Raw genomic sequence first — 57671 nt, forward strand, 5'->3', positions numbered from 1 at the left:
CAACCCTGCTCTCGGCCATCCTCGACGACGCGACCGGCTACGGCCGGGTCGTGCGCGACGCGTCGGGAGCGCTCGACCGCATTGTCGAGCAGAAGGATGCCGCGGCGCACGAGCTGGCGATCACCGAGATCAACTCCGGCACCTATGTCTTCGGGGTGCAGGCACTGCGTACGCAGCTGGCCCTCGTCGGCACCGACAACGCCCAGAACGAGAAGTACATCACCGACGTGGTCGGCCTGCTGCGCACGGCCGGTGCCACGATCAGCGCGGTCGCCGTCACCGAGCCGTGGCGCGTCGCCGGGGTCAACGACCGCGTGCAGCTCGGCGAGGCCGGACTGCGTCTCAACCAGCTCATCGTGCAGCGCCACCAGCGCGCCGGCGTCACCATCCAGGACCCGGCGACGACCTGGATCGACAGCGACGTGTCGATCGCGCCCGACGTGGAGATCCTCCCCGGCACGCAGCTCAAGGGCGCGACCAGCATCGCCACCGGTGCCAAGATCGGCCCCGACACCACCCTCGTCGACTGCGAGGTCGGCGAGAACGCCACCATCGTGCGCACCGACGCCACCCTCGCGGTGGTCGGCGCCGGCGCGACCGTCGGCCCGTTCGCATACCTGCGCCCGAACACCGTGCTCGGTGTTAAGGGCAAGATCGGCACCTTCGTCGAGACGAAGAACTCCACGATCGGCGACGGCAGCAAGGTGCCGCACCTCAGCTACATCGGCGACACCACGGTGGGCGTCGAGTCGAACGTGGGGGCCGGAACCATCACGGCGAACTACGACGGCGTGAACAAGAACAAGACCGTCGTCGGCTCGCACGTGCGCTCGGGCTCGCACAACGTCTTCGTCGCCCCGGTTACAATTGGCGACGGAGCCTATACCGGCGCCGGCACCGTTGTCCGCAAGGACATCCCCGCCGGGGCACTCGGTGTGAACGTGGCTCCGCAACGCAACATCGAAGGCTGGGTCGAGAAGAACCGGGCGGGAACTGCGGCGGCCACTGCGGCCGCGGCGGCGAACGACAGCGACGAGTAACCCCCACTCTTTCAAGAATTTCAGGCGAGTCGAACAGAGAGCGGGAACCGTGTCCGAGATCAAACAAACCGGACAGAAGAAACTGGTGATCGTTTCGGGTCGCGCGCACCCGCAGCTCGCCCTCGACGTCGCCGCAGCACTCGAGACCAGCGTCGTGCACACCGACGCCCGCACCTTCGCCAACGGCGAAATCTACGCCCGCTACGACGAGAGCGTGCGCGGAGCCGACGTCTTCGTGCTGCAGTCGATGCCCGCGCCGCTCAACGAGCACGTGATGGAGTCGCTCATCATGGTCGACGCGCTCAAGCGTGCCTCGGTCAAGCGCATCACCGTCGTCGTGCCGTTCTACCCGTACGGCCGCCAAGACAAGAAGGGCCGCGGCCGCGAGCCGATCAGCGCCCGCCTGATGGCCGACCTCTACAAGGCCGCCGGCGCCGACCGCATCATGAGCGTCGACCTGCACGCCGCGCAGATCCAGGGCTTCTTCGACGGCCCCGTCGATCACCTCTTCGCAATGCCGGTCCTCCTCGAGCACTTCAAGAAGCTCGACAACACCACGCTCACCGTCGTCTCGCCCGACATGGGCCGCGTGCGCGTCGCCGACATCTGGAGCGACAAGCTCGGCGCCCCGCTCGCCATCATCCACAAGCGCCGCGACCCGCTGGTGCCGAACCAGGTCTCCGTGCACGAGATCGTCGGCGAGGTCGAGGGCCGCGTCTGCCTGATCGTCGACGACCTGATCGACACGGGCCGCACCATCGCCAAGGCCGCGCAGGCGCTCAAGGAGGCGGGCGCCCTCGGCGTCATCGTCGCCGCGACGCACGCCGTGTTCTCCGACCCGGCCGTCGAACTGCTGCAGAGCGAGTTCATCGACGAGGTCGTCGTCACCGACACGCTGCCGTTGCCTCCCGAGAAGCGCTTCCCGTCGCTCACCGTGCTGCCGATCGCACCGCTGCTCGCACGCGCCATCTACGAGGTCTTCGACGACGGGTCGGTCACCTCGATGTTCGACGGCGCCGCGTAGGGAACCCGCCGGTCGCAGATGAGCCGTTTTCGGGCGGATGACGCGTCCGCGGCGGGCTCATCGCGCCGAAACCGGCTCGGGTGCCTCGGAGGTTGAGCGTTTAGCTCGACTGCGTCGGCACCAGCGGCAGCGTCGGCGGCCCCGGGATCAGCCCGAGCGACACGATGTGCCGGTCGCCGCCGAACTCCCCGTCGCTGTAGCACTCCCAGCCCATGCCGCCCGGTCCGAATACCTCGAAACGGGCATCCGCGCCGCTGTCTCCGGCGACCGAATACTCCACCCACACCGCGCACGCCGACTGCGCCGACGACGCGGCGACGCTCCACGTGGTGACGATGCCCGGCAGAATCAGCCCCACGAGCGCGAGCACAACGACGACGCGCATCATCGTGAGGGTGCGCTTCGACCGCAGCGGCTTGCCGTCGCCGGGTTCGTAGCCGTTCAGCTCGGGGTGCTCGTCGCTCATCAGGTTATTCTCGCAGGGTCCTGTGCCGTGCGCCGCCCGATGCCTACAGTGAGCAGATGACCGAAGACGACCTCGTCGAGACGTTCGCCGCGGCCCTCGGCCTGCAGACCGTGCCGTACGCGTTCACCGGGAGCGGCGGTCTCGAGTCGGCCTTCGCCGTCTCGGAGTTCGCCGCGGCGGCCGTAGCGACCGCGGGCATCGCCGCGAGCAGGCTGTCGGATGACCCGGCTCCCGTGACCGTCGACCGCGGCCTCGCCGCCGCCTGGTTCGGTGCCGCGCTCATGCCCGTCGCGTGGCAGCTGCCCTCGCCCTGGGATGCCCTGGCCGGGGATTACGCGAGCGCCGACGGGTGGATCCGGCTGCACACGAACGCGCCCCGACACAGGGCGGCGGCCCTCGCGGTGCTCGGCACCCCCGCCGAGCGTTCCGCGGTGGAGGCGGCCGTGGCGGCGTGGGCCGGCGACGAGCTCGAGCGGGCCGTGGTCTCGGCGGGCGGATGCGCGGCGGTGATACGCAGCCCTGAGGAGTGGGCGCGTCATCCGCAGGGCATCGCGGTAGCGAGCGAGCCCCTCGTCGGCTGGACGTCCGGCGGCTTCGCGGCCGCGCGCGAGAACTGGCGGCCGACGGGGGAGCGTCCGCTGGCCGGCCTGCGCGTGCTCGACCTCACTCGCGTCATCGCGGGCCCGGTCGCCACCCGGTTTCTCGCTTCGCTCGGCGCGGACGTGCTGCGCGTCGACCCGCCCGACTGGGACGAACCGGCGATTATGCCCGAGATGACGTTGGGTAAACGGGCCGCGCGCATCGACGCGACGACGACGGTGGGACGCGACGCGCTCGAGCGGCTCGTCGCGCACAGCGACGTGTTGGTGCACGGTTATCGGCCGGGTGCGCTCGACGACCTGGTCTCGCCGGAGCGCCGCCGCGACCTGCGACCGGGGCTCATCGAGGTCTCGCTCGACGCCTACGGTTGGCGCGGACCGTGGAGCGCGCGCCGCGGGTTCGACAGCCTCGTGCAGATGTCGAGCGGCATCGCGGAGGCTGGTATGCACTGGGCCGAGGCCGACCGGCCGACGCCGCTGCCGGTGCAGGCGCTCGACCACGCGACCGGGTATCTGGCGGCCGCGGCCGCGCTCGTCGCGATCGGGCGGATGCGCCGCGAGAGCGTGTCGAGTTCGGCCCGCCTGTCGCTGGCGCGCACGGCGCTGGAGCTGCCGCGGTCCCTGAGCCCGTCGAAGGGCGACCACTCACAGGCCCTTCGACAGGCTCAGGGACCGACGACGCGCATCACAACCCCGTGGGGCCCGGCCGACCTGCTCGCGTCGCCGCTCACGGTCGGCGACATCGCCTTCAACTACGAACGCGGCCCGACAGAATTGGGTTCTGACGAGCCGCGCTGGTAGTGCTGGCGGTCCCTGAGCCTGTCGAAGGGCGCTTCGACAAGCTCAGCGACCATGCCGCGCTAGTGGCTGTCGACCGACTCGATCTCGGTGCGGTCGCCGCTCCACAGGGTGTGGAACGTGCCGTCCATGTCGACGCGCTTGTAGGTGTGTGCGCCGAAGAAGTCGCGCTGGCCCTGCGTGAGGGCGGCGGGCAGGCGGTCGGCGCGCAGGCTGTCGTAGTACGCGAGCGACGACGCGAACACCGGAGCCGGGATTCCGGCGTGGGCGGCGTCGGCGACGACGTTGCGCCAGGCCTCCTGCGTCGTGGCGACGACGTCGGTGAAGAACGGCGCTGTCACGAGCGAGACGAGGCCGGGGTTCTCGGCGTAGGCCTCGGTGATGCGGTTGAGGAAGCGGGCGCGAATAATGCAACCGCCGCGCCAGATCTTCGCGATCTCGCCCTTCTTGATGTCCCAGCCGTACTGCTCGGCGCCGGCGACGATCGCGTCGAAGCCCTGCGAGTAGGCGATGACCTTCGAGGCGTAAAGCGCCTGGCGTACGCCCTCGATGAAGCCGTCGACGTCCTCGACCGGGTTAGCCGTCGGTCCGGGCAGCGCCGCGGCGGCCGCGCGCTGCGCGGGCTTCGACGACACGGAGCGGGCGAACACGGCCTCGGCGATGCCGGAGACGGGGATGCCGAGGTCGAGGGCGGTCTGAACGGTCCAGACGCCGGTGCCCTTGCTGCCGGCCTGGTCGAGGATGACGTCGACGAGGGGCTTGCCCGTCTTCGCGTCGACCTGGCGCAGCACCTCGGCGGTGATCTCGATGAGGTAGCTTTCGAGCTCGCCCTTGTTCCACTCGGTGAAGATCTCCGAGATCTCGGCGGGCGTCTTGCCGGTGCCGCGGCGGATGAGGTCGTAGGCCTCGCCGATGAGCTGCATGTCGGCGTACTCGATGCCGTTGTGGATCATCTTGACGAAGTGTCCGGCGCCGTCGGTGCCGACGTGGGTCACGCAGGGCTCGCCGTCGACGACCGCGGCGATCGACTTGAGGATGGGGCCGAGGGTCTCCCACGCCTCGGCGGAACCGCCGGGCATGATCGACGGGCCGAGCAGGGCGCCCTCTTCGCCGCCGGAGATGCCCGCGCCGACGAAGTTGATGCCGGTCTCGCGCACGGCCTTCTCGCGGCGGATGGTGTCGGTGAACAGCGCGTTGCCGCCGTCGACGATGATGTCGCCGGGCTCGAACACCTCGGTCAGCGCGTCGATCACGGCGTCGGTTCCGCGGCCTGCCTGCACCATGATGATCGCGGTGCGCGGCTTCGACAGCGACGCCGCGAACTCCTCGTACGACGAAGCCGGGAGGAACTCGGCCTCGGGGTGCTCGTCGAGCACGGTCTGCGTTTTCTCGTACGAGCGGTTGAAGATCGCGACGGTGTTGCCTTCGCGGGAGGCGAGGTTGCGGGCGAGGTTCGAGCCCATCACCGCCATGCCCACTACGCCGATGTTCGCCTGGGCCTGAGTGGCTTCTGCCATGGGGGTATTTCTCCTTGCAATCACGCGGAAAAGTGGTCCTGCCGCGACGGATGACGAGCCGCGGCACGCCCTCTCAGACTAAAGCAACGCTTGCGCGCGGCGCCGGAGTGTGACGAAGCTCGATGCGACGAAAGAGTTGCGCGACGGGCAATCCGTGCATACGATCTCCTAATAAGTCTGACTTATGCGGAAGTGCGCAGCTTGTTGTCAGACGTAATGACGCGTCGACACCCAGCAAAGGAGCACTCATGCCCGCGAGCTATCCACCCATGATCGTGATGGGGGTCTCCGGTTCGGGAAAGTCGACGATCGGTCTCGCCCTGGCCAACGCCCTCGGCCTCGACTTCATCGACGGTGACGACCTGCACCCCCGCGCCAACAAGGAGAAGATGGCCGCCGGTCATCCGCTCAACGACGAAGACCGGGCGCCCTGGCTCGAGATCATCGCCGAGCGCATCGGCGCCGAACTGGCCGAGGGGAACGCGGTCGTCGTCGCCTGCTCCGCGCTCAAGCGCCGCTACCGCACGCAGCTCGTCTCGTACGCACCCAGCACCGTGTTCGTGCATCTCTCCGGCCAACGCGGGATCATCGCCGAGCGTCAGTCGCACCGCAATCACGAGTACATGCCCAACAGCCTGCTCGACTCGCAGTTCGCGACGCTCGAGCCCCTCGAGGCAGACGAGCGAGCAATCGTCGTCGACCTCGCCCAGACTCCGGACGAGATGGTCCGGTTCGTGAAAGAAAAGCTCGCCGACTTCGCTGTCGCCTGAGTTCAGCCCCATCCACAGTTAGGACGAAGATGACCGACATTGAACTCGTGTGGCAGTTGCCCACGTGGGGATTGCTGCTGATCGCGCTCGGCGCGATCGCACTCCTGCTCTTCCTTATCATCGGGGCTCGCATCCACGCGTTCCTCGCCCTCATCGTGGTCAGCCTCGTGACCGCGATCGCCACGGGCGTGCCGGCCAACCAGATAGTCCCGACGTTGACGTTGGGCTTCGGCTCCACGCTCGCCACGGTGGCGCTCCTCGTCGGTCTCGGCGCGATGCTCGGCAGGATGCTGGAGACCAGCGGTGGCGCGCAGGTGCTCACCGACGCACTCATCCGCAAGTTCGGTGAGAAGCGGGCGCCCCTGGCTCTCTCGATCGCCTCCCTCATGATGGGCTTCCCGATCTTCTTCGACGCCGGCCTCGTGGTCATGCTGCCGATCATCTTCGCCGTTGCCCGACGGCTCGGCGGATCGCTGCTGCTCTACGCGTTCCCGGCTGCCACCGCGTTCTCGGTCATGCACATTTTCGTTCCCCCGCACCCCGGCCCCGTCGCCGCCACCGGCCTGCTCGGCGCGGACGTCGGCCTCGTGCTGGTCTTCGGTCTGCTCGTCGCGATCCCCACCTGGTACATCGTCGGCTACAAGTTCGGTGGCTGGGTCGGCCGCAAGTACGACATCGCCATCCCGAACATCCTCTTCGGGTCCAAAGACGACGGTGTTGCGGAGGAGTTCAAGTCGTCGCCGAAGCTCGGAACGATCGTCTTCCTCCTGCTGCTGCCGCTCGTCCTCATCTTTATGAACACCGGCCTCAACGCCCTAGCCACGGCCGAGGTCGTCTCGCTCGACAACGGCTTCGTGCAGATCCTGCGTCTGCTCGGCGAGACCCCGATCGCACTACTCATCACCGTGTTCTTCGCGATGTGGCTGCTCGGCTGGAGGCGCAACAAGAAGGCGACGCTCGTCGAGAGCATCGTCGACAGCGCGCTCGGTCCGGTGTGCGCGATCATCCTCATCACGGGTGCCGGCGGAATGTTCGGTGGCGTTCTTCGCGCCAGCGGCATCGGCAACGCAATCGCCGACTCCCTCGACGCCATCGGCCTGCCGCTCATCGTCGCCGGCTTCGTCATCGCCGCCATCGTGCGCGTCGCCCAGGGCTCGGCTACCGTCGCGCTCACCACGGCGGCCGCCCTCGTGCAGCCCGTCGTCCAGGGCGACGCCAGCCTCAACCCGGTCGAGCTCGCCGCCATCGTGCTCGCCCTCGCTGCCGGTTCGGTGTTCGCGGGCCACGTCAACGACTCCGGCTTCTGGCTCGTCAGCCGCTTCTTCGGCATGGACACCCAGACGACGCTCAAGACGTGGACCGTCGGCCAGGCGCTCGTCGGTGTCTGCGGCTTCGTGTTCGCCCTCGCGATCTTCCTCATCGCTGGCGCGGTCGGCTAACGCCATGGGCTCGACTCTCTTCAATCTCACCGGGCGTATCGCGCTCGTCACCGGTTCCAGCCGGGGCATCGGCAAGGCCATCGCGCGCGGACTCGCCGAGGCGGGCGCGACTGTCGTGCTGCACGGCCGGGACGAGCGCCGCCTCGCCGAGACGACCGCCGAGTTCGAGGCCGAGTTCGGTGCGGTCAAGTCGATCGCGTTCGACATCACCGACGCCGAGGCGGTGGCCCGTGGCATCCGCTCGGTCGAGTCCGAGGTCGGGCCCATCCGCATCCTCGTCAACAACGCCGGCGTGCAGCACCGGGTCCCGCTTCTCGACCTCGCGGTCGAGGACTGGGACCGGGTGCTGCGCACCAACCTCACGAGCGCGTTCCTCGTCGGGCGGGAGGTCGCGCGCGGCATGATCGAGCGCGGCGGCGGCAAGATCGTCAACGTCGCCTCGGTACAGACCGACCTGGCCCGACCGACGATCGCGCCCTACACGGCCTCGAAGGGCGGCGTGCGCAACCTCACGCGGGCGATGACCGCGGAGTGGGCCGAGCACGACATCCAGGTCAACGCGATCGCGCCGGGCTACATCCACACCGAGATGACGCAGAACCTCGTCGACGACGAGTCGTTCAACTCGTGGATCGTCGGCCGCACCCCCGCTCATCGCTGGGGCACGACGGCCGACATCGTGGGCCCGGCCGTCTGGCTCGCGTCGGACGGCTCCAACTTCGTGAACGGACAGGTCATCTTCATCGATGGCGGAATGACGGTGGTGGTGTGATGAACGAAACGAATCTCGCGGTGGTCGCGCACGGCAAGGACGACCTGCGCGTCGACGAGCTGGCCGCGCCGACGCCGGCTCCGGATGAAGCGGTGATCCGTATCGCGTACGGGGGCATCTGCGGTTCCGACCTGCACTACTGGACGCACGGCGCCGCGGGGGAGTCGATCCTGCGCGAACCGATGATCCTCGGGCACGAGGTGGTCGGTACGGTGCAAGCTGCGGCGGCCGACGGCTCGGGCCCCGCCGTCGGGACGCCGGTGGCCGTCCACCCGGCCACGCCGAAGCCCGTCGAGGGCGTGCGGTACCCGGAGTCCCGGCCGAACCTCGCCCCCGGCTCCACCTATCTCGGCAGTGCGGCGCACCACCCGCACACCGAGGGCGCCTTCGCCACGTTCGTGGCGCTGCCTACCCGCATGCTGCGCACCCTGCCGGCCGGCCTGTCGTTGCGGGGGGCGGCGCTCGCCGAACCGGCGAGCGTGGCCTGGCACGCCGTCTCCCGGGCCGGCGACGTCGCCGGTAAGTCGGTGCTCGTCGTCGGCACCGGCCCGATCGGGGCGCTCGTGATCGCCGTGCTCAAGCGCGCCGGAGCGAGCAGCATCACCGCCGTCGACCTGCACGAGACCCCGTTGCGTATCGCCCGCGAGCTCGGGGCGACCGACACCATACTCGCCACCGAGGTCGACGCGATCGCCGCCGTGCAGGCGGACATCGCTATCGAATCCTCGGGCAACTACCGCGGCCTCGCCTCGGCCGTGCGGGGTGTCGCCCGCGGGGGTCGCGTCGTGATGGTCGGCCTGTTGCCGTCCGGCGAGCAGCCCGCGCTGATCAGCCTCGCCATCACTCGCGAACTCGAGCTCGTCGGGTCGTTCCGTTTCGCCGACGAGATCGACGACGTGCTCGCGGCCCTGGCCGACGGGACGCTCACCGTCGATCCCATCGTGACGCACGAGTTCGCAGCATCCGAAGCCCTCGAAGCGTTCTCGGTGGCGCTCGACGCGTCGGTCAGCGGAAAAGTACTGCTGCGGTTCTGACCGCTAGTGTCCGGGGCGTGGCACGTCTTTCCAGACGTGTTCGACCTCGGACACGGTGCGCCGCATGATGCGGTCCATCGCGGTGCGCGCGTCGTCTTGACGTCCGCCCTGCACGGCGTCGGCCACGTCGACGTGCCACTGCAGCGCCTCCTCGTGGGGGCGGGACGGCATGAGGCCGAGCGTCGTACGTCCGCGCAGGATGGCGGCGATCATGCCGTCCATCGCTGTGAACATCTCGTTGCCGCTCGCGCGCAGCACGAGCGAGTGGAAGTGGATGTCGAGCTCGAGAAAGGCATCGAGGTCGCCGGCCCGACCGACGGTGCGCATGCGGGCGGCGGTGCCGAGCAGCTCGGCCGACTGCTCGTCGGCGGCGTGCTGGGCGGCGAGCTCTGCCGCCATCGGTTCGACCGCGGTGCGCAGCTCGGTGAGCGAGCGCAACTGGGCGCCCTGGCCAGGCCCGGTGACGCGCCACGCCACGACCTGCGGGTCGAAGACGTTCCACGCCGTGTCGGGCAGCACGCGGATGCCGACGCGCTTCACGCTCGTCACGAGCCCGAGCGACTGCAGCACGCGCACCGCCTCGCGGATGACCGAACGGCCGACCCCGAGTTCGATCGCGAGCTGGTCGGCGAGCACGGTCGTGCCGGCGGCGAGCCTCCCGTCGACGATGCGACGACCGATGTCGTCGACCGCGCGAGTGTGGAGACTGAAGGACATGGTTGAAGGATAGCCGGGCGCGTGAGGGCGACATCGCGAAAGCCCGCCGCGCCGTGTAAGCTTGGCGGCTGTACTTCGGCGAGGGATGCATTGCATCCGTGATCGACGCGGTGGAGCGGGCATCGGCCATCTGGCCTCACGTCTTCCTCACGCTGACATATGCGTTCGAGTTGAAAATTCACGTGGGCCGCAGGTCCCGTCACAAGGAGATAAATCATGGCTCAGGCCGAAATCAGCAACCACCTCGTCACCGAGATCCGCGAGAGCTTCGGCAAGGGTGCGGCTCGCAAGATCCGCGCCGTCGGCAAGATCCCCGCCGTCATCTACGGACACGGCACCGAGCCGCAGCACGTCACCCTGCCGGGCCACGAGGTCAGCCTCATCCTGCGCAAGTCGAACCAGATCCTCGAGCTCGACATCCAGGGCAAGGTCCAGCTCGCGCTGGTCAAGGACGTTCAGAAGGACCCGGTTCGCCAGATCATCGAGCACATCGACCTCATCGTCGTGCGCAAGGGCGAGAAGGTCATCATCGACGTTCCCGTGCACCTCGACGGCGAAGCTGCTCCCGGAACGACCGTCAACCAGGACTCGAACACCATCTCGCTCGAGGCCCTCGCGACCGCGATCCCCGAGTCGGTCTCCGTGTCGATCGAGGGCGCCGAAGACGGCACCCAGATCTTCGCGAAGGACCTCGTCCTTCCCGAGGGCGCGTCGCTCATCACCGACGAGGACACCCTCATCGTCTCGATCTCGATCGCTCAGGAGCAGGACCTTGGCGAGGACGCCGAAGAGGCTCCCGCCGAGGGCGAAGACGCTCCGGCCGCCGAGTAGTTTCAGCCCTGAGTAGCTGAAGCTGGACGAGAACCCCTGGCTTGTAGTCGGGCTCGGTAACCCCGGGCCCGGCTACGCCGGGAATCGCCACAACGTGGGCCAGATGGCCCTCGACGAACTGGCGCGCCGTATCGGTGCGCCGTTCAAGAGCCAGAAGACCAATGCCACGGTCGCCGAGGGCAGACTGAGCGGCCAGGGGCCCCGTGTCATCCTCGCCAAACCGAACACGTACATGAACGTGTCCGGCGGCCCGGTCGCGGCGCTCATGCGTTTCTACAAGCTCGAGCCGTCGAACCTCATCGTGCTGCACGACGAGCTCGACATCCCCTTCGACTCGATCAAGCTCAAGATCGGCGGCGGTCACGGCGGCCACAACGGCGTGCGCGATATCGCCGCCGCCATCGGCAGTCCCGAATTCGTGCGCGTGCGCATCGGCATCGGACGCCCTCCCGGCCGGCAGCCGGCCGCGGACTTCGTTCTGAAAGACTTTTCGAGCGACGAGAAGAAGGTCCTGCCTAATTTGATTTCGGATGCCGCGGACGCCGTCGAGCAGGTCGCCGGCGAGAGCCTCACGGCCGCCCAGCTGCGTTTCCATACGGCCAGCCCCGCCGACTGAAATCGCTCATCCTCAAGGGGGATTTTTTCCCTCCGAGGCTCGCCTACTCTTAAGGCATGCGCGTTCTACTTGCCGGTTCGACCGGAGAAATAGGGCGTCTCCTTGTGCCTCTCCTGGTGCGTTCCGGCCACGTGGTCACCGGTGTCGCCCGCCGCCCCACGGGGGTCACGTTGTTCGGCTCGACCGAGCTCGAGGCAGACATCATCGACCGTGAGTCGCTGCTCGCCGCCGTCGACGGACTCGAGTTCGACGCCGTCATCCATCAGGCCACAGCGCTGACCCGCGAACCCCGCCGCTACTCCCACATGCACCAGACCAACCGCCTGCGCATGGAGGGCACGAGCGCCCTCATCGCGGCGGCCCGCGCGACCGGCGCCACGCGCTTCGTCTCCGCCTCCGCGTTCTACGGCTACGGATTCGAGAACTTCGGCGAGAAGCCCGTCGACGAAGACTCTGCCTTCGGCGGACGCCCCGGCGGACCGATCGACGAGGTGCACCGCGCACTGCTCAGCAACGAGCAGCAGACGCGCGCGTTCGGCGGAGTCGCCCTGCGCTACGGGCTGTTCTACCGCGGCCGTGGACCCATCCCGACCGTCGTCTCCGACGCCGCCGGCGTGCTGCCGTTCGTGCACGTCGAGGATGCTGCGGCCGCCACCGTCGCCGCGCTGGAGGCACCCGCCGGCTCGGTGTACAACGTCGTCGACGACACCCCCGCGACGTGGCGCGAGGTGCACGAGGCTCGAGCGCGGGCCTTCGAGTCGCCAGACCCGACGGTCGTGCCGTCGTGGTGGATGCGCCGCACCGCCCCGTACCGCGCAGAACTGCTGACCGCGACATCCATCAGGGTCTCGAACGCGCGTGCGCGTGCCGAACTCGGCTGGGCGCCCGCCTACCCCTCCTACCGCGAGGGCATCAGGAGCGCGGTGACGGATGCGGCCCACGCCCGCGCCGTGTTGGCGAGCCCGTCGCGGGCCTCGGGCGCGACGCAGGGCTCGGCCTAGCGCATCTGACGCGACCCCGGCGGGTGTCGGCGGCACCGCCTACACTTAACCGGTGATACTCGAAGGTTTGATTACGGCGCTTTCGCGCGCCCACACGTTCGAGGAAGCACTCTCGTACGCCACCCGCAACGCAGAATTCTCGCTCGTCGACGGGCTCCGTGCCCCGCTCATCGCCGGCCTGCTGGCCAAGCGGCCAGAAGCGCAGGCGCTGCTCGCGATCGTGTCGACCGGGCGCGAGAGCGAAGCGCTGCGCGAGTCGCTGTCGTCGGTGCTGCCGAACGCCGAGATCATCGAGTTCCCGGCGTGGGAGACGCTGCCGCACGAGCGGCTCAGCCCGAGCAGCGAGACCGTGGGCAAGCGCATCTCCGCGCTGCGCCGCCTCGCCGAATGGGACCGCTCGCGCCCGATCATCGTCGTCGCCAGCGTGCGCGCCGCCCTGCAGCCGCTCGCCGACAACCTCATCGAGACGCCGACCATCGACCTCAAGGCCGGCGGACGCGGCTACAGCCTGCCCGGCATCACGCTCGAGCTCATCGACCTCGCCTACTCGCGCGTCGACATGGTGACGCGTCGCGGCGAGTTCGCCGTGCGCGGCGGCATTCTCGACGTCTTCGCCCCCACCGACGAGCACCCCCTGCGCCTCGAGTTCTTCGGCGACGAGCTGGAGCAGATCCGCCCGTTCTCGGTCTCCGATCAGCGCTCGCTGGCCGACACCGTGGAGCACGCGCAACTTCCGCCCAGCCGCGAGCTGCTGCTCAGCCCCGCTGTGCGCCAGCGCGCCCGCGAGATGCAGCACGAGTTTCCGGGTCTCGCCCAGATGCTCGCGAAGATCGGCGAGGGCATCCCCGTCGACGGCATGGAGTCGCTCGCGCCCGCGCTGCTCGACCGACTGGTGCCGCTCACCCACTACCTGCCCGACGAGGCCGCGGTCGTCGTGCTCTCGCCCGAGAAGGTCGCGACGCGTGCCGTGAGCCTCGTCGAGACCAACCAGGAGTTCCTCGCCGCCGCCTGGAACGCCGCCACCGCGGGCGCCGAAGCACCGATCGACCTCGACGCGGGCGACTTCGTGACGCTGAACGCGCTGCGGGCTTCGGCCGGCAAGCGCGCCTGGTGGACCATGAGTTCGTTCGACAGCGGTGCGGCCACGGACCCTGAGCTTGTCGAAGGGGGCGGCGCTTCGACAGGCTCAGCGACCGGGAGCGCCTTGGAAGCCCGCGTCGCCGCCACCCTCGATGCCGACGACCACTACGTGCGCATCGACGCGACCGCCGTGCCGAGCTTCGCCGGACAGCCGACCGGCGCCATCGACCACGTCGAGCAACTGCTGCGCGACGGCTGGAACGTAGCCATCGTCGCGCGCGGCCAGGGCCTGGTCGAGCGCGCCGTCGACGTGCTCGCCGAGCGCGAGCTGGCGGGGCGGCTCGTGGATTCGTTCCCTTCGACGGGCTCAGGGACCGTGCTGGAACCCGGCGTCGCCTACCTGCTCAAGGCCTCGGCCGAGCACGGGTTCGAGCTGCCCGAGATCAAGTTCGCCCTGCTCAACGAGAGCGAGTTCTACGGCCGCGCCGTCGGCTACGACGCGCGCCAGGTCAAGAAGCTCGCCAGCCGCCGCAAGAACGTCGTCGACCCGCTGCAGCTGAAGAACGGCGACTTCGTCGTGCACCAGACCCACGGCATCGGCAAGTTCATCGAACTCGTGCAGCGCGAGGTCTCCAGTGGCGGACGCAACGCCGTCAAGCGCAGCCGCGAGTTCCTCGTCATCGAATACGCCCCGGGCAAGCGGGGCATGCCGGGCGACAAGCTCTACGTACCCACCGACCAGCTCGACCTGCTCAGCCGCTACGTCGGCGGCGAGGCACCCAGCCTCAGCAAGATGGGCGGCAGCGACTGGTCGAACGCCAAGAACAAGGCGCGCAAGGCCGTGCGCGACATCGCGGTCGAGCTCGTCAAGCTCTACTCGGCGCGCATGGCGTCGAAGGGCCACGCCTTCCCGAAGGACACGCCCTGGCAGCGCGAGCTCGAAGACGCCTTCCCGTTCGCCGAGACCGTCGACCAGCTCACGACCATCGACGAGGTCAAGGCCGACATGGAGCGCCCCATCCCGATGGACCGCCTGCTCTCGGGCGACGTCGGCTACGGCAAGACCGAGGTCGCCGTGCGCGCCGCGTTCAAGGCCGTGCAAGACGGCAAGCAGGTCGCCATGATCGTGCCGACCACGCTGCTCGTGCGCCAGCACATGGAGACCTTCGCCGAGCGCTTCGCCGGGTTCCCGGTGCACCTGCGCGCCCTCAGCCGGTTCCAGACCGAGAAGGAATCGAAGGAGACCCTGGCGGGCCTCGCGGATGGCACGGTCGACGTCGTCATCGGAACACACCGTCTGCTCGGCTCGGGCATCGCCTTCAAAGACCTCGGCCTGGTGATCATCGACGAGGAGCAGCGTTTCGGCGTCGAGCACAAGGACGCGCTGAAGAAGCTGAAGACCAACGTCGACATCCTCGCGATGACCGCGACCCCGATTCCCCGCACCCTCGAGATGGCGGTCACGGGCATCCGCGAAATGTCGACCCTCGCGACCCCGCCCGAAGACCGCCACCCGATCCTCTCGTTCGTCGGCCCGTACAGCGATAAGCAGGTGTCCGCCGCGATCCGCCGTGAGCTGCTGCGCGAGGGCCAGGTCTTCTTCGTGCACAACCGCGTGTCATCCATCAACCGCGTCGCGGCCCAGCTCTCCGAGCTCGTACCCGAGGCGCGCATCGCGATCGCCCACGGCCAGCTGCCCGAGAGCGTGCTCGAACAGGTGATGGTCGACTTCTGGGAGCGCAAGTTCGACGTCCTCGTCTCTACGACTATCGTCGAGACCGGCCTCGACATCGCCAACGCGAACACGCTCATCATCGACCGCGCCGACAAGTACGGGCTCAGCCAACTGCACCAGCTGCGCGGCCGTGTCGGTCGCGGACGCGAACGCGCCTACGCCTACTTCCTCTACGACGAGATGAAGCCGCTGTCGGAGACAGCCCACGAGCGTCTGTCCACGATCGCCGCCAACAACGAGCTCGGCGCCGGCATGCAGATCGCGCTGCGCGACCTCGAGATCCGCGGTGCGGGCAACCTGCTCGGCGGAGAGCAGAGCGGACACATCGCGGGCGTCGGATTCGACCTCTACCTGCGGATGATCGGGGAGGCCGTTTCGACCTTCCGTGGTGACGTCGCCGAGGGCCAGACCGAACTGCGTCTCGAGCTGCCCGTCGACGCGCACATCCCCGAGGAGTACGTCGAGAGCGAACGCCTTCGCCTCGAGGCGTACCAGAAGCTCTCGACCGCCTCGGCGCCTGCCTCGACCCCCGAGCAGATCGATCTCGTGCTCGAGGAGCTCGCGGACCGCTACGGCGAGCCGCCCGAGCAGGTGACGAACCTCATCGCGGTGTCCCGCCTGCGTCGCATGGCCGTGAAGGCCGGGCTCAGCGAGGTCGTCGCGATGGGCGGCAACCTGCGCATCGCCGGCGTCGCGCTGGCCGACTCGATCCAGATCCGGCTGCAGCGCATGTACCCGGGATCGAAGTACTTCGCCGCGAACGCCGCGGTCGCGATCCCCATGCCGCGCGTCAACGGCGAGCCGCTCGACGACGCCGCCCTCATCGCCTGGACGAATACCCTCCTGGTAGCCATCTTCGGCGCCGAGCTCGCGGAGGCCACCCCCACTGCCTAATTCGGTCGCTGAGCTTGTCGAAGTGCCCTTCGACAAGCTCAGGGACCGCACTGCTGGTTGAGTAAGGCCGCTTGCGGCCTGTATCGAAACCCCCACTGGTTTCGATACGGTCGCTGGGCGATCTACTCAACCCACACGAGACTGGCTAAGCTGATCAAAACTCGTGAGGTGGGCCGATGAAGCTTCAGGCCATTCCCACCAAGGAATCCTTCGTGACCGAATGGCCTCGACAGGGTTGGAATCCGAGCGCGACCGACATCTACGACGCCGAACTCGCGGCGGTCGAACTGGCCTGCCCGAGCTATCCCGACGGCCTGCGCTGACGGATCGGCAGTTACGATTTCGCTATGCCACCTCAGGGTGGCACAAGGAAATCGAGACTATCGAGCCAGCTGCACCCCAATCTCGTTGCGAGCTGGCAACGAACGGTAGGTATGAGTGAAACGGACGCTGCATCCGATGCCGCGCGCAGCAACGAGCTAGACCGGCTGCGTCGCGTCGCATTCGGCCGCACGACGAACGCCGACGAAGAGCGAGCTGCCGCCTCCGCTCTGGCGGAGCTCGCGCGCCTCGAGGCCGAACCCGAGGTCGCTGAGCCCCCGGTCGCTGAACCTGTCGAAGCGCCTCCGGCGGAGACAGTCACCGACGCTTCGGCCAGCTCAGCGAGCGGAGAACCACGTCGCTGGCTGGTGCCCGCGGCCGTCGGGCTGCTCGTCGGCGCGATAATCGCCGGAGCCGGGGTGTGGGCGCTGCGTCCGGGCGAAGCTGAGCCCGCGACATCCGCGACCCGCGAGACGGGCGTCAACTACTTTCTCGGCGACCCGCCTGGCGAAACCTCGATCGAGGGCGACGTGCAGGCGGCCGAGCGTTGGTTCTCCGAGCCGCAGTCGGAGGAGGACCTCGAGGGCGTCGGCTCGCTGCTTCCGGAGTTCGATCGCTCGAGCGTGCGCCTCGTGCACGCCAGCTCGCTCGCCAAGGTGTGGGTCGCGAAGCGCGTCGACGGCCAGCTCTGCCTCGAGACGACAGTGACAGAGACGGATCTGACCACCGGCAGCTGCGCCCTGCCACCCGACTTCGCGGACCGCGGGCTCACCGTCTCGTCGGAGGTGCTCACTGCCGTCTGGAACGGCAGCCAGCTGAAGGTCGTTGCCACCCGAGAAGAATAAGGCGTCCGCGGCCTTACTCAACCAGCACCCGGGTAGCAACGGGACGTACGTCCCTAGCCAGCGACCCCGCCGGTGGTGCAGCCTGTGAGTACCGACGAAAGGTAGATATGAACGCCTGGCAGTACCGCGAACCGCACATCCTCGATTCCGAAGGCCTCGAACAACTGAACACCTGGTGGAGGGCGGCGAACTACCTGTCAGTCGGCCAGATCTACCTACTCGACAACCCGCTGCTCACGGTGCCGCTCACGAAGGAGCACATCAAGCCGCGTCTGCTCGGCCACTGGGGAACCACCCCCGGCCTGAACTTCATCTACGCACACCTCAACCGTGTCATCCGAGAGCGCGACCTCAACACGATCTACATCACCGGCCCCGGCCACGGCGGTCCGGGCATGGTGGCAAACGCCTACCTCGACGGCACGTACAGCGAGATCTACAACACCATCGAGAAGACCGAAGACGGTGTGCGCCGGCTGTTCCGCCAGTTCTCGTTTCCGGGCGGCATCCCGAGCCACGTCGCGCCCGAGACGCCGGGTTCGATCCACGAGGGCGGCGAGCTCGGCTACTCGCTGAGCCACGCCTACGGCGCCGCTTTCGACAACCCCGATCTGCTGGTCGCGGCGGTCGTCGGCGACGGCGAGGCCGAGACGGGCCCGCTCGCCACCAGCTGGCACTCCAACAAGTTCGTCGACCCGGTGAACGACGGCGTCGTGCTGCCGATCCTGCACCTCAACGGCTACAAGATCGCCAACCCGAGCCTGCTCGCCCGCATCCCCGAGGAGGAGCTGCTGCAGCTCATGCGCGGCTACGGGCACACCCCCTACGTCGTCAGCGGCGGGTTCGACGACGAAGACCCGATCGCCGTGCACGCGCGCCTCGCCGAGACGATGGACGTGGTTCTCAACCAGATCGCGCAGATCAAGGCGGATGCCGCGGCGGGCGCCCTCGACGGACGCCCGGCCTGGCCTATGATCATCCTGCGCACCCCGAAGGGCTGGACCTGCCCCAAGGAGATCGACGGACACCCCGCCGAGAACAACTGGCGTTCGCACCAGGTTCCGCTGTCGAACGCCCGCGACACCGAGGAGCACACGCGCCTGCTCGAGAGCTGGCTGCGCTCGTACAAGCCCGAGGAGCTCTTCGACGAGACCGGCGCCGTCACCGCCGAGGCCACGGCCTTGGCCCCGGAGGGCGACCGGCGGATGAGCGCTAACCCCGTCGCGAACGGCGGGCTGCTGCGTCAGGCACTGAAGCTGCCCGACTTCCGCGAGTATGCCGTCGACGTGGAGAGCCCGGGCGCATCCGCGAGCGAAGCCACCGCGATTCTCGGCAACTGGCTGCGCGACGTGATCACGAAGAACCCGACGAACTTCCGCATCTTCGGTCCCGACGAGACGGCGAGCAACCGCCTGCAGGCCGTGTTCGAGGTGACCGACAAGCAGTGGGACGCCGGCACCCTGCCGATCGACAGCGACAACCACCTCGCCCGCGCCGGTCGCGTGATCGAGATGCTCAGCGAGCACCAGTGCCAGGGCTGGCTCGAGGGCTACCTGCTCACCGGACGCCACGGCATCATCAACTCGTACGAGGCGTTCATCCACATCGTCGACTCGATGTTCAACCAGCACGCCAAGTGGCTGAAGAGCTCGCGGCACATCGAATGGCGCCGCCCGGTCGCGTCGCTCAACTACCTGCTGTCGTCGCACGTCTGGCGCCAGGACCACAACGGCGCCTCGCACCAGGACCCCGGCTTCATCGATCACGTCGTGAACAAGAAGGCCGACGTCGTGCGCGTCTACCTGCCCTTCGACGCCAATACGCTGCTGTCGACCTACGACCACTGCCTGCGCAGCGTCGACTACGTGAACGTGGTGGTGGCCGGCAAGCAGCCCGCGCCCAACTGGCTCACGATGGACCAGGCGATCGACCACTGCACGCGCGGCCTCGGGCTGTTCGACTGGGCCGGCACCGAGGTGGCCGGCGAGGCTCCGGATGTTGTGCTCGCGTCGGCGGGGGATGTGCCGACACTGGAGATGCTCGCGGCCGCATCCATTCTCCGCGAGAAGGTTCCGTATCTGAAGGTGCGCGTGGTCAACGTCGTCGACCTCATGCGTCTGCAGACCGAGGGGGAGCACCCGCACGGCCTCAGTGACAAGGAATACGACGCGATCTTCACGACCGACAAGCCGGTGATCTTCGCGTACCACGGCTACCCGTGGCTCATCCACCGTCTCACCTACCGCCGTCACGGGCACAACAACCTGCATGTGCGCGGGTTCAAGGAGGAGGGCACCACCACAACGCCCTTCGACATGGTGATGCTGAACGACATCGACCGCTACAAGCTCGTGATCGACGTGCTCGACCGCGTGCCCGGCCTGGCCGAGCGGGAGGGGTCGCTGCGGCAGCAGATGCAGGACTCCCGTTCCCGCGCCCGCGCCTACACGCGCTCGCACGGCGAGGACATCCCCGAGGTGACCGAGTGGTCGTGGGGCGGCAAGTCGTCGGCGTCGGCCTTCAGCGACTCGGGCGGAGACAACGTCTAGCGCTCACAGGCCGCTCGCGGCCGTATCGAAACCGGTACGGCCGCTGAGCGTGTCGAAGCGCTTACTGCGGCGTGCGGAGCTCGGCGAAGTCCACGCCGTCCCAAGACAGCGAGACCGTCTCGCCGACCCCGACCGACCGGATGACCAGACCCTGCGTCGCAAACGCGCCGGGCGGCAGGCACACCGTCGCGCCGTCGCCGTTTGTCTCGACGGCCATCAGGCAGATGTCGTCGCTGACCGACCGGCCCGCGTACACCAGCTGGTCGTCGGTCTTGCCCACCAGGTGCATCGAGCCGGTGTCCATCGACGAGTCGAGCTGCGCGACGACGTCCTCCGGCTTCTGCGGACTGCGGAGCAACGTCTCGGCCGCCTCAAGGTCGCCCGACCCGATCGCGAAGGAGGTGACCACACCGGGCTCGGGCGGAGAAGTCTCGTCCCCCGTCGCCGCATTCAGAACCAGAAGCCCGGATGCCACGGTGAGCGCGATGCCGACGACGAACGCCGCGAAGGCGGGCACCGCCCACACTCGCCAGGTCGCCCCGAGTCGCTGCAGGTATCCCGGCTCGTCGTACACCTCGACGACGTCGACGGTGACGCGGCCCGGCGGGTCGGACTCCGGTGCGCCGTCGGCCGTTGCCCCGCCGTGAACCTCGTGCTCGTTCGTCCGCGCCCGGGTGAAATCGGCAGCTTCGCGCTCGGCCCGCACCTGCAGCGAGTGCGCCTCGTGATTGGCCAGGGCCGCGCGTGCCTCGACCGCCGCTGCCTCCTCGGCCGCGGTGGAAGTGCGCCCGAAGGCGACGCGGCGCAGATCGTCCAGCTCGGTCATGCACGGAAGCGTACCAAACCTCACGTCTTCCGCACCCGAGCCGCTCGCAGCGTGCCGACGGGTGACCTCGGCCCGTTACATCCGCAGTTCGGCCGCGTTTTCTCACCATCGCGCCCGAATATCCCGCCGCGCTGGTGAAAAAGCACGGCGCGGCCTCGCCGGTGCGGCCGTTCGGCACGGGTGCGGCCGTGCGAACGCGCGCACCCGTGCCAGACGGCAGCCCCGCCCGTGAGTCCGCCGGCAAGGGCTGCCCGCAGCATCCGATTGCGTCGTTTGGGGGCACCAGAGCGGCCCAGCTGCCCCAAACGGCGCAACCCGGCCGCCCACCCTGTCACAATCGAGGCAACTGCGACGGAGATTGGCCGCGCCCGCGACCGTTTCAACGTTGTAAAGTGAGGCAACCGACCGCGAGGGGGGAACGACATGTCGATCACGATGCACGACGTGGCGCGGTTGGCCGGGGTGTCGATCAAAACGGTGTCGAACGTGGTGAACGACTACCCGCACATTCGTCCCGAGACCCGCGACCGCGTGAATTCGGCGATCGACGAGCTCGGCTACCGTCCGAACCTCATCGCGCGGGGGCTGCGGTCTGGGCGCACCGGTGTCATCAGCCTGATCATCCCCGACCTGCGCAACGCCTACTTCGCCGAGCTCGCCGACGTCGTCATGCGCGCCGCCGATGCCCAGGGGCTCAGCGTCATCATCGAACAGTCGGGGGCGGACCGGGATCGCGAGATCGGGCTGCTCGGCGGAGAACGCAAGCAGAAGGTCGACGGCATCCTGTACAGCGCTCTCGCCCTCGGCGAAGACGACGCGCACATCCTGAACGACGTGACCACGCCCCTCGTGCTGCTGGGGGAGCGCATCTTCCACGGCCCCACCGACCACGTCACCATGCAGAACACCGAGGGCGCGCGCGCCGCGACCGCACACCTCATCGCGCTCGGCCGCACCCGCATTGCGGTGGTCGGTGCGCACCGCGGCGAGGTCATCGGCTCGGCGGGTCTGCGGCTCGCCGGCTATCGCGAGGCGCTCGCCGACGCCGGCATCGCCTACGACGACGAGCTGGTGGGCGAGGTGGGCGGCTGGTACCGCTCGGGTGGCGCCCAGGCGATGCGCCTGCTGCTCGACTCGGGCGCGAAGTTCGACGGACTCGTGGCGTTCAACGACTCGATGGCACTCGGAGCGATGCGGGTGATGCAGGAGGCCGGCCTGCGCATCCCCGACGACGTGGCGGTCATCGGCTACGACGACATCGATGAGACGCGCTACACGCTGCCCACGCTGTCGACGATCGACCCGGGCAAGGAGGAGATCGCCGAAGTCGCGGTGCGGTTCCTGCTCGAACGCATTGGCAACCCGGGCGCGGTAATCGAGCCGCGCGAGCATCTCGCCGCCTACCGGGTGGTCGTGCGCGAGTCCAGCACGCTGCCGCAAAACTAACGTCGGGCCGATTGCGGCGATGCTCTTGACATCGGCCGCATCCGCTCTGCATTATGTCTTTTACAACGTTATATACAACGTTGTAAATGGGGGCCAACGAGGGCCTGCACCCGCTGATCCACCGCTCATGACAACGAAGTCCATGCACGACCGAGAGGAATCACAGTGAAGAAGAAATCACTCGTCGCGGGTCTGTCCGCGATCGCGATCGTCGCCAGTCTGGCCGCCTGCAGCGGCGACGGCGGGGGTGGCGAGGGTGGCTCGAACGCCAAGCCCACCAACTGCACCAACAAGATCGTCAACGCCGACGCTCCCGTCGTCTCCGTCTGGGCCTGGTACCCGAACATGGCTACGGTCGTCGACAACTTCAACAACGACCACGACGACGTGCAGGTGTGCTGGACGGTCGCCGGTCAGGGTGCCGACGAGTACGCCAAGCTGCAGACCGCGGTCTCGGCGGGCAAGGGCGCGCCCGACGTCGTGATGCTCGAGACCGACCAGCTCGTCGGCTTCGAGATCCAGGAGGCGCTCGTCGACATCAGCGACCTCGGCGCGAACGACGTGAAGAAGAACTTCGCCGAGGGATCGTGGGGGGATGTCTCGCAGGGTGACGCCGTCTACGCCGTGCCCATCGACGGCGGCCCGATGGCGATGATCTACCGCAAAGACATCTTCGAGCAGTACAACATCACCCCGCCCACGACGTGGGAGGAGTACGAGGCGGCCGCGCAGACCGTAAAGGACGCGGGCGGCCCGTGGTTCGGCAACCTCGGCAGCAACGTGCCGGCCGCGCTCACCGCGCTCTTCCAGCAGAACGGGGCGGTGCCGTTCGACTACGACCTGGCCGACCCGCAGAAGATCTCGATCAACCTCGACACCCCCGAGATCAAAGAGGTCATGGACTACTGGGCCGGGCTCACCGAGAAGGGCCTGATCGGCACCGAAGACCAGTTCACCACCGACTACATCGCGGGCGTCGTCGGCGGCAAGTACGCCACCTACGTCTCCGCGGCCTGGGCTCCCGGCTACCTCACCGGCGCCGGAGTCGGCCAGGGCGACGACGCGGGGCTCTTCGCGGTCGCGCCGCTTCCGCAGTGGGACGCCGACAACCCGGTGTCGGTCAACTGGGGCGGATCCGCGCTCGCGGTGACCACCCAGGCGAGTGACAAGGAGCTTGCTGCGAAGGTCGCCCTCGGCCTCTACGCCGACGAGGCCTCGCTCACCGACGGGTGGAAGACGCAGACCATCTTCCCGCTCAACAAAGACGTGCTCACCTCCGACGAGTTCGTGAACAACGAGGTCGAGTTCTTCGGCGGTCAGACGGCGAACAAGGACATCTACATCCCCGCCGCCGACGCCTACGAGGGCACGACCTACAGCCCGTTCAGCGTCTACTACTACGCGCAACTCCAGGCGCAGCTGGTGAAGATCGCCGCCGGTGACGTGGGTGGATCGCAGGCAGCCACCGACCTGCAGGACATCATCGTGAAGTACGCGCAGGAGCAGGGCTTCACGGTCGAGTAGGTTTCGCAGCCGCTGCGGCCCCGGGCAGACACCCGGGGCCGCGACATCCAATCACCAAAGGATCTTGAAATGGCAGAAGCAGCAACGGCGCCGCTCGCAACCACGAAGGTGCGCGCCGCCACCCGCAAGAGAACCGCGCGGGAGCGCCGGCACTCGCTCACGGGCTGGCTTTTCATCGCCCCGTTCGGTGTGGTGTTCGTGGTCTTCCTGGTCACGCCGCTCGCCTATGCGTTCTACCTGAGCCTGTTCTCGAAAGGGCTCGCGACCGGAACCGCGTTCGCCGGCATCAACAACTACGTGCGAGCCTTCACCGACCCGTCGTTCCTCAAGGGCGTCTGGTTCGTGGTGCGGTTCTCGATCGTGCTCATCCCGGTGCAGATGCTCGTGTCGCTCGCCGCGGCCCTCGTGCTCGACAATCTCACCAACCGGTTCGCCCGCTTCGCGCGGCTGATGATCTTCCTGCCCTACGCGGTGCCCGCTGTCATCGGCGCGCTCATGTGGGGGTTCCTGTACAGCCCCAGCTTCGGCCCGCTCGAGCAGATCTTCGGGGCATTCGGGGCGGATGCACCGTTCCTCTTGAGTCCCGACAACATCTTCTACGGGCTCATGAACGTCGTGACCTGGCAGTGGGCCGGCTACTACATGATCATCATCTACGCGGCGCTGCGGGGCATCGACCCCACGATCTACGAGGCAGCCAAGATCGACGGCGCGAACTCGTGGCAGGTGGCACTGCGCATCAAGATCCCGATGGTGCGATCGGCGCTCGTGCTCATCCTGGTGTTCGCCCTCATCGGCACGCTGCAGTTCTTCACCGAACCGCAGGTGCTCGGGCCGGTGGCGAACGGCACGATCACGCCCGACTTCACCCCGAACATCTACGCCTTCAACCTCGCGTTCAAGTACGCGCAGTTCAACTACGCCTCGGCCATCTCGTTCTCGCTCGGCGCGATCGTGTTCGTCGGCGTCTACATCTTCCTCTTCGTCACACGCAAGCGCGGGAGCGTACTCTGATGGCCATCGCAGCACCCACCGCGCGCAAGCCGCGCCACGTGATCACCTACGTGTTTCTCGGCATCCTCGTCGTCTACTTCCTGGTGCCGCTCTGGTTCCTCTTCGTGGCGAGCACGAAGGACGCGCCCAGCCTCTTCGGCGGCGACAGCGCGCTGTGGTTCTCGGGCGACTTCAACCTGTTCACCAACCTGTCGAACCTCGTCACCTACAATGACGGCATCTACCTGCGCTGGATCGGCAACTCGGCGCTGTACGCCTTCATTGGCGGCCTTGGCGCCACGGTGCTCGCGGTGCTCGCCGGCTACGGCTTCGCGAAGTATCGGTTCCGCGGCCGCGACCTGTCGTTCGCGATTCTGCTCGGCTCGGTGATGGTGCCGCTCACGGCGCTGGTCATCCCGACCTTCGTGCTGTTCTCCGAGCTGGGGCTCACCGACACGATCTGGGCGGTCATCCTGCCGTCGCTGCTCAGTCCGTTCGGCGTCTACCTCATGCGCGTCTACGCTGCCGAGGCCGTGCCCGACGAGTTGCTCGACGCTGCGCGGGTGGATGGCGCGGGGGAGTTCCGCACCTTCTTCCAGGTCGCGCTCCCGCTCATGAGACCCGCCGTCGTGACGGTGCTGCTGCTGTCGGTCGTGGGCACTTGGAACAACTACTTCTTGCCGCTGGCGATGCTCTCGAACAGCCAGCTCTATCCGATTACGGTGGGTATCGGGCTCTGGCAGGGGCTCGCAGCACAGAACAACGGCGGCTCGGGCGTATCTCTCTGGACCCTCATCATCGTCGGCTCGCTCATTTCGATCATCCCGCTGATCGTCGCGTTCCTTTCCCTGCAGAAGTACTGGCAGGGCGGGCTCGCGATCGGCAGCCTCAAGTAGCTCTCCCCACCCTCCGTACCTCAGATCGAAAGAGACCCATGCCCCAGGCCAGCCTGACCATCAACCCGCGCTTCACCATCGGAGCGGTGGACCGCCGCCTGTTCGGCTCGTTCGTCGAACACCTCGGCCGCTCGGTCTACGACGGGATCTACGAGCCGGGGCACGAGACCGCCGACGAGGAGGGCTTCCGTGGCGACGTACTTGAGCTAGTGCGCGAGCTGGGCGTCTCGACGATCCGGTATCCGGGCGGCAACTTCGTGTCGGGCTTCAAGTGGGAAGACAGCGTCGGGCCTGCTGCCGATCGCCCCACCCGGCTCGACCTGGCGTGGCACTCGACCGAGACCAACGAGGTGGGGCTGCACGAGTTCTCGAGCTGGCTTCGCAAGGCGGGCAGCGAGCTGATGCTGGCGGTCAACCTCGGCACACGAGGGGTCGAAGAGGCCCTCGACTTGTTGGAGTACGCCAACGTGCCATCCGGATCGACGCTGTCCGACCAGCGCCGCGCGAACGGTCTCGACGAGCCCCTCGCGGTGAAGATGTGGTGCCTCGGCAACGAGATGGACGGCCCGTGGCAGCTCGGTCACCGCAACGCCGACGACTACGGCAAGCTCGCCTCGATGACCGCGAAGGCCATGCGCCAGCTCGACGAGAGCATCGAGCTCGTCGTCTGCGGCAGCTCGAACCGCACGATGCCCACCTTCGGCGCGTGGGAGCACACCGTACTGCAGCACACCTACGACGACGTCGACCTGATCTCGTGCCACGCCTACTGGGCCGAGAGCCAGAGCGACCTCGAGAGCTTCCTCGCCGCCGGACACGACATGAGCCTCATGATCGAGGAGGTCGTCGCGACCGCTGACGCGGTGAAGGCCGCGTTGAAGAAGACCAAGCAGATCAACATCTCGTTCGACGAGTGGAACGTCTGGGACATTTCCCGGTTCGAGAACGAAGACAAGATCTCGGGAGTCGAAAACTGGCCTTTGGCGCCGCGCCTGCTCGAGGACTCGTACACGGTCGTCGACGCGGTGGTCGTGGGCAGCCTGCTGATTTCACTGCTCAATCATGCGGATCGGGTCAGCTCGGCGAGCCTCGCCCAGCTGGTCAACGTGATCGCGCCCATCATGACCGAGCCCGGCGGAGTCGCGTGGAAGCAGACCACCTTCTTCCCGTTCGCCGTCACCTCGCGGCTGGCCGGCGCGACCGCACTGACCCCGCGCCTCGTCTCCGACACCTTCGAGACGAGCACCTACGGCGAGGTCAACCTGGTCGACTCCGCGGTGACGTCCGACGACGCTGGCACGTCGGTGTTCCTGGTGAACCGATCTGTCACGGAGGCGACGACGGTCACGATCGACATCGCGTCGCTCGGTGACGTCGCGGTGACGGAGGCCGTGGCGATTCACGACGAAGACATCCACGCCGCGAACACCCTGGCCTCGCCAGACCGCGTGGGCCTGCGCCACATCGAGACCACGATCGCCGACGGCGTCTTGACGATCACCCTGCCGCCCGTATCCTGGGCCGCCCTGCGGGTCGAGTAGGTCGCTTAGCGCCCGTATCGAAACTCCCGGTCGCTGAGCCTGTCGAAGCGCCCGTCACGCGGGTTGAGCTTGTCGAAACCCCTTTACGGCGTACTCAACTCCGCAGCATCCGACGCCACCTTCTTGACCGGCGGCGCCCCATTGCCCAACTCCTTGTGCACCCCGAAAACCACCACCGGAATCAGCACCAGCGACCGAAGATCGAACAGCGCGTGCACGACGATCGCGACGACGATGCTTCCGGTCGCCAGATAGATCGCCATGAACGCGGTGCCGAGGATGACCGAGCCGATGATGCCGGGCAGGCCCTGATACGCGTGCAACAGCCCGAAGATCAGGATGCTGGCCGCCACGGCGGCCACCGCACTCCCGGTGACGCCGAAGATGAGCACGGGCAGGGCCAGGCGGAACAACAATTCCTCGACGATGCCGGCGTTGATCGCGAGGGCCGCGCCCCACTTGAGTTCGGCGCGGTTGCGGGGGAGGAGCGCCTGCACGTCGCCGATCGACGGCACTTCGGTCTCGCTGCGGGCGAGGAAGATGCCGAGCACGGCACCGCCGCCGATGACCAACACGAACGCTCCGACGAGGGCCGGGCCCAGCCACCCGCTGTCAGCGAACGCCTGCTTGGCACCGGCGACCCACGACCACTCGTCGACAGCAGCCGTGAAGGGTTCCACGAACTGCCAACTCAACAGCAGCACAATCACCGCGGCCCCGCCGAAGTTGACGAACGACTGCCGCAGCCACTTGCGGAACATCTTCTGCCGCCGCTTCGTCGACCGCTGCCGCTTGAACGTCGCGTACTCACGCCGGTTCTTGCGGATGGCGTTCCAGGTCATGAACGCGAGGAGCGCGACGAGAACGGCGCCGAGAATCCAGGGGGTCAGGGGCGCGGTGGGGGAGAGCACGTGTCTAGTTTGCGCGGTTTCGCTGGGAGGAGCGCCTGATCGCTGCATCTGCCGGGCGCCGCACTTAAACCGTTTGTGGAACAGTCAGGACAAAGGTGGGTACGTCTTGTTCAGCCATGCTTTCCAGCCCGCGGCACCGGGAAGATTCGACGCGGTGACTATGTTCGCAATGTCGCCGCCCGCGATCACGATGATTGGATGGCGATCTTCCTTGAGTTCTTTATACGCCTGACCATCCAAATGGCTCGTTGTCACGAGCACCCCGAACTGGCGATGCCGAAGGCGCGATATCAGTCGAGATAGCTCTCGTACTCCGACCGAGTTTCCCGGCTTGTAGCACTTAGCTTCCATGGAGAAGTCCAGGAGGATGTCTCCGCCCCCCGTACCCACTTGCAGCAGACCGATCGCGTCTCGTCCACCGTCACGAGATCGTCGAGTAACGTCCAACGACACCACCGTCGGTAGATGGATTTTCACAAGGTCTGCTGCGAAGTGCTCGAAATCGTTGGGTCGGGAACTGAAATGGTCGTAGATACCCTTCACTACGGCCTTTCCTCCAACGCCTGTCGGCTCCTGTTCCAACCTCGTGCGATGCTCGACTATCCGGGGCGCTTGGAGGGCTTTGGGCGCTCCGCCATTACGCCAACACAACCATGCGGCCGGTGCGTTTTCGGAGTTCGAAAGACCTTGAACTATGTCCTGAATCCAGGCGCGAGAGACGGTACCGACGTCAAGAACCGTGAAAACTGCCTTGTAGTTCTGATATCGAAGTCCGTCTTTCGAACGCCAAATCCCGGTTAGATCATCTGCGTACGTGGTAGCGGTGGAGCCCGGCACAGCGAGGCCTAGGAACCGATGATCGCGACCCTGGCCGGTCTTGGAGAATACGAGCACCGGTGCGACTTGCGCTCTCTGCGTCGCGCTTCCGTGGGCGGCGTCGAAAAGATTTCTGAGAACCAGATTTCCTTTTCTTGGAGTGTCGTGAAGATCTTTACCACCGGTCTTATTGTCGCCGTAGTACATCAAAACACCGCTCTGAGCGTCAAGGTGGTCAGGCCAGTCCAGGTCTTCACCTGAGGTGACGAGGGCGACAAGCCTTGGATTCGTTACTGGGCCTTTCGGGCGTATTCCACCTGCGTTCCCCACAGGTAGAAGGCGCCCAATAGGGTCGTCGGACAGGTTGCCCGCAGTCCCGCCCGCGTAGACAGCGTCCACCACTAAGTCGGCAAGTTCCAGGTCCACAAAAGCGACTTGTCCGCTCACTTTTCTCCCCACATTTCACCGAGCATACTTCCGTGCCCAACGGAGCGACGGCTCTAGGGTGCTGCAATGGATGACGAACACGGTCGCCGCGGTCCCGGCGACCACGTTGCGACGAGCGATACAATTCCATTGCAGAAGTTTCGATCCGGCGGGCAGGTCATGCGCAGCTTGGATCGAGAACCGCGAGATCAGAACCGGATCGGCAGGACATAACTGTGATCGGCCAAGCCCGCACCGCGCGCAGGATCCGATTCGGGACGAATGTCGGCGGTTGATGGGAAAGTCTGGTGATCAAGGTTGCTTCGCGTCTGACGCAGCTAACTACCGTAGGACTTAATAGGAGCAATCAAGTGAGCACCGCACTTCCCGTAGTTAGTCTCTTTTCGGGAGCTGGCGGGTTGGACCTCGCTATTGAGCGTGCCGACTCAGAACCGTTGGCTCCGCACGACCTTGGGTCGGGGCTAGCGCGCGTTGCTGTCGCAACTGACTACAACGGTCCGGCTTTGCAGACGCTCGCTCAGAATTTTCCGCATACAAAGTCGATAAACGGCGACATTCGTCTTCTCGAGACCGACCAACTTTTGGCTTCGGCAGGATTGAGCCAATCTGACCCGGTCCTGGTTGTTGGCGGCCCGCCCTGTACTCCATTCAGTAAGTCCGGGTTTTGGCTTGAGCAGAAGCGAGAAAGCCGAGACCCGAACGCGTCATTGCTGGACGAGTATGTCCGAGTGGTTCGTGAGACACGACCGGAAGCATTCATTCTGGAAAACGTCCAAGGCTTGACCTATAAAACTCACAAGGAACAGTTTGAGCGGCTTCTCAAAGGTCTGACTGAACTTGGCTATAACCCGCAGTGGAAAGTCCTCCTAGCCGCCGACTATGGAGTTCCGCAACTTCGCCGCCGCGTATTCGTTGTGGGTCGCCGAGACGGCCGCGTGTTCGAGTTTCCTAAGCCGACCCATTCCGGCTGGAGCGAACACACTCGGAAGTTTGACTCTGATCTGATTCCTCATGTCACGTCGCAGTCCGCTTTCGCCGGTCTGGTGGAACCTACCGAACCGGACGAATACGTTGATGGGCAATACGGAGACCTCGCGGCCGAAATTCCCCCCGGACAGAACTATCTCTGGCATACAACTCGATACGGAGGCAGGGATCACTTTGAGTGGAGGAGCCGGTATTGGACTTTCCTCCTTCGGCTCGACCCAAACCGCCCCTCAACAACGTTGCAAGCGCAACCCGGACCTTACGTAGGTCCGTTCCATTGGGACAACGTCACCACGGAACAAGGTGCGGAGCGCGCGCGTCGGCTTCGTGTGCCCGAGATTCTCCGCCTGATGTCCTTTCCCGACGACTTCATTGTTCCGACAAAGCGGGCGGATGTTCAGCGACAGCTAGGCAATGCCGTGCCTCTCGAACTCGGCAAGGCCGTCGCGCGCGCGTTGCTCACACAACTCGGGTACATTCCCATGGAAAAGCCGGTCCCCCTATCAATTCCGCTCTCGTTGTCCGCGTAGCTTGGTGTGCCGAGATTTTGGTCAGCGAAGCGAAGCCCGAACAGGCGGCAAAGGTGCACGCAAGGCGACCTGACAGGACGCGATTCTATGAAAATTGGCTCGAATGACTGACCGCACCAATCTGGTACATCGACTACAAGAAATGGTCGGAGACGCGCTCCGGATCGACGAGATCGGGTCGGGATGGCCAACATTAGCGACTCTTGTTATCGATGAGACAGAAGTCCCGATATCTCTATTCGTGAGCCGCATCGGATTGAGCCATCGCGGGCGCGATCTAATCGAGCGTAGATTCCAGAATCCCGGGAACGACACTCCCCTGCGGGGCCTTCCTGGCCGCGAGTCCGTGCTTGTCGGCGTTCTTGAGGATGATGGCTCTATCGACCTTCCTCGACCGATTCTCGCGATCGCAGATGCTGCTCGCCGAGATGATGGAAGGACCACCCGTTGGTCTGTGTTTCTTCAACTCGAGTCGATCGTCGATGCGTCAACCTCCGGATGGTCGACAGACATAACGGATAGTGGCGAGATGATCTACTACATCGATCCGGCCTTGCTCCCTGTTGCAATAACCGCGACCATGACGGGCGCTGTTCCCGCTGACAAATCTATCTATGGCGCTGTAGCGAGCCTCAACTTGCGGAGGCCATTCGACGTCTACTCTGCTCCCGACGAAGCTGCCCGAGTTCGTCGAACTGTCACGTCGCTCGTCCGGGATTCGCGGTTCAGCGGGGATGTGCTCGGTGCCTACGATCGTGAATGCGCCATGTGCGGGCTTGGGCTGGGCCTGGTGCAAGGCGCGCACATTTATCCGGCGTCGGCGCCAGGATCCCGGGACATAGTCCAAAATGGGGTGGCGCTATGTGCGAACCATCATCTAGCGTTCGACCGGCACTTCATCGCCGTTCACCCAGGCACGTTGGAAATTGCGTTCCACCCATCGGTGAGGGAAAGGTCGTTCCACGAAGAGGCCGTGGCGAACTTTGTGGCCTCTACCTTCGATGTCATGCGCAGCCACGATCGCGGCCGGTCCCCGGACCCACAGGCCTTCGAGATGCGGTACGACCACTTCGCCGATATGTATCAGTGGCTTGACGAGGTCTGGGGCTAGTCGCAAATAGCATCCGGCGTTCGCGGCAATCTCGGTGGCGCATGACGGACCCAACAAGCGGTCCGACCGGTTTGTGGTCGGTTAATCGGGCCCACAAGATCGCCGCGGTCTCAGCCCGCAGGGAATGCGCGACCCCGCCCGCGAATTACCTTCCGAGGGGACATCCGCCCCCTGAAGAGGGAATGAGTGCCGCGTGAGCAATACCGTCAACCGCAAGGACGTCGGATTCCGGTCCGAGCGCGGGCCGATTCTTATCGCGCTCATGCTCACGACCGGGCTCGTGGCGATTGATTCGACGATCCTCGCGACGGCCGTGTCATCCATCGTCGACGACCTGGGCAGCTTCAGTCTCTTCCCCTGGCTCTTCTCCATCTACCTGCTCGCGCAGGCGGTCTCGGTTCCGATCTACGCGAAACTCAGCGACATGGTGGGGCGCAAGCCGATCGTGCTCATCGGCATCGGGCTGTTCCTGCTCGGGTCGATTCTGTGCGGGTTCGCGTGGAGTATGCCGGCGCTGATCGCGTTCCGGGTCATCCAGGGTCTGGGTGCGGGCGCGGTGCAGCCGATGTCCGTCACGATCGCTGGCGACATCTACACCGTCGCTGAGCGGGCCAAGACGCAGGGCTATCTGGCGAGCGTGTGGGCGATCTCGTCGGTCGTGGGACCGACTCTCGGCGGGCTGTTCTCGCAGTTCCTGTCGTGGCGTTGGATCTTCTTCATCAACATCCCGTTGTGTCTGATCGCGGCCTGGATGATCTACAAGAACTTCCACGAGACGGTCGAGAAGAAGCAGCACAAGGTCGACTACCTCGGCGCCTCGCTGCTGGCCGCGTCGTTGTCGCTGCTGATTCTCGCGGTGCTCGAGGGCGGCCAGGCTTGGGCGTGGAACTCGCCGCAGAGCATCGGTGCGTTCGCGCTCGGTGCGGTTCTGCTAGGCCTGTTCGTCTGGGCGGAGTCGCGGGCGGACGAGCCGGTGCTTCCGCTCTGGGTGTTCTCGCGGCGCCTGCTGCTAACGACGTCGCTCATCGGTCTGGGTGTCGGCGCGATCCTGATCGGGCTGACCTCGTATGTTCCGACCTATCTGGAGCGCACGCTCGGCACACCGCCGCTCGTCGCGGGCCTCGCGCTCGCGGTTCTCACCATCGGCTGGCCGATCTCGGCATCGTTGTCGGGGCGGCTGTATCTGCGGTTCGGGTTCCGCACGACGGTGCTGATCGGGCTCGTGTTCGCCGTGGTCGGCTCGGTGGCTCTGGCGTCGACGGCGCAGACGCCGGCGCTGTGGTTTGTCGCGCTGTGCTGCTTCGTGATCGGGCTCGGCATGGGGCTCATCGCGGTTCCGTCGCTGATCGCGGCGCAGTCGTCGGTCGCGTGGAACGAGCGCGGCGTCGTCACGGGAACGAACCTGTTCGCCCGGTCCATCGGCAGCGCCGTGGGCGTCGCCATCTTCGGTGCGCTGGCGAACGCGATCTTCCTCGCGGCAGGAACAGAGACGGATGTCGCTGTCGTCGAGCAGGCCTCCGGTGTCGTGTTCATCGGCGTCGCGGTGGCGGCCGTGGTGACGGTCGTGGCCGCGATCGCAATGCCACGGCAGTCGCGCGTGGAGACCGGGGCCGGGGAGGCGGCGGCGGCCTAATCCGGGTCTACGTCCAGGCGCCACTCGCTCAGGAACTCGGCCACGGTCTTCGACTCGAGGTCGGCGTTCACCTGATCGAGCAGAAACTCGGGGGACCCGACATCCGCGGGGGTCCGCATGATCTCGGCTCCGGTGTCGCGGCGGTAGACGACGAGGTCGCTCACCACGGCCACGTCGCCGATGAGCGCGTTGCCGACGGCGGCGGCGTAGTGACGCAACTTCGCCCATCCCTGCACCTTGCGGGGGAGCAGCTCGGCGCGGAGGTGGGTCGAGGCCGGTTCCATGTTTCGAGCGTAGCGAAACCGGATGTCGGCGGTGCGCCATACAGTGCAGCCAACGATCCCGACTTTTCCCAGAAGCGAGGCGGCATGGCTGACGAACACGATTTCGATTTCATCTTCGGCGAGTGGCAGATCCACAACCGCAAGCTCAGAGACGTAACCGACCCCGACTGCACCGAGTGGATCGAGTTCGACGCGACAGGGCATGCCGAGCCGATCTTCGGCGGGCTGGGCCACATCGACCGCATGTTCGTGCCGACGTCGGCGGTCGTCGACGGATTCGAGGGGCTGGCGATCCGGCAGTTCGACCCGGCGGCTCGGGTGTGGCGCATCTGGTGGGCGTCGAGCTGGGCGCCCGGACACATCGACCCGCCGATGGAGGGCATCTGGGCCGACGGACGCGGCGTGTTCTACGGCGACGACATGATCGGTGGGCGTTCAGTGAAGCTGCGGTTCGAGTGGACGACGGATGACACGCATTCGGCCACCTGGCAGCAGAGTTTCTCGTACAACGGCGGGGTCACGTGGGGTCTGAACTGGGTGATGGACTTTTCGCGGAGGTAGCGTGCGCCGGGGTGACAGGATGGAGCCATGACCGAGGCCACGCAGCATCCGAAACTCGAAGAATTGATCGCAGTGCTGGAGAAGCTGAGGGCCCCGGGCGGATGCGCGTGGGACGCCGAGCAGACGCACGAGTCGCTGGTGAAGTACCTCGTCGAGGAGACGTACGAGCTGGTCGACGCGATCGAGCGCGGCGACCGCGAGGAGATGATCGAGGAGCTCGGCGACGTGCTCTACCAGGTCGTTTTCCACAGCGACATCGCCGCGCACACGCCTGGGGAGGAGTTCACGCTCGAGGACGTCGCGGCCAACATGACGGCGAAGATGATCGGTCGGCACCCGCACGTGTTCGGCGATGATGCCGAAAAGGCCGCGCTCAACGTGCAGACCGGCTCGGACGTCTCGGGCATGTGGGACGAGCTAAAGAAGGCCGACAAGAGCGGGCGAACGAGTGTGCTCGACGGGATCCCGCAGTCGATGCCGGCGCTCGCGCTCGCCGACAAGGTGCTGGGCAAGGCCGAGAAGCTGGGGATCATCGATGCCGACGCACCGGGCGCGCTCGCTCTTGGTTCGGAAGACGAGCTGGGCGGTGTGCTGCTCGCGATCGTGACGTCGGCGCGGCTGAACGGCCTCGACGCCGAGCGGTCGCTGCGCAGCGTGCTGCGGGAGCTTCAGGACGAGATCCGCGAAGTAGAGAAAGACGGCGGCATCGACGCGGGCATCATCGGGATGCCGGCGAGCTAGCAGGCGCCCCAGATGCCGGCTTGCGACTCCACCGCTATCGACTCGGCGCTGCTGAGCTGATCCCAGTAGGCGTCGTTCTGGCCGATGCGCACCGCCTCCGCGGCTCCGCGGGCGACCATCTCGAGGTTGATCGACGTGCCGTCGGCGGTGAAGAGGTAGAGCAGCGAGCGGCCGTACTGGTCGAGCGGCTCGACATCCGACTTGAAGAAGACCGGCGCGCCCTCGGGCGCCAGCTCGCGCAGGGTAGCGGTCGCCTCGTCGCCGTAGCACTCGAGATTGTCGCCGACCTCGGGTGTATCGATACCGATCAGCCGCACCTTGAGGTTCGGGTCGGCGGGCGTGGTAATAAACAGGGTGTCGCCGTCGTGGACGTAGTTGACGGTCGCCGACGCAGCGTCTGCGGGCATCGTTATCGCGGGCGTGGCGACGCGGCCGGGCTCTGGCGCGTACGACTGTGGTGTCTGCGCGCAACCGCTGAGGAGGGCGGTCGCCGCCAGGAGTGCCGCCATTCGAAACATGGGTCGAGCTTAGGGCGCTCGCTACTCCTCCACTTATCCACACCCACCCGCATTTCCCCACAATTCTCGGACCTCTTTATCGAACATATCTTCGAAAGTGGGAGAATTGACGCATGCAAACGACCACGGCAACCGACCTCACCCGGCAGTTCGCCGCTGCGGTGACGGCGCTGTGTGCGGTGTCGAAAGACGTTGCAGATTTTCAGACGGCGGATGACGCGGCTCTCGTCGAACTCTCGCGTCTGGCCGCGCAAGAGAAGCAGCTCGCCGACGCCCACCTCGCCCTTATCGCGGGTGAGATAGCGGCCCGGTCGACGCGGGAGATGGGCAATTCCGGGCTGGCGTATCGCGAGGGTTTCCGCAGCACCGAAGAGCTGTTGCGCACCACGACGGGGTCGAGCGGGCGCGAGGCCACGACCGCGGTGCGGGTCGGGCGGCTCGTGCGCGAAGCCGCGACCGCGGGGTCGATCGATCCCGTCACCGGCGAGAAGTTCGAAGCGGCGCAGCCATGGCTGGCCGACGTGGCGGCTGCGGTCTCGAACGGTTCGTTGTCGGTCGCGGCGGCAGATGCGATCCGCGCCGGGCTCGGCTCGCCGACAGAGAACGTGTCCGCCGATGCGTTGGCCGAAACGGCGTGGGTGCTGTGCCTCGAAGCGACGGTCCTCGATGTCGACCGACTGCTGAAGCGGGCGCGAGAACTGCGAGACGACCTCGACGCGGCTGGCATCGCCGACCCCGAGCGGGAGTGGGTCGAGAAGCGGTCGCTTCGACACTTCATGCTGTCCAACGGTATGGGCCGCGTCGTGTGGGATCTCGATCCCGAGAGCTACGCGGTCGTGACCGAGCTCTACGACCGGGCCACGTCGCCGAAGCGCGGCGTCAGATTCGTCGACGGCGATCGCAAAGAGACCGCCGAGCGCATCCTGGCCGACCCGCGCACGATTGAGCAGTTGGCTTCCGACACCCTGCTCGGGCTGTTGCAGGCGGGTGCCGACGCCGACTCCTCGCAACTCCTTGGCACCGGAGCGGCAGCTATTCGCGTGCTTGTGACCCAGAAGACGGTGAAAGCCCGCGAAGGCTACGGACGCATCGAAGGCACCGCGGCGCCGATCTCGCTTGAGACCGTCGAGCGGCTCACCTGCGGCGGCGATCTGAGAACTGTGACAATCGACAGCTTCGGGCAACCGCTCGACGTGGGCAAAGAACAGCGGTTCTTCACCCCGAAACAGCGCATAGCGCTCGCCGTCCGCGACGGGGGATGCCTCTTCGGCGACTGTGACCGTCCGCCGTCGATGACCGAAGCCCACCACATCAACTTCTGGAAACGCGACGACGGCCGAACCGATCTCAAGGACGGGGTGCTGTTGTGCAAGTTCCATCACCTGCTCTGTCATAACAACGGATGGGAGATCGAGAGAGTGGGCACGGAGTACTTCCTCGTGCCGCCTCCCGATGTCGACCCATCCCAAACGCGGAGACCCATGCCGTCGAAGAGTCCGGCAATGCGAGACCTCCGCCGCGAGCTGGCGGGCCACTGAAATGCCGATCAACAGAAACTGACAGAATCGAATCATGGCTTCCCCCGTAAACGCACCGCGCGGAATGCGCGACTTCCTCCCGGCCGAGAAGGCAACGCGCGAGCGTGTGCTCGGCGTTATCCGCGAGAACTATTTCGCGCACGGGTTCGACGAGATCGAGACCCCGGTGATGGAAGACAGCTCCCGACTCCACGCCGGACTCGGCGGCGACAACGAGAAGCTCGCGTTCGGTGTGCTCAAGCGGGGGCTCACCACCGACGACCTGCACAACGCAACCGACTCGCTCGAACTCGCCGACCTCGGCCTGCGTTTCGACCTCACGGTTCCCCTCGCTCGGTTTTACGCCACCCACCGCGCGGAGCTTCCCAAGGTCTTCCGCGCGATCCAGATCGCGCCGGTCTGGCGTGCCGAGCGCCCGCAGAAGGGGCGCTACCGCCAGTTCGTGCAGTGCGACATCGACATCATCGGGGAGTCAGGCCCGCTGGCCGAAGTCGAGCTCATCTCCGCCACAGCGGCCACCGTCCGCGCCCTGGGCATCGAGGGCTGCAGCATCCGCATCAACGACCGTCGCCTGCTCACGAGCATGCTCACGGTGCTCGGCTTCCCCGCCTCGGAGCACTCCGCCGTGCTCATCACCCTCGACAAGCTCGACAAGCTGGGCGACACGGGGGTCATCGAAGAGCTGAAAGACCGCGCGTTCCCGGCCGAGCCGGTGGCGGCGCTCGCCGCGTTCCTGCAGCGTCCGGTCGCATCGATGGATCTCGGCTTCGGCGAAGCCGCCATCCGCGCCTCGCTGCCCGAGGGAGTCGACGACACCGCGATCACCGAGCTGGCGGCAATCGGCGAGATGCTCGGCGAAGTCGACCGCGCGGTGCTCGAGTTCGACCCGTTCCTCGTGCGAGGCATGGGGTATTACACGGGCACGATCTTCGAGGTCACGCACCCCGAGTTCGGATACTCGCTCGGCGGCGGCGGACGATACGACGGCATGATCGGTCGCTTCCTCGGTTCGGATGTCGCGGCCGCCGGATTCTCGCTGGGATTCGAGCGACTCGTCGACCTGGTCGATCTTCCCGACGCGCTCGGCACGGACGCCACTGCTCTCCTCTACGACGACAGCGTCGCACCGGCCACGCTGCTGCAGCTCAAGTCCGACCTGATCGCCGCCGGAAAGCGTGTGCGGCTCGAGCGAAGCACGAAGAACACGCGGGTGCTGCTCGACCAGCTGGCGTCCCAGGGCTTCAGGCGCGTCGCGACGGTGAAGCCCGACACGACGACCGTGGACGACCTGCAGTGGCGGGAGTTGGAGGCGCCGGCCGGCTGAACGGGCCACTGACAACTGAACCAGGGTGAACGGGTGTTGGTGATCCCGACAGGTCTTGCGCAACCGGGTCATATTGTTAGATAGTTAACAATATGAGTGAGACGCAGGCCCGAGACCCTCAGTTAGTCGACAGCACGGCGTTCAAGCTGCACCGCGCGACGGTGTTGCTCGATCGCATCGCCGACGACTACCTGGTGGCGCAGCACCAGATCCACTACGCGCCGTTCCTCGTGCTGCTGATGGCGCGGGTGCTCGGGCCGACAACGCAGCACGCCATCGCGCAGAACCTCGGGGTCTCGCGGGCGTCGGTCACGCAGCGGGTCGGAGCGCTGCAGAAGGCCGGGCTCCTCGACGTCGCGAAAAGCGCGACGGACGCGCGAGCGAACACGGTTGTGCTCACGTCCGAGGGGGAGTCCCGCGTGGAGGCGGCGTGGCAGGGGCTCGAGCAACACCAAGACGGGGTCGACTCCGGTGTCGACGAGCGAGTGCTCGCGGCGCAGCTCGACCGGCTCATTCAGAACGCCCTCGGCATCCTGAAGGGCGGCGAACGGTGAAGCACCTCGAGTTCCCCGGCGAGAGCGGCGGCAGCGCGCACGCCGGCGACAGCCGCGACATCGCCGACCGCGCCGACAGCGGCGGCAGCGCGCACGCCGGCGATAGCCGCGACATTGCCGACGGTGCCGACGGCGGCGGCAGCGCGCACGCCGGCGACACGATCGTGTTTCTGCACGGTGGCAACGTCGCCGGGTGGATGTGGGGCGAGCAGATCCCAGCGTTCCCCGACCACCACGTGCTGGTGCCCGACCTGCCCGGGTTCGGCGCGAGCAACGACGAGCCGTGGGTGTCGATGAGCGACGCGGCCGACCGGGTGGCGGAGCTGATCCGCGCGAGGGCGCGCGGCGGTGTCGCGCACGTCGTGGGGCTGTCGCTCGGCGCCGGTCTCGCCCTGCACCTGGCGCTGCGACATCCGACAACCGTCTCGAGCCTGTTGCTCGCGAGCGCGAGCATCACCCCGCCGAGCCGCGCGACGATGCTCGGCGGGCGCGTTATGCTCGCCGCGTGGAACCGCCCATGGTTCTGGGCCGCCCTCGCCCGCGGCTACAAACTTCCGGCAGACTCGGTCGATATCTTCACCGAGACCGGCCTCGGCATCCGCCGGGAGACGGCGCGCGCCATCTTCGACGAGACCTGCCGCGGGTTTGATCCCGCCGAACTGGTGCGGACCGTGCCGACGCTAGGCGTGCGGGTGCTCGCCGTCGCCGGCGGCAGCGACTCCCGCGCGATCAGCGTCGACTCCCTGGCCGTGCTCGCCGCCATCGACGGCGTCGAGACGGCGATCGCCCCAGGCATGCACCACCAGTGGAACATCGAGAATGTCGCCCTGTTTAATGCCACCGTGCGCGACTGGATCGACAGGTCAACGGTGGCTGACGGTCTGGTAAACAGCGAAAGCGGCGCGGGGCGGCAAAGCGGGCGCGAGTAAGATGCCTAACGGACAATCCACCACCTTTAAGGAGAACCACCCGTGGCTTTGATCGAGGCAGTAGGCGCCCGCGAAATTCTTGACTCCCGAGGAAACCCGACCGTAGAGGTCGAGGTTCTGCTCGAAGACGGCACGGTGGCTCGCGCCGCGGTGCCCTCCGGCGCATCAACCGGTGCGTTCGAAGCATACGAACTGCGCGACGGCGACAAGAGCCGCTACCTCGGCAAGGGTGTCGAGAAGGCTGTCGACGCCGTCATCGACGTGCTCGGCCCGGCCATCGAAGGCTTCGACGCCGCCGAACAGCGCGCGATCGACGCCGAGCTCATCGAGCTCGACGGCACCGACAACAAGAAGAAGCTCGGCGCCAACGCGATCCTCGGCGTGAGCCTCGCGGTGGCCCGTGCGGCCGCAGACTCGGCCGACATGCCGCTCTACCGCTACGTCGGTGGCGCGAACGCGCACGTCCTCCCCGTTCCCATGCTCAACGTCATCAACGGCGGTTCCCACGCCGACTCGAACGTCGACATCCAGGAGTTCATGATCCTGCCAATCGGCGCGGAGACCTTTAGCGAAGGCCTGCGTTGGGGCGTGGAGACGTACCACGCGCTCAAGTCGATCCTGCACAACCAGGGCCTCTCCACCGGTCTCGGCGACGAGGGCGGATTCGCCCCGAACCTGTCGAGCAACCGCGCCGCGCTCGACCTGCTCGTCGAGGCGATCACCGCCGCAGGCTTCACCCCGGGCAAGGACATCGCGCTCGGACTCGACGTCGCGGCATCCGAATTCTTCACCAACGGTTCCTACGCGTTCGAGGGTGGCCAGAAGAGCGCCGCCGAGATGAGCGCCTACTACGCCGAGCTCGTCGCCGCCTACCCGCTGGTCACGATCGAAGACCCGCTCGACGAGGACGACTGGGAGGGCTGGGCCGAGCTCACCTCGACCCTCGGCACCAAGACCCAGATCGTCGGCGACGACCTGTTCGTCACCAACCCGACCCGCCTCGCGAAGGGCCTCGAGCTCGGCGCCGCCAACTCGATCCTCGTCAAGGTGAACCAGATCGGCACCCTCACCGAGACGCTCGACGCCGTGTCCCTCGCGCAGCGCAGCGGCTACACGGCCGTCATGTCGCACCGCTCGGGTGAGACCGAAGACACCACGATCGCTGACCTCGCGGTCGCGGTCAACACCGGCCAGATCAAGACGGGCGCCCCGGCGCGCTCCGAGCGCGTAGCCAAGTACAACCAGCTGCTGCGCATCGAAGAAGAACTGGGAGAGGCGGCCGTGTACGCGGGTCGCAGCGCTTTCCCACGCTTCACGGCCTAGGGTCGACTCCATGGCACGACGGCAGCGCACGCAGAAGGTACCCGTTGCGCTGCCGTCGATGGAAAGCGCGCCGGAGCAGTGGCTGCGCAACATCCGCCTCTCCGGCTTCACGTTCGTGATGCTCGGCCTGATCATCCTGGCCGTCATCGTGCTCGCGCCGAGCCTGCGGCTGGTGATCGAGCAACAGCAGCAGCTCGCCGAGCTCACGACGGCGGTCGAGCAGCAAAAGGAAGCGGTCGCCGACCTCGAGAGCAACGTCGACCGCTGGAGCGACCCCGCCTACATCGAGGCGCAGGCGCGCGACCGGCTCAAGTACGTGTTCCCCGGCGACTTCACCTATTCGGTCAAGGGCGACGGCTCGGAACTCACCACGACCGATGGCGCACCGATCAGCACCGAAATCCAGACCACGGAGGTCGACTGGGTGCACACGGTCGTCTCCTCCCTATTCACGGCAGGCCTGACGGATGACACGGCAGCCGAACTCGAAAGCCCGCAGGTTCCCGTTCCATGACCACCCCACCCTTCGCACCGCCGACCGAGGCTGACATCGCCGCCGTCTCCCACCAGCTGGGGCGGCCCGCCCGCAACGTGATCGGTATCGCGGCCCGCTGCGTCTGCGGCAACCCGACGGTGGTGGCGACGAAGCCGCGTCTCGACGACGGAACCCCGTTCCCCACGCTCTACTACCTGACCCACCCGGCGGCGACCGCCGCGATCTCGACCCTCGAGGCCACCCAGGTGATGAACGAGCTGTCGGAACTGCTCAAGGACGAAGACATCGCGGCGCAGTACCTGGCCGCACACGAGGCCTACCTCGCCGACCGCGAGAGCCTCGGCCACGTGCCCGAGATCGACGGCATTTCCGCCGGCGGGATGCCCGTACGGGTGAAGTGCCTGCACGCCCTCGCCGGGCACTCGCTGTCGGCCGGCCCCGGGGTGAACCCGATCGGCGACCTGGCGTTGGAGCGCGCGGCGTGGAGCCCGCTGGTCTGCGAGTGCGTGTGACCCGAAGCGTCATCGTGCTGGTGCTCGTCGCGGCCTCCGTGCTCGTCGGCGCCGCCCCCGCGCAGGCCGACTCGATCCGTGACCGGGAGTACTGGCTCGACGACTACGGCATCCGCGAGGCGTGGAACGTCACCGAGGGCGCCGGCGTCACGATCGCCGTGATCGACACGGGCGTCGACGGCAGCCACCCCGACCTGGCCGGCGCAGTGGTCGGCGGCGCCGACTTCTCCACCCTCGGCTCGAGCAACGGCCAGACCCCGGTCGGCTCCGGGGACAGCTCGCACGGCACCATGGTCGCCTCCCTCGCCGCCGGCCGCGGCCGGGGGAGCGCCGGCGTGATCGGCGCCGCCCCCGCCGCATCCCTCCTCGCGATCTCGCTCGGTTTCGGCGAGACCGACGGGCCCAGTTCCGACGACCAGATCGCTGACGCCGTGCGCTGGGCCGTCGACAACGGCGCCGACGTGATCAACATGTCGCTCACCCGCAACACCCTCGAGTGGCCGAGCAGCTGGGACGAGGCCTTCCTCTACGCCATGCAGAAGGACGTCGTCGTCGTGGCCGCCGCCGGCAACCGGGGGAGCGGCACCTCGCAGGTCGGCGCCCCCGCGACCATGCCCGGCGTGCTCACTGTCGGCGGAGTCAGCCGCACCGGCGGCGCCAGCTGGGACGCCTCGTCGCAGGGCATCTCGATCGCCGTCTCCGCACCGAGCGAGCAACTCGTCGGCGCGACGCCCGGTGGCGGCTACGTTCTCTGGGACGGCACCAGCGGCGCGACCCCGATCGTCTCGGGCATCGTCGCCCTCGTGCGTGCCGCCCACCCGGAGCTCACCGCCGCCAACGTGATCCAGCGCATCATCTCCACCGCCACCCCCGTCGGAGCGGAGGGCGCCGACCCCATCTACGGATACGGGCTCGTAGATGCCGCGGCCGCCGTCTCCGCGGACGTGCCCGCCATCACCGCCAACCCCATGGGCGACCTCGCCGAATGGATCCGCATCAACCGACGGGCGACGGCCGAGACCCCCGACCTCCAGACGCTCGAGCCGGAACCGGTCCCCAGCGCGTCGCCGCTCCCCGAGTCATCCGAGTCATCGCCTCTCGGCACCCTGTTTCCCACAATCGGACAGATGCGCGACGTGGGCATCCCCCTGCTGCTGTTCACCGTTTTCGGGGTGTCGTTCGTGCTCGTGATCATGGCCGGAATCCGGCAATTTAGGGCGGCGCGCCGAAGGGAGTAGATTGGTAGGTGGCTTCCACCGTCGTAGGTGACTTCATCCACCCTTTCTAGGAGAGCAAGACTCGTGCCCAAAATCCTTATTGTCGGCGGCGGCTACGCCGGTTTTTACACCGCGTGGAAGCTCGAAAAGCAGCTGCGCGCTGGTGAAGCCGAGGTCACCATGGTCGACCCGCGCCCGTACATGACGTACCAGCCGTTCCTGCCCGAGATCGCCGCCGGTTCGGTCGACCCGCGTCACGCGGTCGTTCCCCACCACGCGCACCTCAACAAGACCAACATCGTCACCGCGAAGGTCGTGGGCATCAACCACGCCACGAAGACCGCGACGATCGAGCCGCCCATCGGCGAGAACTACGAGCTGAGCTACGACCAGGTCGTCGTCACCGCCGGTTCCGTCTCGCGCACATTTCCGATCCCGGGCGTTGCCGACGAGGCCATCGGCCTGAAGAACATCGAAGAGGCGATCGCCGTGCGCGACCGCATCCTCACCAACTTCGACAAGGCGGCCCACCTGCCCGCCGGCCCCGAGCGCGACCGACTGCTCACCTTCGTCGTCGTCGGCGGCGGATTCGCCGGCATCGAGGCGTTCGCCGAGATGCGCTCCTTCGCGAGCGCCCTCGTCAAGCGTTACAACACGATCAAGTTCGAGGACACGCACTTCCACCTCATCGAGGCCATGGGACGCATCATGCCCGAGGTGTCGCACAAGACCAGCCTCTGGGTGATCAAGAACCTCGCCGAGCGCGGCGCGCAGATCCACCTCGACACCCAGCTCTCGTCGGCCACGAACGGCGTCATCGAGCTGTCGACCGGTGAGACCTTCGAGAGCGACCTCATCGTCTGGACCGCCGGCGTTATGGCCAGCCCGATGCTGCGCAACACCGACCTCCCCATCGAAGAGCGTGGACGCCTGCGCGTCCAGGCCGACCTGCGCGTCATCAACGACGACGGTGTCGTGCCCGACGCCTGGGGCGCCGGCGACGTCAGCGCCGTGCCCGACCTCACCGGCAAGGGTGTCGGCGGCTTCTGCGTACCGAACGCCCAGCACGCCGTCCGCCAGGGCAAGCTGCTCTCGAAGAACATCATCGCCACGCTCCGCGGCGAAGACGTGAAGGACTACTTCCACCAGCCCGCCGGAGCCGTCGCCGGCCTCGGTCTGGGTGTCGGTGTGTTCCAGAAGGGCAAGATCGGCATCACCGGCTTCCCCGCCTGGGTCATGCACCGCGGCTACCACGGTCTCGCCATGCCCACCTGGGAGCGCAAGATCCGCGTCATCGGCAACTGGGTCATCAACCTCTTCGTCGGCCGTGATTTAGCGTCCATCGTCGCGGTCGAGACCCCGCGCGCCGCCTTCGAAGAGTTCGCTTCGCGCCCGAAGCCGAAGACGCCCGCGGCGTAACAGTCTCTCGTAGGCTCGACTGCGCGGATCGTCTGACGGTCCGCGCAGTCTCGCTTTAACCCGCAGTACCCGCACGCCCCCGTAGTCCAATGGCAGAGACAGGCGACTTAAAATCGTTCCAGTGTCGGTTCGAGTCCGACCGGGGGTACCACGGCCTACCCGTAGTCGACTGCGCACAGCAGGCAGTGCCAGCCGTTCTCGCGCTCCAGCATTTCCTCGCCGCACAGGGGGCAATCGGACTGTGAGACCGGCACCGTGACCACCGACTTCCATGGGTCGGATCTGCCAGAAGCGACCGATGCCGCCAGATCTGCCTCCACACTAGGCTCCGTGCGGTCGAGCGACGGCGAACACTGCAGATACACAGGTATTGACAGGCATCGGATGACTCAGCCATCCTGATCACGTGACTGGGTCGGGTGACCCACTGGGGAAATCACTGGACACGGCGAGGGGCAGATCGTGACACGAATGTCCGCCGCCGACCGCCGACTGGCGCTGCTCGAGGCGGCTTTCCGGGTGATCGCCGCCGAGGGCGTCCACGGTGCGACCACCCGCGCGATCGTCGCCGAAGCCGACATGTCGCTCGCGAGCTTCCACTACGCGTTCACGAGCCGCGACGAGATGATGCACGAGCTCATCGCCCACGTGATCGAGAACCAGGCCGTAGCCGCGTTCGAGTCGCTGCGGTTCGGCGCCGACCTGCGCACCGCCGTGCGCGACGGGCTGCAGGCGTTCTTCGAGGTCGTCATCGCCGACCCGGCGCACGAGCAGACCATGTTCGAACTCGTGCAGTACTCGCTGCGCACCCCCGAGCTCGCCGACCTGCCCCGCCGGCAGTATTCGGGCTACCGCACGGCGGTGGGCGGGCTGCTCGAGACCGCGGCCGCCGACACCGGCATGGTCTGGATGCTGCCGCTCGACGACGTGGCCCGGATGGTCGTGGCGCTGACCGACGGCATCACCGTCGCCTGGCTCGCCGACCGGGACTCGGCCGCCGCCAGCCGCGTGATCGAGTTCGCCGCGACCTCCATCGCCGCGCTCGCGCAGCCGGCACGTTCCGCTTCGCCCGTAGTGACCCTCCACCACCTGACGAGAACGACGGAGACACCATGACCACGACCGACAAGACCGGCGCCGTCTCCGCGTTCTCCGAGCCGATCCGGAAGGTCTCCGGCGGCTGGATCGCCCTGTTCGCCACCGCCTGGCTCGGCATCTGGATGGCGCAGCTCACCCCCATCCAGCTGCTGCTGCCGAAGCAGATCGAAGAGCAGCTGCGGGCCGCCTCGTGGGTCGACAACGTGGTGGCGTTCGGCATCATCTCCGCCATCGCCGGGGTCTGCGCCCTCGTGGCGTTCCCGCTCAGCGGCGCGCTGAGCGACCGCACCGTCTCGCGCTTCGGCCGCCGCCGTCCGTGGATCCTCGCCGGCACCGTGCTCTTCGCCGTGTCCCTCGTGCTGCTCGGCGTGCAGTCGACGATGGTGGGCATCGGCGTGTTCTGGTCGCTCTCGCTCATCGGCTTCTGCGTGGTGACCGCGGCCGTCACCGCCACCATCTCCGACCGGGTGCCGGTGAACCAGCGCGGCTACGTCTCCGGCTGGGTCTCCGCCCCGCAGGCTGCCGGCACGATCCTCGGAATCCTGCTCGTGACGATCCTCGCGCTCAGCACCTTCGTCGGCTACCTCGTCGTGGCCGTCCTGCTCGTCGTGCTGGTGCTGCCGTTCCTACTCAAGACCCCCGACGCCGTGCTCCCCGCCGAGAACCGCCCGCCCATGTCGGCGTCGGCGCTGCTCGCCGGCCTGTGGATCAACCCCCGCAGGTTCCCGGACTTCGGCTGGACGCTCCTCAGCCGCATCCTGGTCAACCTCGGCAACGCGCTCGGCACCACCCTGCTGCTCTACTTCCTCATGTTCGGTCTGAGCCGGGGCGAGACCGCGGAAGACGACCTGCTGCTGCTGACGGCCGTCTACATGGTCTTCTTCATCGCATCCGCACTGCTCGTCGGCAAGCTGAGCGACCGACTGGGCAAGCGCAAACTGTTCGTCTACATCGCCGCCTACCTGCAGGCCCTCGCCGCGCTGATTCTCGCGTTCGTGCCCGACTTCACCATCGCGATCGCCGCCGCCGGACTGCTCGGCCTCGGTTATGGCAGCTTCATGGCCGTCGACCAGGCGCTCGCCACCCAGGTGTTGCCCGACGCGCAGTCGCGGGGCAAAGACCTCGGCATCATGAACATCGCCACCGCCGTGCCGCAGGCCGTCGCCCCGCTGCTCGGCGCGTGCATCGTCGTGGTGTGCGCCGGTCTCGCGACGAACGGCATCGAGGTCGGGTCTTCGGATGCCGGATTCGCCGGGGCGAACGCCGGTTTCGCCGGTCTCTTCGTCGCCTCCGCCCTCACCGCGGCCCTCGGTGGGCTCGCGATCGTGCCCATCAAGAGCGTCGCCTAAGTGCAACTCACCCGCCCCACCCAGACACCCTGGTCGACGCCCGAGCGGTATTGGCCCGGGCTGACCGACGCCACCGCGCACCTCGACCCGCCCTACGGCGTGATCTCGCTCGACGCGCTCGCGCACAACGCCTTCGACATGCTCGACCGCGCCAAGGGAACGCCGATCCGCGTCGCCAGCAAGTCGGTGCGGGTGCGCGGTGTCATCGACGCCGTGCTCGCGCTGCCCGGCTACGCGGGCGTGCTCGCCTACACGCTGCCCGAGGCGCTCTGGCTTGCCACCGCGAGTGACGACGGCCCCGCGATCGACGACGTCGTGGTCGCCTACCCCACGGTCGACCGCGCCGCGCTGCGCCGGCTCGGCACCTCCCACGAACTAGCCGCCCGCGTCACGATCATGGTCGACAGCGTCGCCCAGCTCGATCTCATCGACGCCGCGATCGCGCCGGGCCTGCGCGAGAGCATCCGGGTGTGCCTCGAGCTCGACGCCTCGTGGGATTCGAAGCTGTTGGGCCACCTCGGGGTGCGCCGCTCGCCCGTGCACAGCGTCGCCGATGCCAGGGCCCTCGCCGAGACCATCGTCGCGCGGCCCGGATTCACGCTCGTCGGCATGATGGGCTACGAGGCGCAGATCGCGGGCCTCGTGAACCAGCCGGCCGGCAACCCGGCGCGGGCGGCCCTCGTCAAGTGGATCCAGAAGCGGTCGGCCGCCGAACTGGCCGAACGCCGGGGGCTCGCCGTGGCATCCGTGCGTGAAGTCGCCGAGCTCGAGTTCGTGAACGGCGGCGGCACCGGCTCGATCGAGTCGACCGTAGCGGAGGAGGCGGTGACCGAGGTCGCCGCCGGGTCCGGCCTGTTCGGCCCGCACCTGTTCGACAACTACGCGCACTTCCACCCGGCGCCCGCGGCCGCGTTCGCCCTGTCGGTCGTGCGCAAGCCGACGCCCGACCTCGCCGTGCTGCTCGGCGGCGGCTGGATCGCCTCCGGTCCCACCGCCGCGAATCGCACGCCGAAGATCGCCTGGCCCGAGGGGCTCGCGCTGCTGCCGCGCGAGGGGGCGGGGGAGGTGCAGAGCCCGGTCGGCGGACCGGCCGCGCCCGGCCTCACCGTCGGCGACCGGGTCTGGCTGCGCCACACCAAGGCCGGCGAGATCAGCGAGCACCTCGACGAATTCGCCTTCGTGGCGGGCGGCTCCGTCGTCGCCACCCTGCCCACCTACCGCGGTCAGGGCCGGGTGTTCCTGTGACGCTCAGTGGCTCGCGGCTGCTGCAGCCCGGAACGCCGTGGCAGAACTGGGGGCGCTCCGCGAGCGACCACCCGAAACACGTCGCCCGGCCGTCGAACGTCGACGAGGTGATCGAGGTCGTCGACTTCGCCAGGACGCACGGCCTCACCGTCAAGCCGATCGGGGCGGGCCACAGCTTCACCGCCATCGCGGCGACCACGGGCATCCGCCTCGACCTCGACGCGGTCGATGGACTCATCTCGGTCGACGGCCCCCTGGTTACCCTCGCCGCGGGCACCAACCTGCACCAGCTGCCCGCCCTTCTCGCGCCGCACGGCCTCGCCTTGGCCAACATGGGCGACATCGACCGGCAGACGATCGGCGGCGCCACCTCCACCGGCACCCACGGCACCGGATCGGCCTTCGGCGGGCTCGCCACCCAGCTGCGGGCGGTCACCCTCGTGACCGCGGATGGCGGGGTCCTGCGGGTGAGCGAGACTGAGAACGCCGCCCTGTTGCCCGCCGCGCGGCTCGGACTCGGCGCGCTCGGCGTTCTCGTCGACGTGACGATCGAGTGCGTGCCCGCCTTCCTGCTGAGTGCCGTCGAGCGACCGGAACCGATGGCGGCCGTGCTCGACAACTGGCACGACGCGACGGCGGCCACCGACCACTTCGAGTTCTACGTCTGGCCGCACACCGACACCGTGTTGAGCAAGTACAACACCCGGCTGCCGATCGACGCCGGACGCAGGCCGGTCGGCCGGTTCGCCGGCTGGTGGGAGGACGAGTTCATGTCGAACTCCGTGCTCGCCGCCAAGCTCGAACTGGGCAGGGCGCTGCCGGGTCTCACACCCGCGGTCAACCGTTTCGCCACCCGGCTCGTGGGCGACCGCAGCTACACCGACGTGTCGCACGAGGTGTTCGTGTCGCCCAGGCGTACCCGCTTCGTCGAGATGGAGTACGCGGTTCCGTTCGACGCCGTGCCCGAGATCGTGCGCGAGATCCACGCGCTCATCGAGCGCAGGCGGTGGAAAATCTCCTTCCCGATCGAGGTGCGCTCGGCCGCGGCCGACGACCTCTGGCTGTCGACGGCCTCGGGCCGGCGCACCGGCTACATCGCCCTGCACCGCTACCACCGTGAAGACCCGGCCGAGTACTTCCGTACGATTGAGCAGATAATGCAGACACACGGTGGCCGCCCGCACTGGGGCAAAATGCACAACCGCGACGCGGAGTCGCTGCGCGCGGCGTACCCGCGCTTCGACGACTTCGTGGCGGTGCGCGACCGGCTCGACCCCGACCGGCTGTTCGGCAACGCCTACCTCGAGCGCGTGCTCGGCGCGTGACAACCTCGAAGAGCGCCAGGACGGGCCGCGAGTGGCTCGACAATCCGGCCGGCCTCGGCGAACTGATGCCCGCCGGCTTCACGATGGGCGTCGCCACCAGCGCGTTCCAGATCGAGGGCGCCATCCTCGGCGACGGCCGCGAGCCCTCCACCTGGGACACGTTCATGGCCCAGCCCGGGCGCATCGCCGACGGTTCCGACGCCGCGGTCAGCACCGACCACTACCACCGGTACGCCGAAGACGTGCGCCTGATGCGCGAGCTCGGCGTCGACTCCTACCGCTTCTCCCTCGGCTGGTCGCGCCTGCAGCCCGGCGGCCGTGGGCAGCTGAGCCGCTCGGCCGTCGCCTTCTACGACCGGCTCGTCGACGAACTGCTGGCGAACGGCATCAAGCCCATGGCGACGCTCTTCCACTGGGACACCCCCGAGGCCCTGCAGCACACCGGCGGCTGGCTCGAGCGCGACACCGCCCACCGGTTCGCCGAGTACGCGTTCCTCTCGGGGGAGGCGTTCGGTGACCGCATCGAGAGCTGGGTCACGGTGAACGAGCCGGCCACCGTCACCCTCAACGGCTACGCACTGGGCGTGCACGCCCCCGGCGCGACGCTGCTCTTCGACTCGCTGCCCGCCGCCCATCACCAGCTCCTCGGGCACGGCCTCGCGGTCGAGGCGCTTCGGGCCGCATCCGTCACCGGAGCGATCGGCATCACGAACGTGCACTCCCCGGTGCAGCCGGCCGGCGACAGCGAAGACGACGCCCTCGCCGCCGAGCTGTTCGACATCGTGCACAACCGCATCTACGCCGACCCCGTGCTGCTCGGCCGCTACCCGCAGATCCCCGAACCGTTCGAGCACCTCTTCGGCTTCCTGCGCGAGATCGAGCCGGCCGACCTGACGGCGATCTCCGCCCCGCTCGACTTCTACGGACTCAACTACTACATGCCCACGCGGGTCGCCGCGGGCTCGCCGACGGATGCCACGACACCCGACGGCCAGTCGCCGGTGTCCCGGCAGCTGCCGTTTTCGCTCAAGCCGTGGCCCGAGTATCCCGTGACCGGATTCGGCTGGCCGGTCGCTCCCGAGTTCCTCGCCGTCGCGCTCGCCGAACACGCGGACCGTTACGGCGACGCGCTTCCGCCGCTCGTCATCACCGAGGGCGGTGCGAGCTACCCCGACGTCGTGCAGCGTGACGGGTCGATCGACGACGAGGCGCGCGTGCTCTACCTCGCCGAGCACCTGGCCGTGGCGTTCGCCGGCGTGCCCGGCGTGACGCTGCGCGGCTATTTCGTCTGGTCGCTGCTCGACAACTGGGAGTGGACGGCCGGCTTCGGCCAGCGCTTCGGTCTGGTTCACGTAAACTTTGAGACGCAGAGTCGCACGCCCAAGCGCTCGTTCGCATGGTTGCAGCGCCTCATCGGCGGCCGCACCCGCTGACTCTCGTCAGGAGAGACGAAACCGTTATCGCGGTTAATCTGCTCGAAACACCGTCATGAAGAACGCGAAACGCGCGCTGGGTAGAGTCGCCCTCACCCCATACTCCTCAGAGACAGGCATTCCTCCATGTCAGCACGCTTCAGCTTCACCCCGCGGCGCAAGGCCGCCGTCACGATCGCCGCGGCGGGCCTCGTGCTCGCCCTCGCCGGCTGCTCGGGCTCGACCCCGGCCGCCGACGGCGACAGCGAGAGCCTCGGCGACCTCGCCCTCCAGCTCTCCTGGATCAAGAACGAGGAGTTCGCGGGCGAGTTCTTCGCTCTCGACAAGGGCTACTACGAGGACGCCGGCCTCGGCGAGGTCAGCATGGCCGCCGGTCCCTCGACCGGTAGCGCCGAGCTGCTCTCCGGAACCGCGGACGTCGCACTCAGCGACGCCGTCTCGATCGGCACGGTCGTCGCGAACGAGGACGCCCCGCTGAAGATCATCGGCGCCACGTTCCAGAAGAACCCCTTCACCATCCTGTCGCTCGCCGACGGCGGCAACATCCTCACCCCCGAAGACATGGTCGGTAAGAAGATCGGCGTCCAGGCGTCGAACACCTCGCTGTTCGAGGCGCTGCTCGCCGCCAACGACGTCGACCCCGCGTCGCTGACGATCGTGCCCGTGCAGTACGACCCGTCGGTGCTCGTCAACGGCGACGTCGACGGCTTCGTCGCGTACCTCACGAACGAGTCGATCACGGTGGCTGCCCAGGGCTACGAGGTCGCGAACCTGCCGTTCGCCGACAACGGCCTGCCGTTCGTCGCCGAGACCGTCACCGTCACCGACCAGACCATCGCCGAAGACCGCGAGAAGCTGAAGGCGTTCCTCGTCGCCGAGATCAAGGGCTGGGCCGACGCGGTCGCCGACCCCGATGGAGCCGCCGAACTCGCCCTCGAGCTCAACGGCGCCGAGGCGGTGCCCGACATCGAGAAGGCCAAGGCCGGCTCCGCCGCCCAGAACCTGCTCATCGTCTCGGAGGACACCGAGAAGAACGGCCTCTTCACCATCAGCGAGGAACTGCAGGAGCAGACGGTGGAGACTCTCGCCGCCGCGGGCATCGAGATCGAGGCATCCGACCTCTTCGACCTCTCCCTGCTCGCCGAGGTCTACGAGGAGAACCCCGACCTCGTCGCCTACGCTAAGTAGCTTGCGCGATCCACAGAACGGCGTCTGCCAGAACGAAGGACTCACCCCGTGACCACAACCACGGCTGTCGACGGTGCCCAGGGCGTTTCCCTGGGCACCGGCATCCAGATCAGCGACCTGCACAAAGAGTTCCGCATGGGAACCAAGGGTGTGGTCGCGCTCGAGAACGCCAACCTGCACACCGACAAGGGCACGTTCCTCGCCCTGCTCGGCCCCTCGGGTTGCGGTAAGTCCACCATCCTGCGCATCCTCGCCGGTCTCGAAGACCCGACGTCGGGCACCACCCGCGTCGACGGCAAGAGCCCGAAAGAGCTGCGCAAGAACAACGAGCTCGGCATCGCGTTCCAGGACCACGCACTGCTGCCCTGGCGCAGCGTGATGTCGAACATCCGTCTACCGTTCGAGATCGCCGGCAAGAAGGCCGACCAGGCCTACATCGACGAACTCATCGACCTCGTGGGTCTGCGCGGCTTCGAGAAGGCCAAGCCCGCGCAGCTGTCGGGCGGCATGCGCCAGCGCGTCTCGATCGCCCGTTCGCTCGTGATGAAGCCGTCGGTGCTGCTGCTCGACGAGCCCTTCGGTGCGCTCGACGACATGACCCGCCAGCGTCTCAACCTCGAGCTGCTGCGCATCTGGACGCACAAGCCGGCCACGACGCTGCTCGTGACCCACGGCATCTCGGAGGCGATCTTCCTCTCCGACCAGGTGGCGGTCATGAGCCCGCGCCCCGGCCGCATCAAGGAGATCATCGACATCGATCTGCCCCGGCCGCGCCTGCCCGAGATGCAGCGCACGCCCGAGTTCCACGCCTACGTCGACCACGCCTCCGAGCTGCTGTTCGGCGCCGACGGCGCAGCGATCGACGAGTGACCCAGACCGTGAGAAGGTTCGCTCTTCCCTCGTGGGCCGTGGGACTGCTCGGCCTCGCGGCGCTCGTCGCCGTGTGGTGGATTCTCGCGCTCACGGTCTTCGGCCCGCGCGGGGAGGGCAGCTACGCGCCCATCCCCACCCCGCCCCAGGTGATCCAGGCGCTCTTCACCGACGGGTTCGGCTTCTACTGGTCGTCGTTCTCGGTGACCATGACCGAGGCCGGTCTCGGCTACCTCTGGGGCAACGGCCTCGCCCTCGTGCTCTCGGCCATCGTGCTCGTGCTGCCCTGGCTCGAGGGCGTGCTCACCCAGATCGCCGTGATCACCTACTGCATCCCGATCGTGGCCATCGGCCCGCTCGTGCTGATCATCCTGGGCGGGGCGAAAGAGCCCGGCGACCCGTCGAGCACGGCGGTCTTCCTCGCCGCGTTCTCGGTGTTCTTCACCACCGTCGTCGGCACCCTGCTCGGGCTGAAGGCGGCCGACAAAGCGTCGCTCGACGTCGTCAGCGTCTACGGCGGCTCGAAGCTCACGCAGCTGCGCAAGGTGCGTCTCATCGCGGCGCTGCCCGGCATCCTCAGCTCGCTGCAGATCGCCGTTCCGGCCGCCTTCCTCGGTGCCGTGCTCGGCGAGTACTTCGGCAAGATCGACGTGGGCGTCGGACCGATCCTCGTCGGTGCCGCCGTCACACTCAACTCGCCGCGCGTCTGGGTGATCTTCTTGCTCTGCGCCCTCGTCGCCATCATCGGCTACGCGGTGCTCGGGCTCGTCGGCCGGCTCGTCGCGCCGTGGTCCACCGGAAAGGCGGTGTGACCGTGACCCAGGCAGTCGTGCAGACCCCGTCAACCGGGCAGGCCCAGAGCGTCGCCGACCTGCGCAGGCGCGTGCGGTCGACCGCGCTCAGGTCCCTCGGCAGGGCCGTGGGCACGAGCGTGCTTATCGCGCTCGGCACCTTCGCGCTCGTGATCGGCGCCTGGATCGCGGTGCTGGCGTTCTTCGGCATCTCGCCCTACATCGCTAAGGGTCCGGTCGAGGTCTGGGACTTCCTCTTCGTCGACGAGGACGCCGCGGCAAACCGTGAGGTGCTCGGCGCGAACCTCGGCGTCACCATGGGGCATGCCCTCACCGGCTTCATCGTCGGGCTGGTCGTAGCCATCCTCGGCGCGATCCTGTTCCGGGTGTCGAAGGGCGCCGAGAGCGCACTGATGCCCGTCGCGATGCTGCTGCGCTCGGTACCGCTCATCGCCCTCGCGCCCGTCATTATCCTCATCTTCGGAAACGGCTCACAGGCGTCCGTAGCCGTCATCGGCGGAATCGTCGTGCTCTTCCCCGCCCTCGTCACGATGGTCTTCGGACTGAAGTCCGCCTCGCCGCAGATGCTCGACGTCGTGGCGGTCTACGGTGGAGGCACGCTCACAGCGGTGCGCAAGGTGGCCCTGCCCGGCGCCCTGCCGTCGCTGTTCGCCGCCATCCGCATCTCGGTGCCCGGTGCGATCACCGGCGCGCTGCTCACCGAGATGCTCTCGACCGGCGACGGCGTGGGCTTCTCGACCCTGCAGTACATCCCGCAGGCCAAGTTCGCCGACCTGTGGGCCTCGGTCGTCGTGGTCACGGCGATCTCGCTCGTGCTCTACTTCGTCGTGCAGGTGCTCGAGACGATCGTGCTCACCCGCATGGGCATGACGACCGACCGCAAGAACTGATCACGGCGTCCTGCGGCGCAGCGAGATCGCACCCAGGAGCACCGCGCCCAGGGCGAAAGCCGCCAGCACCAGCAGCTGACCGGCGACGTAGCTGTCGCCCTCGTCGCCCGTCGCGACCGCTTTCAGCGCGTCGATCGCGTGCGACAGCGGCAGCCAGTCGCTGATCGCGTAGAGCACGTCGGGCATCTCGTCGCGGGGGAGCAGCACCCCGCCGAGCAGCACCTGCGGGAACACGACCGCGGGCATGAACTGCACGACCTGGAATTCGGTGCGCGCGAACGCGCTCGCGAGCAGACCCAGTGTCGTCCCGAGGATGGCGTCGGAGACCGCGACGGCGACGAGCAGCCAGATCGAGCCCTCGACCTCGAGCCCGCAGACCCCGACCGCGAAGGCCGTCGCGATGCCGGCCTGCCCGACGGCGAGCAGTCCGAACGCTAGGGCGTAGCCGAGGATGAAGTCGAGCTTCGACAGCGGAAGGCTGAGCAGCCGCTCGAGCGTGCCCGACCGGCGCTCGCGCAGGGTCGCGATGCTCGTGACGAGGAACATGATGGTGAACGGGAACAGCGCGAGCAGCGCCGGCCCCACCTGCTGGAACACCGGCGTCGAGTCGAAGAGCCAGGCGACGAGACCGATGAGCAGGCTCGGCACCACGAGCAGCAACCCGATCGTGCGGGGGTCGTGCCGGATCTGGGTGAGCACCCGCCCGGTCGTGGCGAGGGTGCGCGACGGCGTCACGATGGAACCCCTTCCCGGATAAGCACGAGGAACGCGTCCTCGGCGTCGGTGGTCCCCGTCGCCCTCATCAGGCCCGCCGGGCTGTCGTCGGCGAGCAGCCGGCCGTCGCGCAGAAGCAGCAGTCGGTCGCAGCGGGTGGCCTCGTCCATCACGTGGCTCGACACCAGCAGGGTCACGCCGCGCGCGGCCAGCCGACGGAACAGACCCCACAGTTCGACACGCAGCACGGGGTCGAGCCCGACGGTCGGCTCGTCGAGCACGAGAAGCTCCGGCGATCCGAGCAGTGCCGCCGCGAGCGACGCCCTGCTCAGCTGGCCGCCCGATAGCGAACCGGCGAGGGCATCGGCGTGGCTCTCGAGGTCGGTATCGGCGAGCACGCGGTCGACGTCGGACGGGGGAGCGCCGAGCACCCGCGCGAAGTAGCGCAGGTTCTGGCGCACGGTCAAGTCGTCGTAGACGCTCGAGTCCTGCGTGACGTAGCCCACGCGGTGTCGCAGCTCCGCGCTGCCCGCCGGTTGGCCGAGCACCGTGACGGTCCCGCCCGCCACCGACTGCACCCCGACGATCGCGCGCATCAGCGTGGTCTTGCCCGAGCCGCTCGGGCCGAGCAGACCGATCACGCCGCCCCGGGGCAGCTCGAGGTCGAAACCGTCGAGAACAGTTCTTTTTCCGCGCCGCACCCGGAGGCCGTCGATCCACACCGCCGGTGGGGCGCCATCGCCCAAATTCACCATGTGGTGAATTATTCGCCGGTGCGCTGCGCGGTGTCAAGAGGGGGGAGGTCGCCGGTCAGGTGCCACTGGATGATCGGCCCGACCCGGCGCGCGACCTCCTCGGCCGAGGCGCTCGCCAGCGGCTCGACGCGCAGCCCGTAGCGCGCCACGATCAGGCCGACCATCTGGCTGCCCGCGAGCGAGGCGCGCAGCTCGGGCTGCTCGCCGCCGAGCTCGTCGGCGATGCGCCCGAACACCTCGTGGTGCAGGAATTGGCGCAGCATGGTCGCCGCGAACTCCTGGCCGAGCGCCGTGTGCAGGAGCCGGATGACACGTCTGCCCGCCTTGGGATCGTCCAACGCGGTCACGGCCGCGAGCACGATACTCGTGCCGATCGCGTCGCGCGGGCCGGCGAGCACCTCGGCCACGAGCCGGTCCGGACGCACCGGGACCCGCACCGTCGCGGCGAACAGGTCGGCCTTGGTGTCGAAGTAGTGGTGCACGAGCGCGGCGTCCACACCGGCGCGGCGGGCGACCGCGCGCACCGAGGTCGCGTCGTAGCCGTGGGCCGCGAACTCCGTACCGGCGGCCCGCACGATGAGCCCGCGGGTGTCGACCGCTGGGGTCGATTTCCGGGGGCGACCGCGGGGCCGGCGGGCGGCGGGAGCCGCGTCATCCGTATGCGCAGTCATGGGCAGAGTGTAGGCCGCGAGTTCGCCCTGAGCCTAGACACAACGCCGTGTAGCTGAGGGGCTCTCCTCTATAGTGTCCCGTATGGAAATCCTTATCGTTGTCGGTGTTCTCGTGCTGCTCGTCATCATCGTCGGCGTGTACCTCTGGACCACCTACAACGGACTCGTGACGCTGAACGTGCGCGTCGACGAGGCA

Annotated in this window: 54 protein-coding genes and 1 tRNA gene (2 of these 55 only partly in view); 44 read left to right on the plus strand and 11 right to left on the minus strand. The window is 67.5% G+C overall.

Translation table 11 applies throughout. The annotated features are described in order from the left end of the window. Both glmU and IEV96_RS15940 read left to right on the plus strand, forming a co-directional pair. Positions 1-1040 carry the 3' portion of a bifunctional UDP-N-acetylglucosamine diphosphorylase/glucosamine-1-phosphate N-acetyltransferase GlmU gene (gene glmU, locus IEV96_RS15935; protein WP_188511713.1) on the plus strand. It extends 394 nt beyond the left edge of the window, so the window shows 1040 of its 1434 coding nt (coding positions 395-1434); its start codon lies beyond the left edge, outside the window; it ends in the stop codon at positions 1038-1040. A 49-nt stretch (positions 1041-1089) separates the two neighbouring features. Beyond that, positions 1090-2064, plus strand: coding sequence for a ribose-phosphate diphosphokinase (locus IEV96_RS15940; RefSeq protein WP_188511714.1), 975 nt, complete (start codon positions 1090-1092; stop codon positions 2062-2064). A 100-nt stretch (positions 2065-2164) separates the two neighbouring features. Here the strand turns inward: IEV96_RS15940 and IEV96_RS15945 are convergent, their stop codons facing one another. Beyond that, positions 2165-2530 (minus strand): hypothetical protein, encoded by a 366-nt coding sequence (locus IEV96_RS15945; protein WP_229733463.1) that lies wholly within the window; start codon positions 2528-2530, stop codon positions 2165-2167. Positions 2531-2586: 56 nt separating this feature from the next. On the opposite strand from IEV96_RS15945, the gene IEV96_RS15950 reads away from it, so the two are divergent. Further along, positions 2587-3930, plus strand: coding sequence for a CoA transferase (locus tag IEV96_RS15950; protein WP_188511715.1), 1344 nt, complete (start codon positions 2587-2589; stop codon positions 3928-3930). Positions 3931-3989: 59 nt separating this feature from the next. On the opposite strand, the gene gnd is transcribed toward IEV96_RS15950, so the two are convergent. After that, on the minus strand, positions 3990-5444 hold the full coding sequence (gnd, locus tag IEV96_RS15955; protein WP_188511716.1) for an NADP-dependent phosphogluconate dehydrogenase: 1455 nt from the start codon (positions 5442-5444) through the stop codon (positions 3990-3992). A 248-nt stretch (positions 5445-5692) separates the two neighbouring features. Between gnd and IEV96_RS15960 the strand changes: the two genes are divergently transcribed. The 4 genes from IEV96_RS15960 to IEV96_RS15975 are packed head-to-tail and all read left to right on the plus strand — an operon-like array spanning position 5693 to position 9459. Continuing rightward, positions 5693-6214 (plus strand): gluconokinase, encoded by a 522-nt coding sequence (locus IEV96_RS15960; protein ID WP_229733464.1) that lies wholly within the window; start codon positions 5693-5695, stop codon positions 6212-6214. 29 nt (positions 6215-6243) lie between these two features. Continuing rightward, complete coding sequence (locus tag IEV96_RS15965) at positions 6244-7653, plus strand: GntP family permease (protein WP_188511717.1); 1410 nt, start codon at positions 6244-6246, stop codon at positions 7651-7653. Positions 7654-7657: 4 nt separating this feature from the next. Then, the gene (locus tag IEV96_RS15970; protein ID WP_188511718.1) at positions 7658-8425 is read left to right on the plus strand and encodes an SDR family oxidoreductase; all 768 of its coding nucleotides are present in this window, start codon (positions 7658-7660) and stop codon (positions 8423-8425) included. Beyond that, complete coding sequence (locus tag IEV96_RS15975; protein WP_188511719.1) at positions 8425-9459, plus strand: L-idonate 5-dehydrogenase; 1035 nt, start codon at positions 8425-8427, stop codon at positions 9457-9459. The genes IEV96_RS15970 and IEV96_RS15975 overlap by 1 nt, the downstream gene beginning before the upstream one ends. A gap of 3 nt (positions 9460-9462) precedes the next feature. On the opposite strand, the gene IEV96_RS15980 is transcribed toward IEV96_RS15975, so the two are convergent. After that, positions 9463-10176 carry a FadR/GntR family transcriptional regulator gene (locus IEV96_RS15980; RefSeq protein ID WP_188511720.1) on the minus strand — a complete coding sequence of 238 codons (714 nt, stop codon included), beginning with the start codon at positions 10174-10176 and terminating at the stop codon, positions 9463-9465. A 216-nt stretch (positions 10177-10392) separates the two neighbouring features. On the opposite strand from IEV96_RS15980, the gene IEV96_RS15985 reads away from it, so the two are divergent. From IEV96_RS15985 to IEV96_RS16010, 7 genes are all read left to right on the plus strand, one after another. Next, positions 10393-11007, plus strand: coding sequence for a 50S ribosomal protein L25/general stress protein Ctc (locus IEV96_RS15985; protein ID WP_188511721.1), 615 nt, complete (start codon positions 10393-10395; stop codon positions 11005-11007). Positions 11008-11029: 22 nt separating this feature from the next. After that, positions 11030-11623 (plus strand): aminoacyl-tRNA hydrolase, encoded by a 594-nt coding sequence (pth, locus tag IEV96_RS15990; protein ID WP_188511863.1) that lies wholly within the window; start codon positions 11030-11032, stop codon positions 11621-11623. Positions 11624-11679: 56 nt separating this feature from the next. Continuing rightward, complete coding sequence (locus IEV96_RS15995) at positions 11680-12624, plus strand: NAD-dependent epimerase/dehydratase family protein (RefSeq protein WP_188511722.1); 945 nt, start codon at positions 11680-11682, stop codon at positions 12622-12624. A 52-nt stretch (positions 12625-12676) separates the two neighbouring features. Further along, positions 12677-16333 carry a transcription-repair coupling factor gene (gene mfd, locus IEV96_RS16000; RefSeq protein ID WP_188511723.1) on the plus strand — a complete coding sequence of 1219 codons (3657 nt, stop codon included), beginning with the start codon at positions 12677-12679 and terminating at the stop codon, positions 16331-16333. Positions 16334-16509: 176 nt separating this feature from the next. Then, complete coding sequence (locus IEV96_RS16740) at positions 16510-16656, plus strand: hypothetical protein (RefSeq protein WP_229733465.1); 147 nt, start codon at positions 16510-16512, stop codon at positions 16654-16656. Positions 16657-16767: 111 nt separating this feature from the next. Continuing rightward, the gene (locus tag IEV96_RS16005) at positions 16768-17499 is read left to right on the plus strand and encodes a hypothetical protein (RefSeq protein WP_188511724.1); all 732 of its coding nucleotides are present in this window, start codon (positions 16768-16770) and stop codon (positions 17497-17499) included. Between the two features lie 107 nt (positions 17500-17606). Further along, positions 17607-20048, plus strand: coding sequence for a phosphoketolase family protein (locus tag IEV96_RS16010; protein ID WP_188511725.1), 2442 nt, complete (start codon positions 17607-17609; stop codon positions 20046-20048). A gap of 61 nt (positions 20049-20109) precedes the next feature. Here IEV96_RS16010 and IEV96_RS16015 read toward each other — a convergent pair whose 3' ends face one another. Next, positions 20110-20874: a hypothetical protein gene (locus tag IEV96_RS16015; protein ID WP_188511726.1), complete on the minus strand. Its 765-nt coding sequence runs from the start codon at positions 20872-20874 to the stop codon at positions 20110-20112. A gap of 423 nt (positions 20875-21297) precedes the next feature. On the opposite strand from IEV96_RS16015, the gene IEV96_RS16020 reads away from it, so the two are divergent. The 5 genes from IEV96_RS16020 to arfA all read left to right on the plus strand — a co-directional run bounded on the left by IEV96_RS16020 (position 21298) and on the right by arfA (position 27274). Beyond that, positions 21298-22320 carry a LacI family DNA-binding transcriptional regulator gene (locus IEV96_RS16020; RefSeq protein WP_188511727.1) on the plus strand — a complete coding sequence of 341 codons (1023 nt, stop codon included), beginning with the start codon at positions 21298-21300 and terminating at the stop codon, positions 22318-22320. Positions 22321-22485: 165 nt separating this feature from the next. Continuing rightward, positions 22486-23844, plus strand: a complete 1359-nt coding sequence (locus IEV96_RS16025; RefSeq protein ID WP_188511728.1) for an ABC transporter substrate-binding protein — start codon at positions 22486-22488, stop codon at positions 23842-23844. 69 nt (positions 23845-23913) lie between these two features. Further along, on the plus strand, positions 23914-24858 hold the full coding sequence (locus IEV96_RS16030; protein WP_188511729.1) for a carbohydrate ABC transporter permease: 945 nt from the start codon (positions 23914-23916) through the stop codon (positions 24856-24858). Beyond that, positions 24858-25733, plus strand: coding sequence for a carbohydrate ABC transporter permease (locus IEV96_RS16035; protein WP_188511730.1), 876 nt, complete (start codon positions 24858-24860; stop codon positions 25731-25733). Before IEV96_RS16030 ends, IEV96_RS16035 begins: the two co-directional genes overlap by 1 nt. 38 nt (positions 25734-25771) lie before the next feature. Further along, the gene (gene arfA, locus IEV96_RS16040; protein WP_188511731.1) at positions 25772-27274 is read left to right on the plus strand and encodes an arabinosylfuranosidase ArfA; all 1503 of its coding nucleotides are present in this window, start codon (positions 25772-25774) and stop codon (positions 27272-27274) included. An 83-nt stretch (positions 27275-27357) separates the two neighbouring features. On the opposite strand, the gene IEV96_RS16045 is transcribed toward arfA, so the two are convergent. Next, positions 27358-28185 (minus strand): CPBP family intramembrane glutamic endopeptidase, encoded by an 828-nt coding sequence (locus IEV96_RS16045; protein WP_188511732.1) that lies wholly within the window; start codon positions 28183-28185, stop codon positions 27358-27360. Positions 28186-28269: 84 nt separating this feature from the next. Next, complete coding sequence (locus IEV96_RS16050; protein ID WP_188511733.1) at positions 28270-29448, minus strand: restriction endonuclease; 1179 nt, start codon at positions 29446-29448, stop codon at positions 28270-28272. Between the two features lie 350 nt (positions 29449-29798). Between IEV96_RS16050 and IEV96_RS16055 the strand changes: the two genes are divergently transcribed. The 3 genes from IEV96_RS16055 (at position 29799) to IEV96_RS16065 (ending at position 33709) form a co-directional block, all read left to right on the plus strand. After that, entirely contained in the window at positions 29799-30965 is a 1167-nt protein-coding gene (locus IEV96_RS16055) for a DNA cytosine methyltransferase (RefSeq protein ID WP_188511734.1), read from the plus strand. 103 nt (positions 30966-31068) lie between these two features. Further along, on the plus strand, positions 31069-32076 hold the full coding sequence (locus IEV96_RS16060; RefSeq protein WP_188511735.1) for an HNH endonuclease: 1008 nt from the start codon (positions 31069-31071) through the stop codon (positions 32074-32076). Between the two features lie 262 nt (positions 32077-32338). Then, entirely contained in the window at positions 32339-33709 is a 1371-nt protein-coding gene (locus IEV96_RS16065) for an MDR family MFS transporter (protein WP_188511864.1), read from the plus strand. Here IEV96_RS16065 and IEV96_RS16070 read toward each other — a convergent pair. Then, positions 33706-33993, minus strand: coding sequence for a hypothetical protein (locus IEV96_RS16070; RefSeq protein ID WP_188511736.1), 288 nt, complete (start codon positions 33991-33993; stop codon positions 33706-33708). The genes IEV96_RS16065 and IEV96_RS16070 overlap by 4 nt on opposite strands. An 84-nt stretch (positions 33994-34077) precedes the next feature. Between IEV96_RS16070 and IEV96_RS16075 the strand changes: the two genes are divergently transcribed. After that, the gene (locus IEV96_RS16075; RefSeq protein WP_188511737.1) at positions 34078-34554 is read left to right on the plus strand and encodes a hypothetical protein; all 477 of its coding nucleotides are present in this window, start codon (positions 34078-34080) and stop codon (positions 34552-34554) included. A gap of 27 nt (positions 34555-34581) precedes the next feature. After that, positions 34582-35295, plus strand: coding sequence for a nucleoside triphosphate pyrophosphohydrolase (locus IEV96_RS16080; RefSeq protein ID WP_188511738.1), 714 nt, complete (start codon positions 34582-34584; stop codon positions 35293-35295). Here IEV96_RS16080 and IEV96_RS16085 read toward each other — a convergent pair. Next, entirely contained in the window at positions 35292-35813 is a 522-nt protein-coding gene (locus tag IEV96_RS16085) for a thermonuclease family protein (RefSeq protein ID WP_188511739.1), read from the minus strand. The two genes, IEV96_RS16080 and IEV96_RS16085, sit on opposite strands and share 4 nt — an antisense overlap. Positions 35814-35926: 113 nt before the next feature. On the opposite strand from IEV96_RS16085, the gene IEV96_RS16090 reads away from it, so the two are divergent. The 19 genes from IEV96_RS16090 (at position 35927) to IEV96_RS16180 (ending at position 55335) form a co-directional block, all read left to right on the plus strand. Beyond that, positions 35927-37351: an HNH endonuclease signature motif containing protein gene (locus IEV96_RS16090; protein ID WP_188511740.1), complete on the plus strand. Its 1425-nt coding sequence runs from the start codon at positions 35927-35929 to the stop codon at positions 37349-37351. A 34-nt stretch (positions 37352-37385) separates the two neighbouring features. Then, positions 37386-38675 carry a histidine--tRNA ligase gene (gene hisS / locus IEV96_RS16095; protein ID WP_188511741.1) on the plus strand — a complete coding sequence of 430 codons (1290 nt, stop codon included), beginning with the start codon at positions 37386-37388 and terminating at the stop codon, positions 38673-38675. A 92-nt stretch (positions 38676-38767) separates the two neighbouring features. Continuing rightward, positions 38768-39229, plus strand: a complete 462-nt coding sequence (locus IEV96_RS16100; protein ID WP_188511742.1) for a MarR family winged helix-turn-helix transcriptional regulator — start codon at positions 38768-38770, stop codon at positions 39227-39229. Beyond that, positions 39226-40158 (plus strand): alpha/beta fold hydrolase, encoded by a 933-nt coding sequence (locus tag IEV96_RS16105; RefSeq protein WP_188511743.1) that lies wholly within the window; start codon positions 39226-39228, stop codon positions 40156-40158. The genes IEV96_RS16100 and IEV96_RS16105 overlap by 4 nt, the downstream gene beginning before the upstream one ends. Before the next feature lie 42 nt (positions 40159-40200). Beyond that, positions 40201-41481, plus strand: a complete 1281-nt coding sequence (eno, locus tag IEV96_RS16110) for a phosphopyruvate hydratase (RefSeq protein ID WP_188511744.1) — start codon at positions 40201-40203, stop codon at positions 41479-41481. Positions 41482-41491: 10 nt separating this feature from the next. Continuing rightward, positions 41492-41995, plus strand: coding sequence for an FtsB family cell division protein (locus IEV96_RS16115; RefSeq protein WP_188511745.1), 504 nt, complete (start codon positions 41492-41494; stop codon positions 41993-41995). Continuing rightward, positions 41992-42489 (plus strand): DUF501 domain-containing protein, encoded by a 498-nt coding sequence (locus IEV96_RS16120; RefSeq protein WP_188511746.1) that lies wholly within the window; start codon positions 41992-41994, stop codon positions 42487-42489. Before IEV96_RS16115 ends, IEV96_RS16120 begins: the two co-directional genes overlap by 4 nt. Further along, the gene (locus IEV96_RS16125) at positions 42480-43727 is read left to right on the plus strand and encodes a S8 family peptidase (protein ID WP_229733466.1); all 1248 of its coding nucleotides are present in this window, start codon (positions 42480-42482) and stop codon (positions 43725-43727) included. Before IEV96_RS16120 ends, IEV96_RS16125 begins: the two co-directional genes overlap by 10 nt. A gap of 63 nt (positions 43728-43790) precedes the next feature. Then, positions 43791-45125, plus strand: a complete 1335-nt coding sequence (locus IEV96_RS16130; RefSeq protein WP_188511748.1) for an NAD(P)/FAD-dependent oxidoreductase — start codon at positions 43791-43793, stop codon at positions 45123-45125. Positions 45126-45200: 75 nt separating this feature from the next. Next, positions 45201-45276, plus strand: a tRNA-Leu gene (locus IEV96_RS16135). Positions 45277-45596: 320 nt separating this feature from the next. Next, the gene (locus IEV96_RS16140; RefSeq protein ID WP_229733489.1) at positions 45597-46241 is read left to right on the plus strand and encodes a TetR/AcrR family transcriptional regulator; all 645 of its coding nucleotides are present in this window, start codon (positions 45597-45599) and stop codon (positions 46239-46241) included. Next, positions 46238-47572, plus strand: a complete 1335-nt coding sequence (locus IEV96_RS16145; RefSeq protein ID WP_188511750.1) for an MFS transporter — start codon at positions 46238-46240, stop codon at positions 47570-47572. The genes IEV96_RS16140 and IEV96_RS16145 overlap by 4 nt, the downstream gene beginning before the upstream one ends. After that, positions 47573-48817 (plus strand): alanine racemase, encoded by a 1245-nt coding sequence (locus tag IEV96_RS16150; protein ID WP_188511751.1) that lies wholly within the window; start codon positions 47573-47575, stop codon positions 48815-48817. A 17-nt stretch (positions 48818-48834) separates the two neighbouring features. Then, the gene (locus tag IEV96_RS16155; RefSeq protein WP_188511865.1) at positions 48835-50142 is read left to right on the plus strand and encodes a D-arabinono-1,4-lactone oxidase; all 1308 of its coding nucleotides are present in this window, start codon (positions 48835-48837) and stop codon (positions 50140-50142) included. A 65-nt stretch (positions 50143-50207) separates the two neighbouring features. Then, positions 50208-51575 (plus strand): GH1 family beta-glucosidase, encoded by a 1368-nt coding sequence (locus tag IEV96_RS16160; protein ID WP_188511866.1) that lies wholly within the window; start codon positions 50208-50210, stop codon positions 51573-51575. 126 nt (positions 51576-51701) lie between these two features. Beyond that, complete coding sequence (locus tag IEV96_RS16165) at positions 51702-52763, plus strand: ABC transporter substrate-binding protein (protein ID WP_188511752.1); 1062 nt, start codon at positions 51702-51704, stop codon at positions 52761-52763. 135 nt (positions 52764-52898) lie between these two features. Then, positions 52899-53633 (plus strand): ABC transporter ATP-binding protein, encoded by a 735-nt coding sequence (locus IEV96_RS16170; RefSeq protein WP_188511867.1) that lies wholly within the window; start codon positions 52899-52901, stop codon positions 53631-53633. 8 nt (positions 53634-53641) lie between these two features. Then, positions 53642-54445 (plus strand): ABC transporter permease, encoded by an 804-nt coding sequence (locus tag IEV96_RS16175; RefSeq protein ID WP_188511753.1) that lies wholly within the window; start codon positions 53642-53644, stop codon positions 54443-54445. A gap of 2 nt (positions 54446-54447) precedes the next feature. Beyond that, positions 54448-55335, plus strand: coding sequence for an ABC transporter permease (locus IEV96_RS16180; RefSeq protein ID WP_229733468.1), 888 nt, complete (start codon positions 54448-54450; stop codon positions 55333-55335). Here the strand turns inward: IEV96_RS16180 and IEV96_RS16185 are convergent, their stop codons facing one another. From IEV96_RS16185 to IEV96_RS16195, 3 genes are read right to left on the minus strand one after another with little or no spacing between them, the layout of a single operon-like run. Beyond that, positions 55336-56070, minus strand: a complete 735-nt coding sequence (locus IEV96_RS16185) for an ABC transporter permease (protein WP_188511754.1) — start codon at positions 56068-56070, stop codon at positions 55336-55338. After that, entirely contained in the window at positions 56067-56804 is a 738-nt protein-coding gene (locus tag IEV96_RS16190) for an ABC transporter ATP-binding protein (RefSeq protein ID WP_188511755.1), read from the minus strand. Before IEV96_RS16190 ends, IEV96_RS16185 begins: the two co-directional genes overlap by 4 nt. 8 nt (positions 56805-56812) lie before the next feature. Further along, positions 56813-57475 (minus strand): TetR/AcrR family transcriptional regulator, encoded by a 663-nt coding sequence (locus tag IEV96_RS16195; protein ID WP_229733469.1) that lies wholly within the window; start codon positions 57473-57475, stop codon positions 56813-56815. Positions 57476-57557: 82 nt separating this feature from the next. Here IEV96_RS16195 and IEV96_RS16200 point away from each other — a divergent pair, with 82 nt between their 5' ends. Continuing rightward, positions 57558-57671 carry the 5' portion of a LemA family protein gene (locus tag IEV96_RS16200; protein WP_188511756.1) on the plus strand. 453 nt of this gene lie beyond the right edge of the window, so only the first 114 of its 567 coding nucleotides appear in the window; its start codon is at positions 57558-57560; its stop codon lies beyond the right edge, outside the window.

This window comes from Conyzicola nivalis (genome assembly GCF_014639655.1).
In the GTDB taxonomy this organism is placed as follows: Bacteria; Actinomycetota; Actinomycetes; order Actinomycetales; family Microbacteriaceae; genus Conyzicola; species Conyzicola nivalis.

Bases quoted from the DNA above. Each gene is read 5' to 3' on its own strand.
- IEV96_RS15945 (WP_229733463.1), bottom strand. From the start codon at position 2,530: ATGAGCGACGAGCACCCCGAGCTGAACGGCTACGAACCCGGCGACGGC.
- IEV96_RS15950 (WP_188511715.1), top strand. From the start codon at position 2,587: ATGACCGAAGACGACCTCGTCGAGACGTTCGCCGCGGCCCTCGGCCTG.
- gnd (WP_188511716.1), bottom strand. From the start codon at position 5,444: ATGGCAGAAGCCACTCAGGCCCAGGCGAACATCGGCGTAGTGGGCATG.
- IEV96_RS15960 (WP_229733464.1), top strand. From the start codon at position 5,693: ATGCCCGCGAGCTATCCACCCATGATCGTGATGGGGGTCTCCGGTTCG.
- IEV96_RS15965 (WP_188511717.1), top strand. From the start codon at position 6,244: ATGACCGACATTGAACTCGTGTGGCAGTTGCCCACGTGGGGATTGCTG.
- IEV96_RS15970 (WP_188511718.1), top strand. From the start codon at position 7,658: ATGGGCTCGACTCTCTTCAATCTCACCGGGCGTATCGCGCTCGTCACC.
- IEV96_RS15975 (WP_188511719.1), top strand. From the start codon at position 8,425: ATGAACGAAACGAATCTCGCGGTGGTCGCGCACGGCAAGGACGACCTG.
- IEV96_RS15980 (WP_188511720.1), bottom strand. From the start codon at position 10,176: ATGTCCTTCAGTCTCCACACTCGCGCGGTCGACGACATCGGTCGTCGC.
- IEV96_RS15985 (WP_188511721.1), top strand. From the start codon at position 10,393: ATGGCTCAGGCCGAAATCAGCAACCACCTCGTCACCGAGATCCGCGAG.
- IEV96_RS15995 (WP_188511722.1), top strand. From the start codon at position 11,680: ATGCGCGTTCTACTTGCCGGTTCGACCGGAGAAATAGGGCGTCTCCTT.
- IEV96_RS16740 (WP_229733465.1), top strand. From the start codon at position 16,510: ATGAAGCTTCAGGCCATTCCCACCAAGGAATCCTTCGTGACCGAATGG.
- IEV96_RS16005 (WP_188511724.1), top strand. From the start codon at position 16,768: ATGAGTGAAACGGACGCTGCATCCGATGCCGCGCGCAGCAACGAGCTA.
- IEV96_RS16010 (WP_188511725.1), top strand. From the start codon at position 17,607: ATGAACGCCTGGCAGTACCGCGAACCGCACATCCTCGATTCCGAAGGC.
- IEV96_RS16015 (WP_188511726.1), bottom strand. From the start codon at position 20,874: ATGACCGAGCTGGACGATCTGCGCCGCGTCGCCTTCGGGCGCACTTCC.
- IEV96_RS16020 (WP_188511727.1), top strand. From the start codon at position 21,298: ATGTCGATCACGATGCACGACGTGGCGCGGTTGGCCGGGGTGTCGATC.
- IEV96_RS16030 (WP_188511729.1), top strand. From the start codon at position 23,914: ATGGCAGAAGCAGCAACGGCGCCGCTCGCAACCACGAAGGTGCGCGCC.
- IEV96_RS16035 (WP_188511730.1), top strand. From the start codon at position 24,858: ATGGCCATCGCAGCACCCACCGCGCGCAAGCCGCGCCACGTGATCACC.
- arfA (WP_188511731.1), top strand. From the start codon at position 25,772: ATGCCCCAGGCCAGCCTGACCATCAACCCGCGCTTCACCATCGGAGCG.
- IEV96_RS16060 (WP_188511735.1), top strand. From the start codon at position 31,069: ATGACTGACCGCACCAATCTGGTACATCGACTACAAGAAATGGTCGGA.
- IEV96_RS16065 (WP_188511864.1), top strand. From the start codon at position 32,339: ATGCTCACGACCGGGCTCGTGGCGATTGATTCGACGATCCTCGCGACG.
- IEV96_RS16070 (WP_188511736.1), bottom strand. From the start codon at position 33,993: ATGGAACCGGCCTCGACCCACCTCCGCGCCGAGCTGCTCCCCCGCAAG.
- IEV96_RS16075 (WP_188511737.1), top strand. From the start codon at position 34,078: ATGGCTGACGAACACGATTTCGATTTCATCTTCGGCGAGTGGCAGATC.
- IEV96_RS16080 (WP_188511738.1), top strand. From the start codon at position 34,582: ATGACCGAGGCCACGCAGCATCCGAAACTCGAAGAATTGATCGCAGTG.
- IEV96_RS16085 (WP_188511739.1), bottom strand. From the start codon at position 35,813: ATGTTTCGAATGGCGGCACTCCTGGCGGCGACCGCCCTCCTCAGCGGT.
- IEV96_RS16090 (WP_188511740.1), top strand. From the start codon at position 35,927: ATGCAAACGACCACGGCAACCGACCTCACCCGGCAGTTCGCCGCTGCG.
- hisS (WP_188511741.1), top strand. From the start codon at position 37,386: ATGGCTTCCCCCGTAAACGCACCGCGCGGAATGCGCGACTTCCTCCCG.
- IEV96_RS16100 (WP_188511742.1), top strand. From the start codon at position 38,768: ATGAGTGAGACGCAGGCCCGAGACCCTCAGTTAGTCGACAGCACGGCG.
- IEV96_RS16115 (WP_188511745.1), top strand. From the start codon at position 41,492: ATGGCACGACGGCAGCGCACGCAGAAGGTACCCGTTGCGCTGCCGTCG.
- IEV96_RS16120 (WP_188511746.1), top strand. From the start codon at position 41,992: ATGACCACCCCACCCTTCGCACCGCCGACCGAGGCTGACATCGCCGCC.
- IEV96_RS16140 (WP_229733489.1), top strand. From the start codon at position 45,597: ATGTCCGCCGCCGACCGCCGACTGGCGCTGCTCGAGGCGGCTTTCCGG.
- IEV96_RS16145 (WP_188511750.1), top strand. From the start codon at position 46,238: ATGACCACGACCGACAAGACCGGCGCCGTCTCCGCGTTCTCCGAGCCG.
- IEV96_RS16160 (WP_188511866.1), top strand. From the start codon at position 50,208: ATGCCCGCCGGCTTCACGATGGGCGTCGCCACCAGCGCGTTCCAGATC.
- IEV96_RS16165 (WP_188511752.1), top strand. From the start codon at position 51,702: ATGTCAGCACGCTTCAGCTTCACCCCGCGGCGCAAGGCCGCCGTCACG.
- IEV96_RS16170 (WP_188511867.1), top strand. From the start codon at position 52,899: ATGGGAACCAAGGGTGTGGTCGCGCTCGAGAACGCCAACCTGCACACC.
- IEV96_RS16190 (WP_188511755.1), bottom strand. From the start codon at position 56,804: ATGGTGAATTTGGGCGATGGCGCCCCACCGGCGGTGTGGATCGACGGC.
- IEV96_RS16195 (WP_229733469.1), bottom strand. From the start codon at position 57,475: ATGACTGCGCATACGGATGACGCGGCTCCCGCCGCCCGCCGGCCCCGC.